Origin of the sequence: Aquimarina hainanensis (assembly GCF_042684685.1) — a bacterium.
GTDB classification, from domain to species: domain Bacteria; phylum Bacteroidota; class Bacteroidia; order Flavobacteriales; family Flavobacteriaceae; genus Aquimarina; species Aquimarina hainanensis.
Genome location: NZ_JBHULX010000003.1, coordinates 1 through 57,671 on the forward strand (window position 1 = coordinate 1; position 57,671 = coordinate 57,671).

The following is a 57,671-nucleotide window of genomic DNA, read 5'->3' on the forward strand; positions in this document are numbered from 1 at the left end:
CTACAGTCTGCGAAACGTCTGCAAGATTCATTGAGCGCTTACCTGAATATTGTAGGAGTTAGATATCATAGGCAAACTTCCCCCACGGCATGCCCGGGGAAATATGCGATTAAAAAATTAAAACCTTTGCTATGGCAGTAGTAGCATCAATATTAAAGGTTCCCCTGGTCAGACACTTTATATCTAGTGCTATTGTTTTGCTGGTAGGTTTTTTCATTGGATGGAAAATATTCGATAAGAAGCTTGATTCAGCAAAAGAAGAATCTAACCTGTTAAAAGGAAAATACGAGGAGTTACAGAGATCATATCAACATCAAAAAGTAGTCTTAGACACTTTGCAATCAAACATTCTTAGACTAGCAAATAAGGAGAGTATTAAAATAGATAATCATGTCGATGCAAAATTGAAGAAAGGAGGGAAGTTGAATTTCTCTCCGGAAACAATTATTTCCGATACGATACCTAAAAAGAAAAGGAGAGGACTTTTCAGACGAAAAAGGCGAAAAATACCGCCTTAGTTTATATATTAGCCCCGCCAAAGGGATTGACGACTGATTATCGTCAATCTATAAAGAGCATCACTATTATTGTGGTGCTTTTTTTGATGATGTCCGCAAACTAGCTTACCAATTATCTTTCAGCAAGGCTTCTCTTTTATATAAATATTTATAATAAGTAGTTGAGTCTATTTCTTTTTTAAGAAACATTTCAAGACTGTTTATACTGTTAATTCTATGTAAGACTTTTGTTCTCAAAGTAAGTTGATCATCATCAAATTTGACTACACGGCTGAAATATTTTGATTCAGAATTTTTCAGATCCGGGTGAATAAAAGATCTGTATATGGAATCTCCCTTAATGGTGTACTTATACTTTACTATATTATCAGTATTTAAGTCATAAAGATACATTGTTTCTCCGTCAAAATAATATTCCTGATAATTACCTTTACGTAAACTGGACCAATTCCCTACCAATAAAGAATTATCAAATGATGTCTCGTTGTTGCTACAAGATAGAACCAGAATTAATACTATTATGACTTTAAAAAACTTCATTGTTATTGTTTTTTATGAGGGATTATTTGAAGATTAAATCTATAACCTTTCTATGTTCCTTATCAATGACAGAATAAGGCAATTGACGTTGATATTTAAATGTTACTCCTTGTGGTTTATGTCCTTGTATTTGCATAGCAACGAGGGTATCGATTAATATTTCACCTGCAAAAGATCTAAACAAATAACGAGGTGTTTTTGTTTTGATTTTTTCTGAAAAGCCTAAAGTATCTGATACGCGTTCCAAAGATTGTTGAGCGTTCTGTCTTTTGAGTCTGTATGATTTCTCTAACGGATGTGGGATGTGTGAAAAAACACGCTCTGTTTCTTTGTTTCCATATTCCTCAATTATCTCTAAGGCTTCATCAAATAAATAACAGTCTATAACTGAGCCGCCGTCAGGTTTGTTTCTATTTTTAAATCTTTTGAACTTTATCCTTCTATTTTTGATTTGAGACCATTTTAAAGATGCTAAGTCTGCGTAATCTTGTCCTCCTAATAAGAATTGGAGTAAAAATAACTTAATATGCCTTTTGGTGGTAAACTTACTCTTTTTCGTAGTGTATGTCTTCGGTGTGTAATTGAGTAGTTTTTTAATTTCCTCTGGTACCAATGAAGTAACTTCTGCTGAACGTTTATTACTGATAAGTCCCATAAAAGGATTATCACGTTTTATATTAAGAGACTCACGCCTCTGTGCTTCCTTGTAAGTTGATCTCATTGTAGATAACAGAAATGGAACATTGCCTTTTCCTTTTCCGTGTTTGGTCTTGTATACTATGAACTTTTGGAGCCATTCGTAATCTATGTCATTTATTAGAACATCGTCAGTACCTAAATAATATTCGAGTTGTTTCTTGGTCCGTTCATAAGCTTCAGTTGATCTACCAAGGTCTTTTAATTCACGTATTCTTGTTGAGATAAACTCTATCATTCCTATTCCGGATTCCTTTTGAAGTTCGGCAATTCGTTTTTTTAATAAGAAAATCTCTAAGTCTTTATCTTTAACACCATTCTTAATAACATCTATTGATTGTTCTAAAGAAAGATTGTTATTGTTGCAAAAATTAACTTCGTCTTCAAGTTCAGAAATCCTACGAGCCAAACCTGGAGTTATTTTTAATCTTTTACTTTTTTGATATGTTTTTAATGAAATAAATTTATATTTGCGCCCAGAATATATTTGAATCTTTACAGGGTACCCGTCTTTCGACGCTCTTCTTGTATCGATAACAATATCAGCCTTGATCATAGAAATATAGATTAGAAAATTTTCAAACAATTTTCAAACAAATGTAATAAAATATGACAGAAAACGGTCTAAAATGAACAGTTTTACAAATGTCATGTGCGAGTTTTAGAACATTGAAAAATCTGTAAAATACTGATAATCAGAGCAAATAAATAAAAAACGGGATGTAGCTTAGTCCGGTTAAAGTGCTGGTCTGGGGGACCAGAGATCGGAGGTTCGAATCCTCTCATCCCGACTGCCGCAAGTCATTTTGATGTCTTGCGGTTTTTTGTTTTTTTAACTTTTGTAATGTTTTTAATTTGGTAACAATTTCAATACTTAAAACATTAATTATGTGTAAATTGAAATTTATCAAAAAAAACAAATAAGTGAGTACTATTAAATTTGGAATACGCAGTGTACGCTTAAAAAGCTATTCGCTAAGGGAATTAGGTCTTGAAAATGAGGTAAATGCTAAAATGAGAGTTGAATATAGACAAAACTATTTCCACCTTCATTTTTTACCTCTATTTCCTACTACGAAAGTATTGAGATTACGAAAAGAAGATCAACAGTTATACGAAATTCCTGAACATATTCGTACAGTAATAGCATCTCAGATTAAAGAAAAACCTAAAACACCCTGGTATACATTTTTAGGTCCTATAATTTTGTTAGTAGGACTAACTGTTTATTTTGGGAATTTAGGGATAAAAAATTATCAAACTAAGGCATATTATAAAGAAAAATTTTACCAGACAAGAGATCATAGCCTTCAGCTACTGGATAGTCTTGATACTCATGTGTATTTTAAAATTAGAGATACAAAAAGGTCATTCCGAACAGATGGGTTATATGCTAAAGTAGAGAATATTTATAAGGATAGTATACAATTAGTAAAATTGCATACGGATCTCAAATATGATGAAGATAGACTTTCTTATCAAGTTCAGAAGTACTATGAGACATATGCCGCTAATTTACCAGCAGAATGGGTGTCAATAGATACACTAAAAAAAGCAATATTACGAGAATACGGATCTTCGAGTAAAAATAAAGGGATTCATATTTTCGAAACTACAATGATTATAGAAGAGGCAGCCTCAATTTATAAAGAACCTTATCTAGTCACAGATGGTAAAGGAGTGGATTATATTAAAAAACAAATGTCTTTACGATTAAAAAACTATGGTTGTGAGGCAATTATTAGTAAAATACATTTAAAAAAAGGAATGCTGAAATGGGATCAGGAATTTCCAATAGATTTCAGCAAGTATAGTTCTAATACATATAGTAAGCTAACTATTTATGCTACTTATGAAAATAAAGAAGAAGAGTATGAGTTTATTATTGACCTGAGAGATGATGAAAATATGTTACATCAATATGAGGTCAAGGGAACTTTAGAAAATGGTTTTAAGTTAAAAAGAATTCGATCGGGAAGTAAAAGAAAGTAATGAGAGAAAGATAGTTTTTACATAAAAGTAAAGGTTATATATTGAAGGTGAGTTCATAAAAAAGTCCCTTTTGTCCCAAAAGAACTGTTGTAAATCAAGCAATTTTACATAAAATTATAGAAGAGAAAATTAATTATAAATGAATTTTTCTAGTACTAAATAGAAAGAAAAAATCTTTGTATCATCTAAAAAAGGCTCTCTGATCAATATTATAATTTACTAAAGGACTGCAAAGACGGAAATGGAGCTACTTTCCGTGAAAAAAAGTAGTTGATAATCTCATAATTTTACAGGATATATAAAAAGAACTACGAACCGATAACCTGATTAAATGCATAAGGTTTTTTAATGATGTTTTTTTAACGTGTTGTATACGAGTATTTTGTGAAAATGGCACAAAAAATGCCATAGATAAAATAACCAACATTGATTATCAAATACCTTAAAACTTAAAAACATGCTAAAGAAAAGAACAAAAAAAATTATAAGAGCAATTAAAAACACAGCAGCCTACAAAGCGAGAAGTATAGATTATACTGAGCATGATGATAGAGTAGTGGTGTATAACAATAATAAGAGTGATCACGAAGATTTTGTAGCAATCTATGCAATTTTACCTCTAACTGCTTTCAAACTTAGAATTAAAGCCTATAAATCTAAAGTATATCTGGAAGTAAAGTAACCATCGATATATTGAGATAAGAAAAAAGAACTCTTGAAATTTTCAAGAGTTTTTTTATTGCTGTATTTCAAAGGGTGCCTATTTACATTATAAAAGGTTTTTGTGATTTTTTATTAAAAAAATGTAAGAGTTTTATTAAAATATGTTAAAATAAAATACTGAATTATTGATGGTTAGCTAATTTGTGTACTTTCATAATATCATTTAACCAAACTTATATATAACTATGAAACAGATGATTAATTTAATGCTGTGTCTATGTATGACCAGCATTTTTTATGCGCAAAGTAGTGATCCGCTAAAAAATCAACTTTATGTACTGGATGATGTAAATGAATATAAACTTCTGGTGAAGTTTAAGTCAGCATTGATGCCAGTTGTAAACAAGGGGGAAGTAGCATTATTGAATTCCTCATTTAGCGAGAAGTCCTCCAAGAATTTGAGAGGGCTTTTTTTTAGACCTTTAATTGAATTCACGGAAGCCCAAAAGGCAGCATTAAGGAGTCCGACAATGCGAAGCCAATCGGATGAAAAAGGATTCAATATTTTAGATTTTGCAGGCTTGTGCGAAGTGCAATCTTCTATAAAAGATAAGCATGCATTATTAGCTTTGGGAAAAAAGCTAGAAGAATTAGAAGAAGTTGAATACTGTGTATTGGAGCCAGTTAAATCTCCTCCACCTCCTGGTTTTTTCTCATTTGCTCCAACCCCGGATTTAACTGCCCGGCAAGGATATAGAAAAGCAAATCCAGGAATAGATGTTGATTATGCCTGGTCAGTTGGTGCCATGGGGCAAGGAGTAAAAATTACAGATATTGAATACAGCTGGGGGAAATTAGATCATGAAGAGTTTGTAAATCAGGGGATGTCATATGTTACATCGCATTATACAGACAATTACAAAGATCATGGAATTGCAGTGATGGGTATTCTGGTAGGAGATGAAGATAACGGAGTGGGAATTAAAGGAACAGCTCCAAAAGCAACCGGAAGAGTAATTAGTGAAATACAAGGACGAGCTACTGCGATCTTAAAAGCAGCTCAAAACTCTCAGGCAGGAGATATTATTGTATTAGAAATGCAAACCGGGGGACCCGATGGAAAACTAGCTCCTGCAGATGTTAATCAATCTGTATGGGATGCCGTAAAATCAGCAACAGATGCTGGAATTTTAGTAGTAGCTGCTGCTGGAAATGGAAATGCAAACCTGGATAGCTCTTCTTATAGTTCCTATAGAAACAGAGGAGATAATGGAAGTATTATAGTAGGAGCAGGAAGCTCTAATACTACTCATTCCAAACTAAATTTTAGCACATATGGACAACGAGTAAATGTTCAGGGGTGGGGACACAATGTTTTTACCACAGGATATGGAGATGTAACCTATGATAATGATTATAGAAAAGAATATACTGCGAGGTTTAATGGAACCAGTTCAGCGACACCGGTTGTAACCAGTGCAGTAGCTTGTATTCAATCATATGCAAAAGAAAAATTAGGAAAGAATATTGCTCCCAGAGAGATGCGAGAATTATTAATTTCCACAGGAATTGCTCAGGGAAGTGGTGGTCATATCGGACCGATACCAAATCTAAAAGCAGCAATTAAAAAGATTTCTGATGGTAGCCCGGGAATCAATGCCCCATCAAACTTAACTGCCAGAAGTACTTCTAACAGCGAAATACGGTTGCAATGGAAAGACAATAGTACAGACGAAACTGGATTCAAAATAGAACGTAGTACGAATGGAACCAACTTTACAGAAATAAAAAGCGTAAGAGCTAATGCCAGTTCATATACAGATACAGGTTTACAAGCAGGAACGACTTACTATTATAGGGTAAAAGCGTTTAACAACACGAACCAGTCGACGTATTCCAATACAGCAAAAGCAACAACCAGTGGAGGAGGGGGAATGACTACAGTTAATTTTGAACTAAAATTGGATAATTATCCGAGAGAAACTTCCTGGGAGGTTAAAGATGCACAAGGAACTGTATTGTATAAAGGAGGTAACTATGGAAGAAGGGGACAACTGATTAAAAAAACATTTGAGTTAAAAGATGCTTGTTACAATTTTGAAATCAAAGATACGTATGGGGATGGGATTTGCTGTAGCTACGGTAATGGTTATTACAAATTATCAAATAAAGGAACTGTACTGATAGAAGGAGGAAACTTTGCAAGTGTAGATACAAAGAGGTTTTGTATTCCAGCTACTACTTTAGCTAAATCAGGTATCGTTACTGAATCTATAGAACCATTATCCGGGCAGGATATCCGCGTGATTCCTCCAAAATATAGTGAACTAGCTAGTATAGAATTTGTAAAAGTAAAGAGTAAATATGTAGACTTAGCCGTTTATAATGTTGGTGGAATTTGCGTTTTTAAGAGAGACAATCACCCTACAAACGAGACAGTATCTTTTAATACAAGTGCATTACCATCTGGAATTTACTTATTAGAAGTATATGAAAGCGGAAAAAAGAAAGTATACAAATGGGTTAAAGAGTAAAATAAACCTCAATTAATTAGATAATATTGCTCTAATAGAAAAGCTCCTGATAGAATCAGGAGCTTTTTGCATTAATAAAGATATGGTTTAGGTAGTATTTAGAAAGTAAACACCTCTTCTGTAATTTGATATGATGAGAAAACTCCTTTTCCTCCATTGACATTAGAAGGAATAGTAATTGGTTCTACAAAGATTTCATCTTCGAAAAATTCTTGTTTTTTTATCGCCTGGTGGTACTCAAAATAATTTTTATCTACCGTGAGAATTTTTACCGTTACCTTTTTTACTTCTCGGGTATTTCCGGTTATTCCTTTTGCTTTTAAGAAAGCACCATCCCGTCCTGCATCGCTGATATACTCCCTCGTGTCATCTTCTATCCCAAAATCATCTTCTTCGTAAAAGAGGTGGTGATTAAAATCGAATTGAGTCAGGTTTATTTCGAAAGAATTGTCAATATCTTCAACATCTTCATTTGCTATAGCGATCACATGATAAAAATTTTCTTCAGAAGCAATATCTTTCCAGCTAATTTCAGCACTGAGATAGGTGCTACTACCGAATCTGGCTTCTTCTTTTTTGATGATAGGTTTTTCAAGCTCTGTACTTGCATTACCAGGTATTGTTGTACTGGCCGTGGCTGTTTTAGCCAAAGCAGTTACTTCTATCGTATAAGTTTCTCCTGCCAGAATAGGGAAGTCTTTGGATGCGACTACATATTTTTTGCTTGTAGGATTGTATGGAACCGTTATGTCTTCATTTTTTGAATTTTTTAAGGTTACAGATGCATCTTTAATCAAAAAATCTTCTTCTGGGATTTTAGGATTGTTTAAGACTACAGATAAGGGAAATGTTTTAGAAATCTCCACCTCTATCAAATCATTTTGAGGGGCGATAAAGCTAGTAATCACAATTTCATTATCAGTAGATAAAAAAGATCCGATATCAACCGGAGTAACAAAAGTATCTTCTCCGCAGCTGCTCATCAATAATGATAGCAATAAAGTTCCTATCAGGCTGTGAATATATGTTTTCATAATTCGTTTGTTTTATAAGGATAGTGTTGTTGATTAAAACTCATACTTGTAAGTGATTGATGGAATAATTGGGAGAATCGAAATTCGATTGAGCTCTCTGACACCATTTTTTCTTTTAAATATATAAGTGAATGGGTTTTTTCTGAAATAAGCATTGTAGATGCTAAAATCCCATGTTCTGGTTCCTCTTTTTTTCTTTTTATGAAATTGAATCGAAAGATCAAGTCGATGGGTGCTTTCTCCTCTAAAGTTATTGCGCTCTTCGTAGTTTTTAGAAATTCCTCTATTGTTAAAAATGTTGCTTTGACTGAGATCGTGTCTATCATTGATAGGCGTTTTAATCTCACCGTTTGGTAAGGTATAATTACTACCTGAAGCATAAATCCATGAACCGGATAATGTAATTTTTTTACTGGGTTTATAAATTCCAACCAAAGAAACATCATGCCTACGATCGTATCGGGCAAAAAAGCGTTTTCCCTGGTTGAGTTCATCAAATTGCCGATCTGACCAGGCGAGAGTATAGCCAATCCATCCTGTAAATTTACCAAACTTTCTCTGTAATAGGAACTCTAACCCATAGGCTTCTGCCTCTCCTGATACGACATTATCCTCCCAAGTTTTTTCGCTATCCTCTCGTGCATCAAATATAAAATCAGTTCCTTCTTTATACCCTATAACATTGTTGGATTTTTTGTAATACCCCTCCAGTGATAAGGTAAAGTTTTCATCGATAAAGTCTCTGGAGTATCCCAGTGCAACCTGATGAGAGCTTTGTGGTTTTACCCGATCGGTCGAAGACACCCAAAGATCAGTTGGTAGACCAATTCCTGAATTGCTCAATAAATGAATGTATTGATTCATAGAAGAATAAGAAGCTTTTACAGCAGATACATCATTTAATTTATAAGCGAGGGATACTCTAGATTCCGGGTTGATATAGTTTAGAGATTTGTAATTAAAACTACTCACACGTATTCCGAGATTCGTTTTAAAACGTTCAGAGATTTTCCATTCATCTTCTACATAAACAGCGGATTCTATAGAACGAAATTCAGTTTTGGATCGGTTATCAGGGAATCCCTTTTCCTTAATAACGCTGGTATGTGGTGTAAAGTTATGATGCAATGCTTGTGCACCAAATCGCAAATGATGGTTTAATGAAGGGAAATAATCAAAATCTAGTTTTACACCAAGGTCTGTAATTCCGGAGTGGAATTTGGCATCATACTGCTGATTGGAATATTCCTCTTCAACATCCAGGAAGAATTTGAAATTACTGTAAATTAATGATGTATTCGAAAACAATTTATCATTAAATTGATGGTTCCATCGAATCGTTGCTGTTTGATTTCCCCACCCTAGCCGGGTTTTGTATTTTTCATTGTCATAATTTTCTTTTAATTTGAAAATATCACGTCCCATATAACTACTTATATAGAGTTTGTTTTTACTGTCGAATTCATGATTTATTTTTGCATTTAAGTCATAGAAATAAGGAGAAACCTTGCTCTTAGAAGTACTCGCTAATCTGGTAAACAGATCTAAATAGGTTCTTCTTCCTGAAAAAAGAAATGAAGTTTTTCCTTTTTTGATTGGTCCTTGAAGTGTAATATTGGACGAAAGTAATCCAATACCAAATTTACCGTGAAGTTCATTTTTATTTCCATCCAGCATTCGTATATCTAGTACAGATGATAATCGACCTCCGTATCTGGCAGGAAATCCTCCTTTATACATTTCTACGGATTTAATAGCATCTCCGTTAAATACAGATAAAAAACCAAATAAGTGATTCGCATTGTATACAGTTGCATCATCCAGAATAAATAAATTTTGATCAGGACCACCCCCTCGTACATAAAGCCCCGAACTTCCTTCTGATCCGGCACTGACTCCTGGCATTAACTGAAATACTTTCAACACATCTTTTTCTCCCAGTAAGGCAGGGATATCCTGAATTTGTTCAACTGGTAGCGATAAAGTACTCATTTGTACTTTGGATGAAATCCGTTCATTTTTTCTCGAGTCAATAATGACTTCATCTAATAGGTTACTTTCTATAGTTAAGTCAATGTCTTTTTGGATATTTTGGGTTAATGAGATGGTTGTTGTAACTGTTTTGAAACCAATATATGAGTAGTTAACATCATACGTTCCCGAAGGAAGCGTTAATGAATAGAAGCCAAAATCATTGGTGACAACTCCTTTTTTTAGAGCAGTGATGTATATAGATACTCCTGGTAACAGTTCGCCGCTTCCACTTTCTTTTACATATCCGCTGATGGTATATTTTTCATTATTTTCCTGAAATGAATACCCTTTTTGGATAATACCAGCTACCAGAAATAAAAAGATAGGTAGTATCAACCGGGTTTTGCAGTAGCCGCATAGTTGTTTTTTATACGAGATCATGTTTTCCTCCTTTAATCATTAGGTATTGAATTGTTTTTATTATTGATACTTTTTCGTCTTCTTGTTTTGAAATTCAAAAAAGTATGCAATTTTTAAAGGCCTTTGTAAACAAGTCGCAGGAAATAGAGAGCACCCCTATAAGAGAGAAAATAAAAAGGTATTTCCGTATATAAAAAACGGTTTTTTATTGTATGTTTCTGATAATTAGTTGTGTAAAAAAAAGCGCCTGATGAATAAAATCAGGCGCTTTACAAAAATAAATCAGTATTTTTTTGTGTAGGAAAGTATACTCCCTTTAAAAAAACTTTAACAGGTAGTTTATTTCATGCTTTCTTTGATAGTATTGTAAAAGTGATCAAATTTAGGGTTGATGGCAATCCGTGTAGAGGTTTCTATACTTTCAGAACCATATTCACTTTTAGCGATGAGGTCAATTCGTTTAGGATCTACTTTGTATTTATTCTGAAGTGTTCTGATAACCTCGGCAGCTTGTAAGCTACTCAAATCCCAGTTGTCTTTGATAGTCTTATTTTTAAACTCTATCGCATTGCTGTTTCCTTCTACATAAATAGAAAGGTCAGGAGTACTATTAATCGTATTAGCAATACTCTCTAACGTAACTTTGGCTTTATCGGTTACTGTGGTATTATCATCATTACCAAATAAAAAACTATTGGCTAAGGTGATATAAATTGTTCCTTTTTTTACACCAATGGAAGCTTCATTGGCAGCAGCTCCTTTCAGGTTGTTTTTAAACAGTGTTAATACAGCAAGTCTGGTAGAATCACTACTACTGATAGCTTTATTAACGGTATTTAATTGCAAATCTTTTTCTTTAATCGTTTCCAAAGATTTTTCTAAGTTTTGAGCTTTCTTTTTAGAGAGCTCCGTGAAATTTCCCATGTTAGCCAGTAAAGAAGCATTGGTTTCTCTTAGGTCATTCACCTGATTTTCTAAGGATTGTACCTTAGATAAACCTACTTTTTCTTTTTTTCGGGACTCGTGTAATTCACTTTTTACAGTGTTTATTTCTTGTCTTAATTTATCTATTTCGGCAAGTAAATCTTTCTTTTTCTGAGCAGTTATGGAGGAAAGCCCTAAGATAGAAATGGAGAAGAATACAATAATTTTTTTCATCGGTTACATTATCGGTTTTTAATACATACCCTTTTTTATAAAAGTTATATTTCTACGACTTTTAACGGTTAAATGGGTTTCTATATGCTAAAGTAAAATATTTTGATTAATAAAAATAACGAGATCATGGTATGATCTTATATAAAAAGCATGATTAACTGTTTGTATAATCATGCTTTTTAATTTTTTTTTCAGAAAAATGATATGCTATTTTCCGAGTAGTTTTTTGGCATTTTCTATACTGCTATTAATTTCATCACGAAGCTCGCCGACAGCAACTTTTTCTTTTTTTAATAGTGCTAGTTTAGCTACGTAATCAAATTTTTCTTCTTCATGTGTTGCTTCATCATGCCCATCTCCGTGATCATGCCCATGACCAGAGGAGAATTTTCTACCAAAATCACTCATCCATCTCATCATATGATCATATGATTTTTTTAACTCTAATTGAGATTTTTCATATACTTTGCCTTGAGCGGTAGTATCAATTTTTGGTTTTAATTCCTTAATTAAGGAACTGATTTCTCCCATTCTGGGCATTACTTCATCATGGATGTCTATAACTTGCTTCATTAAAGCATCAAACTCTTTTTCTTCTTTGCTTTGCGTTTCTTTATTACAAGAGATGAAAAACAAAGTCGTAAGACATATACAGATGATTCCTGATATTTTTTTCATGGTGCAATAGTTAATAAGGTGAATTTAAATTAATGTTTTTGGTATTTTTTTCTTGAGTATTCTCTCGTTTGTATTGTTTGGCAATTTTATTCATTTTTCGTTCTTGCCATGCAATACCTATTATACAGAGTATAATAGCAATTAAAAAAAAGGATAGTAGCATATGTTCTTGCTTTGTGGGGTTATTTTTTTTTATTTAATGTTTTAGAAGTTAATATATATAATAGAAAACCGCTCATAATAGTGAACAGCCCAAAAATAGAAAATATCCTCAAAACCCAGTTATTCATATTGTTTCTTTCTTGATAATCCATGGTGTGTAGCATCCATAGAAAATCAAATATTCTCCATTGATTATTCCTAAAAGTTTCGACTTGAAAACGCGGTTCGGATACATAAATTGTGGTATTTGCCGGTTTATCAAAACGAATAGCGTAAGCAGGAAGCGGGCGTCCCCTGTATTCGTGATGCTTGTTGGTTGTAGTAATGCGTTCTATATTAGTGATTTCTGAAGCGATTGATAACTTTTCTTTGGCGATTAATGCTGCTTTGTTTTCAGACATTTTTTTTGCTTTCTTTCCTGTTATCGCATTGAATAAAAGATACTGCTTCTGATGACCTTGTGTATATGTTACTTCATAGTATAGAGTATCCAATACTTTTTTTAGCCGGACATCTAGTACAGGGGTATGATTTGGTATGTGGTTATATAGCTGCGAATATGGAGCTATAATACCTTTGGGGATTGTAATAGGAGTTTTTTCTTTTTTTAGATTATCTCCTCTTATTTCGTCAATATTTGTCCAACTAAAATACAGCCCTCCTATGGTCCATAAAAAGAATTGAACCCCGAGCAATAGTCCCAGGTAACGATGCCACTTACGCGTATTTCTTACGAGTTTTCTTTTTTTCATTTTTTTGATAATAAATGGATAATCCAAGAATAGAAACAATAGCTACCATTAGGGTAATAACGATCATAATACCGTTTCTGGTATCTTTTCCCAGAAAGTCTAGATAATGATATTTATGCAGAAAAGCAAAGCTAAACCCTTCTCTTCTAGCTGGAGCATCCACTTTTGAAGCAAGTCTATCTGTGGTTGTTTCTACATAATAGGTGTCTTTTTGAACTGTTTTATACGCAATTTTCCATACAGGAAGCCGCTTGTTTATAAAACCGTATTCTCCAGAGAAACGTGCTATTTTTTGAGGAGTGTTCTTTTTTGCGTCTTTCAGTCCAGAGAAATAATCAGCTAAAAAAAATGCGTGTTTTGCATTCCCATCTTTTTCAATAGATCTGGTGTTTAGGTGTAGGTATGCCACTTTTTTCTTAGCAGAAAAAACCTGAATAAAATTTTGCTGGTCAAAAGAAGTCAAGCGAAAGTTTACAGGAGTATGTGAATTTTTTTCGACAATATCTGTAAGAGAGAATTGCAGTGTTTTTGAGTCATATACTTTAGAGTATCGTTTGGCAGGACCGGAAACCATATCAAATTTTACAAATGCATGATATAATCCACTAAAAGCAAAAAGCATCATAAAAATCGAAATGGTCATTCCCGTAATTCTATGATATTTCCTGAATTTACTCTGCCTGGAAGTAGCAATAGTACGTTTGTATTTTTTCCAGAAGGCAGTATAAAAAATAACCCCGGAAAGAGCAGTAAGTAAACTGAGTAGTGCCAAAACAATAATAAGTGTCAGCTTAACAGCTTTGCTAAACCAGATAAAATCCCAGTTGTGCATCATATTAAATGCATAGAGCATTATTATTCTGGTACGATCATTAATGGTTCCTAATCTGCTGGATGGTGTGTGAACATATACATCTTTGCCATTTTCAAAGCGTACTTTGTAGACCGGTAATAATCGGTTAATTTCCCGATAGGTATTAGTGAAATTATGAAGTAGTGTAATTTCTGAAATCGGTAGTTCTTGTTCTCCAGAAAAATGACGTGCTAATACTTTTGCATATTGTTGATCTCCATGTGTCAGAGGAATATGCGTTTGTGTTTCTATATATGCCAATGTATTATCTGGTTTTTCAACTTGATAATACTGTTTATTCAGCATTGAGACCATCCGTATATTTTTGATTTCCGGCAGTTGGTTTTTTGTAAGAATGGTACTGATCAGGCTACTATCTGTTTCTTTTGTGATAGGAATGGTATGAACTCGTCTATTCGCAATATCAGGCTTAATCCACCCCATTATTGGGTGCAATACTCCACTGATGGTCCATAGAATCATAGGAATTAGAACCCAAAGCCCTAATTTTTTATGCCATTTGTACAGTTTAGCGATCATAGGTGTTGTTTTTATAGAAATTATCCCGACCCTTTCTATAGAAAGGGTCGGGATAAAGTGTTATAGGTTATATCGTAGCCCGAGGTGAAAAGCTCTTGGGTTTCCAATAGAATAGCTATTAGAACCTCTAAACCTGTTATAGGAAGCTCTAACGGCATATAATTCGTCAAATACATTCAGAAAGTGCCCCCATACTTCTATATTTTTATATTGTATGCTGGCTCTGAGATTAAAAATAGAATGCCCGTCATAGGTAGCTGTCGTTCTTTTTTCGTCTCCTTCTGGTGTAAGAATCGGGTTTCCGTCTGCATCCTCAACAATTACCTGGTTCTCAAAACTAGTATTATAAGACCCTACGAGCTCATGCTCGGCAGCGATGTTGAAAGCAAGCTCTTTTGATATTTTTGTTTGATAAGAAACAATGGAAGTCCCCGTGATAGAAGGAGCTGTATTTCTATCAGTGTCGGAATAATCGACTCCTCTGTCATAAAAAGTAACGTACCTATGCTTAGCATAGCTTCCATTATGTGTTAGGGATATTCCCTTTACAGGCATATATGTAAGTCCGTATTCAATTCCATAGGATCTGGTTTTTCCAGCATTACTATTAAAAAACTCATCATTTTCATTTCGTAATGTGATTAGGGTATTTTTCCCCTCTAAAAGATAGATAGCAGCATCAAATTTTAATTTAGATGGAAGTACAAAGTATCCTCCAATCTCATAATTGTCATACCTACTTGGTTTTAGGTCAAAAACTTCTCCATCTACTCCAACAAAGCTGTTTCTATAGAGAGTAGAGGTTTGTGGAGGAGTAAACCCATTGGAATAATTGGCATATATTCCTGATTTTTTATTAAAATTATAATTGATTCCTAGCTTTGGTGCAATATTATCATAATTGTTTTCAGAATCTTTTGCTCCCGAAATACCGTCGTTTTGATTGTCATAATCATATTTGAAATAATCATATCGCAAAGCAGCAGTAATTTTTAATGCTTCTATTGGAGTTATTTCGTATTGCATATAAGCTGCGTGATTAAAAATATCAGCATGATAATTAAGAATATAATCCTGATGTTTCTTTTCATACCCTGTATTGATTCCTGTTGTAGGATCTACAAAAACACTGATTCTTTCTGCCTCATATTTTTGAGGAGAGTAATCAGTAGATGCGCCAATGATTAAGGAAGAAGCAGCAAAATCAAAATTTATTTTATGTTGAATAAGTCCAACATAACTTGTGAATTTATTAGAATTGACTTCTCCAGATCCGCTACCGGTTAGTTTTCCCTGATTTCTGAATTGACGAATTCTATAGGATGGGATCTGATCCATTCTGTTACTTCTGAAGATGAGGTTCACAGCTGTTTTGTGATTGTCATTCCATTGTTGATCTAGAGTAGAGCGAAACCTAAAACTAACTGCATCTCTTTCTGTGAAGGTTTGATCACTTTCATAATTACCATTTGAGTAATCAGATTCACTAAGGGAACCTGCCATATCAGAGCGATAATCAACAGCATCTATTACTGATGTCCATCGGGTATTGGGAGAAAAGTCATATACGGTTTTTAAGGTAAAGGCTAATTTTTCATAATCACTATGTGCAATAGGACCATCTTCTCTTTTGGCATAATGTCCACCAACATAAAAACCTAATTTTTCATTTGCCTGATTAGAAACTTCTACTTCATATCTACTGAATCCCAGGTCATTTTGTTGATAGTCAAAACCTCCACTCAGTTTTTCGGTAGGATTCTTAGTAATAAAGTTAAAACTTCCTCCGATAGCTTCACTACCATAGATACTGGATGCAGGTCCTTTTAGTACTTCTATACGACCAAAAGAAGTATTGTTCATTTCTAATAAGGCATTATGATTGAATACAGAGGTAGGACGAATCGGAAGCCCATCTTCTAAATATAAGAATAATGATTTGGTAGAAATAGGAGAACGTACTGCCATAAAATGTTGTTCATTACTCCCGGCTCTGGAAGTAGACATTAATACTCCGGGAATTTGATTTACCAATTGGTCAATTCCGAAGGCTTTACTGGTTTTTATACTCTTGGCATTAAGAGTAGCAATAGAGCCAGGAACTTCAGATCTTTTTTGAGTTTCCCTACTGGCAGAAGTAACTAGTACTTCTTCTAATATTTGGTTTTCTTCTTCTAAAACTATTTGGGTATAAGAGGCTGTTAAGACTATTTTTTTTGAAGTATATCCAATATAGTTAATCAGAATTTCGGTGTTTTTTGTAACCTCAAGACTAAATTCTCCATTTTGATCACTGGTAGTGCCAACAGAAGGGCCTGAAGATACAGTGATGGTTGCACCGGATAAAGGGTGGTTGGAGGCAGTAGTTACTTTTCCTTTAAATAATTGTTGAGCTTGAGTTATAATGCTTGTTAATAGCAATATAATGAATGTTGCTTTTTTCATGGGATAATGTGTGTGAAAGTACTATAGGGGATACTACCATAGTTAGTTATAGTTTTATGAAACAACGTACTTTGTGTTGTTATATTTTATTGTAAATCAGCTTTATTCGTTTTTGGTTGTAGCAGGATGTATAATAAAAATAACAATCTGTAAGAATTCTGTTCCCTATAGCTAATGGATAAAAATCCACCTAGAAAATACTTTCTCAGTAATTTTTCTTTAATAAATGATTATATAGTCTTTATGCAGGAATTAGATTGTGCACTGCTATCAATACAGAGAGCATTTTTTAATATTTATAGTGAAATAGCATAGTTCAATGTCACATTCACAATACAGCTTGCTATCTGTTTTTTTTAGAAAGAAGTATATTGATGCTGATAGCCAATTCCTGGTTTTGTCGAATTTATTTCGCAACTACATTTCTAAACATAGAAAACACTATTACCAAATACTCGTTTTATATAGTAGTAGATAATTAAGGTGTAAAATGTCGGACCTATCCCGAATTACAATTTACTTCCTGTGAATGTGTTGTATATTAGTACTGAGGTAACTCATATATTTATATAGAGACTTTACCTGCTGATGTTTGTAGTAGAAACCTATAAATTCGTTCAAGCTTTATTAGGAGGGTGGTCGATACTGCGAATAATATCGAATGGGTGTAATTCTTTTAAAGACCAGTTGTTTTTTTGCAGAGAAGTAAGAGAGGCATAGTGTAATGCATAACTCTTGTTTTTTTCAAAATAGAGTGGTAAAAATGTTTCTGCATTTATAACGATTCCATCATTTTGATCGGAGCTACTTTGTTTTTGTATATTGAGTTGTTTGTTCAAAAAACATTTCCCGTTACAGTTCAGCATTGGTCGTTTTTTGTTGACACAGTATTTCTCTACGATATAATCAATGTTAAGCTGGTAATAGAGAATAGAACTAATCTCCATCGTTGGACGAATGGCAAAGGAAATAAAAAGAAGTATGGAAAAAACAATTCTCACTAGTACCTGCAAAATTAGGCAGCAAAGGTACTAATGAAATTTGTTTTCCCCTACAAAATCTCAAAAAGTTAAGCAATCACTTTTTGAGTATATCAAGTCGTGCACTATAGATTCTACTCAAGCCATTTTCATATTGAAAAATTATATCAGTTAACTGTTTGATATTTTGAGGCTTATTAAGGTGAGGGTTGATCGTGTTCTTTTTACTAGTGAAGTAAATAGTTTTGGTTTTTGTATCATAGAACGGGCAATAATCCATCGTGCTGCTGTTAATTTGAGTCATGTTTTCAGAAGGTGTCCATTGTCCTTCTTTATTTTTATACGATATGTATAGATCTCCACTTCCGGTTCCTCCTTTGCGCTTGTATGCTGTATATAATATGAAAGACTCATCAGGAGCTACAAAAGCATTAAATTCCATTCCTTTGGTATTGATAGCTTCGCTTAACGATATAGGAGTGGTATAGCTATTGTTTTTCCACTCACTCATAAAAATATCATCTTGTCCTTTTGTAGGAGTAGCAGTGCTGGTGTAGTATAAATTACCATTAGTGGCAATCGAGGGATAAAATTCATCTTTTTCGGTATTTACAGGAGCTCCTAGATTGATTGGATCGGACCATGGGGCATTTTTACTCTCCCTTCTGATAAACCAAATATCATAGTCTGTAGCTTTTGGGTTTATTTTTCCGGTATTCCTGTTAGAAACAAAATATAATTGTAACCCATCAGGAGAGAACATAGGCTCCATATCATGAAATTGTCCGGAGAAAGGAGCGATAGAAGGAGCTGACCAGGTAGTTCCTTTTTTAGTGATTTTTACAATTGCTGAAATTTCTCCAAAAAAACTTTGCATTGTGAAATATGCTTCATCTTGTGTCGGTGCCATTGTAAAATCACGTAATTGCCCTAATTCAGAAGTGATTTCTGGTAAAACAGGAGTTACTTCTATGGCATTTTTTTCCTGTGAGAAAGAATAGGATAATGATAAGAGATACATAAAAATTAAGTAATACGACTTCATAGGTAGTACGATTTCTTTTTGATTGGTTTATTAAAAAATAGTGAAGGAAAAGGAAATAAAGCCAATACCTTTTGATAGTACTTAATAAATTAAATAGTAGGCACTAAATGAGGTTTGATCTTTTGGGATAAGCTAGGAAAACTGCATATTTATCGAGTTGCTTATGTTGATACCTTCTCTTCACATGGTCGAAAACTAACTATTATTCTCAGGAGTTCTTGTTAAAGAGTTATTAAATATTTTCGGGGGGACCATCTCCGATTTATACAATAGGAATATAAATTTCAGTAAGAAGATCTTCTTCTTTTGTATCATTACTGTCATTTAAATAAAATTCTAAGGTAGGTGCATCATGTAATTCAAATTCCTCTTCTAATATGAACTGAGCATAGATTCGATCGTATGTTTCTAGAGATGATTCATGGCTTCCCTTATGAATAAACTTGGCATATTTTTGTTCTTTAATTGTTTTGGTTGTAAATAAACCATCCTTTGTATATTGAGAGGGATCTTTTATACAGATAGCGGCGTGATATCTCCAATGGATAGTTTCTGTAATTGCTTCATCGTCCAGAATTTCTGCCATATAGATAGTATCCTCAGTAAGCATATTCTTTCTAGTTGCATATCGGATCAATTGATCCCATGTTTTTTCAATTCCTTTAAGGTCATCATGTCGCCCCTTATATTCCAAAAAGAGAATTTTCATATCAGGGAGTATTTCTATTTCATAGGGAAGTTCTTTTTTTGGAGTAGTGCTTTCGGGATAAAGGCTTTTATGAACGATGTTTTGTTGTAGCTTAATGGATTCTCTGAAAGATGATGGAGCACATCCGAATTTGTTTTTAAAGGCTTTACTAAAAGCAGCAAGATCACTATATCCTATTTCGAAAGCGATGTCACTGACAGGAGCATTAGAAAATTTTAAATACTCGGCTGCTTTTTCTAATCGCAATCGTTTTATATGCTGTCCAACCGTTTCATGATGTAATGCCATAAAGATACGGTTGATATTTCTGTAAGAATAAAAACAAATGTTTTCTATATCTGTAACTGTGATCTCTTCTTTGTAGTTTGTCTGTATATAATCAATCAGTGCTTTATACCGATCTAATTGTGTTTGGTGGTTCATAGCGTATATGTTAATTCTATACAATACTACGCCAAATTAGGACATGGGATATTGTCCATCTAGGACAATAGTTAACTAGTAAGGTAGTATGTTTATGATTCTTTATTATTTTTTACAGTAAATAAGGGAAGTGAAACCTTGTAGGTAACTACGAGTAATCGAATAGAAATAATAAGTAATACCGTAGCGATATAAATAATATTAGCTTTTACATGAAATGCATTCAGTACTAAAAAGCAAATACCTCCTAAGATAGAAACCATTGCATAGATTTCTTTTCTAAAAATGACTGGGATTTCATTACAAAGAATATCCCGGATAACACCACCGAAACAACCAGTTATTGCGCCAAGTGAAATACAAAAAATAGGATCCAATCCGGTTCTTATTCCTGCTTCGACCCCAATGATAGTAAAAACGCCTAGTCCGATAGAATCAAACAAAAACAAAGATTTTTTTAGATAATACAACTTATTTCTAAAAATAATAGATAAAGTGGTTACACAACCAATAAGATAGATGGTTAATGTGCTTTGCATCCAGGATACAGGTGTCTGTCCTATAAGTACATCTCTAACAGTTCCTCCTCCAATAGCGGTAACAAATGCAATAATAAAAATCCCAAAAAGATCAAACTTTCTATTCATTGCACTCAATGCACCCGAGATTGCACAGGCTGTTACTCCCAATAAATCTAATGCATCAAAAAGAGTCATTTCTTTTTAGGCAAAAATAGGGGATCTGCTATTAATAATAAAAAAAAGAGAAATAGATTTTAGGTTTTCTCCAGAGGTGCTAAACCACATGTAAAACCTCAGTATATGGGCAAAGAGAAGAAATTAATTTAGCCAGATTCATTGTCCCGATTTATATCAGCATAATTATTCTTAATGATTTTACTGTAAGTTTTCTGATCAAATTGCTACTTTTACCTTACGTAAATTAGAATAACATGTCAGATACTATTGAAAGAATAAAATGTTTGATTATAGGTTCTGGTCCGGCAGGATATACTGCTGCGATTTATGCATCCAGAGCAGATATGAAACCTGTAGTATATACAGGATTAGAGCCGGGAGGTCAATTAACAACGACTACAGAGGTTGACAATTTTCCAGGGTATCCGGAAGGCGTAGATGGTCCTACGATGATGGTGCAGTTACAGCAACAGGCAGAACGCTTTGGTACTGAGGTACGTATAGGAATGGTTACCAATGTAGAATTTAGTAAAGAAGTTGGAGGAATTCATAAAGTGACTGTAGACAACTCTAAAGAGATTGAAGCAGAAACAATTATTATCTCTACAGGAGCTACTGCAAAATACTTAGGATTGCCAAGTGAGCAACGCCTGAGAGGAGGAGGAGTATCTGCATGTGCGGTATGTGATGGATTTTTCTATAAAGGACAAGATGTAGCTATTGTTGGAGCAGGAGATACAGCTGCAGAAGAGGCAACCTATTTGGCAAATATCTGTAATTCGGTAACCATGTTGATCCGTAAGGATTATATGAGAGCTTCCAAAGCAATGCAGCATAGAGTAACTAGTACAGAAAATATTAAGGTATTGTATAACACTGAGGTAGATGAAGTATTAGGAGAGCAGGTCGTAGAGGGATTGCGAATGGTTAATAATCAAACAGGAAAAAAAGAAGATATTAAAATCACCGGATTGTTTATCGCTATCGGGCATAAACCAAATACAGATATCTTTAAAGGACAGGTAGATATGGACGATACTGGATATATCATAACAAAAGGAAAATCTACCAAAACTAATATACCGGGAGTTTTTGCTTCAGGAGATGTACAGGATAAAGAGTACAGACAAGCAGTTACTGCTGCAGGAACAGGATGTATGGCAGCTTTAGATGCAGAACGTTATTTAGCATCTATAGAAACTGGAGAAAAGGTTTCTGCATAGGGACAGACTATAAAAATAAGCACTTCGATGTGCACATTATCCGCTCCATTCTGTAAAAGAATGGAGTTTTTTTTAGTAAATGATAGATTTATTCTACAGAGGAATTTTGAAACAATTCGATAGTATATTGTAATAACTCCTGATTTCCTGTAGCACCATGTCCTGGAATCACGATTTCAACTTCATTATATTTAGAAGTGATGCGTTTAACCGTTTCTGACCATTCCTGTACATTTGCATCGTTCAGATTTCCTTTTTTAGCACCTAAGGACTTTATGAGACAACCGCCAAAAAGGATTTTTTCTGAAGGGAAATAGCTAATAATATTATCAGCAGTATGTCCTTCTCCTATGAAACTATTGATTACTTTTTTAGTCCCCACTTTGATCTCCATAGAAGTATCAAAACCATTTTTAGGTAATTCTTTCTTTGCTGATTTAGCCAGGTCAATTGTTTTAGTATTGGCATATGATGGTATTTTCCGATCGTGAAATGCCTGTAATCCTCCAAGACAATCTATATGAAAATGAGTAGTGACAACTCCTGTAATAGTTGAAGAGAGGCTGTCCTCTATCCAATTAATTAGTTCTGTAGCAACCTTATTATCTGCTGGTGTGTCAAAAACGATTGCCTCATTAGTATCAGTAACAATCATCCCATTACAGGGGACATTGCCATATTCTTTGGTTTTGAGGTAGGTAATATGCTGATAGGCATGAGGGCTTAGCTGGATGATTTTCATAGAAGAACTCTCATATACATAAGAAGGTGCTTCTTTTTGATTTTTACATGATAGAAAAAATATCAGAATACCGATATAGCTACTAAACAGTTTATTCATACCTGTAGAGAGTTATTTTATTTATAAAATCAGATGGGATTAAAGCGCTAATGTATAAAAACTAGCTCAAAATTAGTGAGAAGAGAAACTTAATTTTCTTTTAAGAACTATTTATTATTCGTCTGTTAGATAATCTGTTATTTCTGCGTATTGAATTACGTTACTGTTTCGATAAAAATCATTCAGAATTGCACTATGTCCTGCTCCTATAATAACCAGAATCCGATCTTTTTTCTCGGTAATTCGATCAATATTGTGCTTGATATGAATATTTCGTTTGTACCAATTAGTGACATAGGTAATTGAAGGAGCATTTTCTAGTTCGGAACTGGTTAGAATATGATCGAGGTATAAATTTCTATTAAAGTCTTCTCCTTCTTTGGTATTAATAGTAATGAGTGTTTTTCCTATGGAATGTTCTTTCAGGTAAGCAGTGTGTTTTTTACCATATGTACTGGCATTTTTAATAGTAGTAGAGAAAGAGTCCATTAATCCATGTTTGTTGAGATGAGCGACTAAATCTTCATCTCCTAAATTCATGTGTTTATCAATACCATAGAGTTTTTTATGACCAAGTTTTTTGGCAAGTCTGAACCCGATTTGGTAAAGTTCATTAATAGGCAATTCGAATTCGTTGTTCAGGTATTTAGAAAATTGCAGATTCAGTGTATCTGTATAAGATGGTTCTCGTTCTACCAATATTTTTGTAGGTCTGTACATAGCTAATTGTGCTACGATTTCCTTCATTTCTTTTTGCCGTTTAGGAGAGAACCCATCTTCTAGAACAATAGCAGAGTAATCACTAGTGTTTGCAAAATGAAAGGTTCCCAGAATAGCAATCACAGGTTGTTTATCAGATATCTCCGATATTGGAGACACTGTTTTTTCTTCTGTAATAGTTTGTTTTTCGTTTTTACAGCTAAAAATCAATGTAACCACCCCTATAAGAATACATATTTTCTTCATTGGTTTCTTTTTAGATTGAACAGTTGGATGCAATTTGCCTGTCATTTCGGTTCTTTTATGCGTACTATTTCTTTATACTAAGATATGTTCTTTGTAAGAAGAATGTTACTATGCCAAGTATTGGATTTTTCATTTTTGTTATAAATGCCTAAAAGCCTCTATAAAAATGAGGCTTGTAGAAAGAGATATCTCTTTGACAGAAAAACGTTATTTATTTGCTTCGACTACTTTTTTTAGTAATTCCATCCCTCGTGTATTCATTTTTATCATGTCTTTCTTTACTCCGAATATCCACATAAAGAAGGCATCGACAAATCCAGATTTTAGGGTGAAATTCTGGGTTACTTTGGTAGTGGTTCCTTCCTGTGAAAATGAGTACTCAAAAAGAGGGCTGGATACAAATGGTTTCTGAATTTCACATCCCATTTTAATGTAGTGAAGTGGTTGGATATCTTTGATTTCCTGATATCCTACATCTTTTCCATTATTTCCTATCCAGTGATATTGTGCTCCTACGTTTCCGTCTTCTCCTGTTATCTGTATTTTTTGAGAAGGATCAGCTTCTAAAAAGGGAGACCATTTTTTGAAATTTTTCAAATATACAACCTGATCAAAAACGGTCTGCATATCACCGTGAATCTGTACGGTTCTAGTTATTCGAATATGTTGCAGGCTACGGGCTTGGTATAAAGCGTACCCTATCACTAAAACTATTAATAGTATAAATATTGGTATCATTTTTTTCATTTTTATCTATGTATTGAATTGTATGAGGTTATTTATCCGGAAAGGCTAACTGATTAGGAAATCATAGGAAGGATGGTACGAATTTCTACGGTACCTCCGATTTTCAGGATAGGACAGCTCTTAGCCATTTCAGTAACTTCTTCTATAGAATTAGCCTTAACAGTCATGGTTCCGCTGAGCGTCTGTTTTTGATGTATCAGGATTTCATTGCTCAATTGTTGATCGGGCATTAGTTGCCTTCCTTCAAAACCCAATTGATACGTATGAACCAGTTTTTCTTTGATCGCAATAGTGCCTATGAATGTGCCCCATTGCTCTTTTATATCAGCTTGTTCCTGTAGAGTAGGTTGATACTCAAAGTCAGGAATATACCTGAATAGCATCATAAAATAATGTTCTTTTTTCATCTGAATTAATATTAATGATTATTGATACATCAAAATTAAAAAGCAGAAAAAAGAAAAATCTTTGCTTATGACAAGAAATGACAATTATTGAAATTTTTTATGATACATTTTTAGATAAATGGAGAGGTGGATAAAAATAATTGTAGCAGGAGCAAAAGAAGGAATAAAACAATAGGGAAATTGTGTTAAAATATCAACTCCAAGATTTCCTGTATCAATGCTGATTTTGGTTAGTATAACAGCAGTGGCAGAGGTGATGAGAATATCTATCAGACCAAAACTATTCCAAAGAAAGGTTATTTTCTTGGCATATTTTTTTTGAGAGCGAATGGCTTTTGCTACATAAATACTACTGATAGCAGTAAGAATATCTCCTGTTCCTGCAATAATAGCAAATACTGGAGGGAGTTGTTGTTGCCATAATAAAATAAGAAAGAATACACCAATCAACCTGAAAATATGTACTGCTACTAATTGAGATAACGTACTCTCTTTTAATATCGTTTTATAAAATGTAGTGTTGTATACAATGAAGAGATAAAATAGGAGCAAAGGAACGGTTGTGACTAGTATGATACGGGGAGGTAATGCTTGTACATTAAATACGCCCATGAAACAGGCTATTGTAACACATGATAAATAGCTAAGATAAAAAAGAATGACAAAAGAAGATCTTTTCTTATAGGATGTTGTTTTTACCAATTTGGCAATTAACAGAATTGGAACAAGAATAGCCAGTAGAAATAAAACGGAAATAAAAATAGGAACTTGTGATGCAAACATAAAAAATGAATTTACAGAGTGATTTCTTTTCGTATTCGGCTTAAGGACGTGTCAGTGATTCCTAAATAGGTAGCAATATGTTTTAGAGGCACATTTTGAACCAGAGCCGGTTTTTCTTTTAGCAAATTCAAATACCGTTCTTTGGCATGATCTCCGATTATAGAAACAGAATGGTTTTTTAGTTCGAAATAATTATTAACCAGCCGTGTTCTTCCTACTTCTCTAAAAGCTTCTATGTGAAATAGTTTCATGAAGTCAGAAAAATTAATTTTCCAACATTTTCCTTTGGTTAGTGCTTGTATGGATTCTTTGCATGCTGTTTTTAGAAAATAAGAATGCCAGTCGATGACAATATCATTGCAGATAAAAAATTTAGTGGTAATATCATTGCCCTGCAAATCGAGGGTGTATGATCTCAAAAATCCGCTTTCTAAGAAGTAATAATAATTGGCTGTCTTTCCTTTTTCTATCAGGTATTCATTTTTAGAAAAAACAACTTCCTGAAATTGATCTATAACCAATTGAAGTTCTTCTTTACTAAAGTTTTCTGGCTTGAAAATAGTATATAGAAAGTGGGAGCTAGTCATAGATTATTAGGAATAAAAAGAGCTTAAAAACAGCTGTACAGGTTTACGATCATATGATATGTCTATAACAAATATACGAGAACTTTTAATGGGGTGATAAGGGGAACAGCCGCCTTTTTTATCATTAATAAGAAAGACGGCGTATGATAATAATCTAATTTTTTAAAATCATAGTGATCACTATCACTGTTGTTTGATTGTTATCTCCTGAGTTCCTTTATAGGAAGAAGAATATTTTTTTCCATTGATAATCAATTTTCGAATGGTTTTATTTTTTATATCAGAAAAACGAATTGCTATTTTTTTAGTTCTGGAAGTTGTTATCAATAATGTTTCTTCTTCTATTGTTGCCCATACTCTTGCAGTAGTTTTTTTGTGATTGAAGACAGAATACGTATGTCCTTGATTAAAAGCTCCTTCTATTTTTATTTTGTTATCTCCTCTTTTGATAGTAAGGGAGGTTTGATCTCCGGCAAGCTTATTTGCAATATAAAAATAAGGAGCGTATGGAGAGGTCATGGTATCTTTTTCCATCATTAGAATAATATCACCCTTTTTTACACCTATTTTTTTAGCGGTGCAAGTATCGCTTTTGAAATCACTTACTTTTAGACCGGGACCACGAAAACTATAGTCGTACTTAATCCCAAAAACAGCTTTGTCATTAAATATTTCCAATGAATATGGGGTGTGATTTGGATGTGCGTCTTTTGTTTTGGTATCCATTTCTAGAATGGATATCCACTCATAAGAATTATTTGATAGATCTGAGGTTTCCCAGGATATTTTATACTTGTTTCTACGAGTAGTTGTGGTAATAAAATCGATGAGTTTTTTTTGCTCTTTCTGTAGATAACTCATATCGTGATTTCCATCGACTTCACTAAAGGTAATGGCTGTATTAAATTTTTGCAAATATGAAATAGTAGGTTTAATTTGTTTTATAGGATATAACATATCTTTTTTCGTATTGATGATATAAGTAGGTTTATGATTTGAATTGGCGGGGTATAATGCATAAGTACCTAATTTATCAGCTACTTTTAGATGACCATTCATCGCTATAAAACCTGCAAAGGGTTCTGGATGAACCATTGATATATATAATGCTCCGGAGCCTCCGTCAGAAAATCCGCTTAGAAATATTTTGTCCTTATGTATAGCATATTTAGAAGCTACAATTTCAATTTCTTTTAGAATCATATCCATTCCGACAGGATCGAACCAGGTAGCTCCCTTCTGACCATAACAATACATTAAATAGAAACCTCCTTTTTCAGCCAGTTTAATGAGCTTAGACTTTTTCATATAGGCCAAAGGGTCTTTCTTAAGACTTTTGTTGGAGATGGCTCCGTGTAGATAGACTAGTAAAGGTCTTTTTTGTGTTTTGTTTATAGTTGTTGGCGTGTATAGTATAAAAGGACGCTCTATAGTATCAAGACACTGATACGTATGTTCATTAAATTTTCCAGTTTGTCCTGATACGATTATTGGTATTATTAGAAGTATGTATATAATTTTTTTCATTTGGGATAGTATCTTTATTTGATAAGATTTGGTCTTCTAGGTAAGAGACCGGGATTTTTCGAAATTCGAAGATATAAAACTATACCTAGCAATACTATCTATTAAAAATAGATTAACATATGTGATAAAAAATAAGGAGAAGGAAAAGTATATTCGTTTCTATTCCTTTAGAGGTTCAGAAGAAAGAAGGACAAGTTTTTAATCAAAAAAAGAAAGTGTAACTAATTACTTCGGTACACTTTAGAATTATATTAAGAAATGAATTATACTCTTGATTATCGATTGCATATATGTAATGTTAGAATTTTAGAATCAATCAGAAGATGGTCGATTGCGAATGGTGTTATTTTGAAACTGTTTTTCCAGCTCATAAGTATAGTACTCTCTTTTGGGGCTATTTTCAAAAATAGCTCCTCCCGTATCGATTATTTTTATTTCAAAATTTCGTTTGAAAATATAAACATCATTAAAAGCTTTAGATACATACATAAAAGCTAATAAAAATATGCCAAATCCAATCCAGAATAATTGAGATGCTAAGCGAGGAATACGAATAGGGCGTAATCTATTAATACAGTAACATATAGTTCCCCAAAACACAAAATAAATACCTAAGTCGATGCTCATTTCTAATATAAAATATTGAGTAGCCATTGATGTATGAAAGGCACGACATTTATAAATAAAAGGAAATCCGTAGAAAAAAGTATCCGTACCGTCGATAACAATTCCATACCACCATTGGGTCAGTACTCCAAATGAAATTATTGTGATAGGGAGGATACAACGTATAATAAGTCTAAACATTCTTGTTTTTTTTGTATTCATTCACGGCTGCAATTTTATCTTTCAGAAATAGTTAAGAAACAAACGAGATAATGCTTTGTGTAGGAATCTCAATAACGTTTCCTGAGTAGATTTACTCAATAACCGATGTCCATATTTGAGGGAGTTTACTCACTAAGTAAGATGTAAATACTCCGATACTTGTATCGGAATATTTTATAGTAGTTCCTTTGGTAGCTTTATGGGCTTACTTCGAGGGAATTTACTATTGTTAAAGAAATTAAGGTATCAGAGGAGGGAGTGATATCGTCATATGATCCATACAAAAGTAAGGGCTTTTTAATCAGGTAAAAAGCCCAGGTTTCTTAAAACTTTGTAAAAAAAAGATGTATTATGGTTTTTGTAATGCTTTTATAGCTTGTGAAATACGGGTTTTATCATTTTTCAGGTCATTAGCAATACTCCTAAAAAATGCTTGTCTTTCTTCTGGATACTTTAGCTCATAGTGAACAGGAATACCTTTATTCTCATAGCAGTTTCCGGCATTGTCCATATATATTTCATTGGATATAGAAAAATGCCATCCATTAGGAAGTGTTTTAGGTAATTCTGTAGACATTGCTCCAGAGGTGGGGCTTCCTATTCGTTTTACGTTCTTCATAGCCATGGAGGCAATAGAGAATGCTTCTGCTGCGCTACCTGTTTGTTGTGAAGTAAGAATATATACAGGTCTTGTATAAGCATTGTCAGTTGCTGGAATGTATAATGGAATTGTAGGAGAAAATTGTACTCCATACTTAAGTTTTTGTGTTGCGACCTGAAGCTTCTGAGGAATAAACCGGCTTAATATTTCAAAACTGACAGCATCCTGACCACCACCATTAAATCTAACGTCTATGATTAATGATTCCATATCAGACAGGTCATTCATTACCTGATCCATACTATTGGCTACACCGATTACTTCTTTTTCTATGTATGCTCCTTCATACATCTTATTAAAGGTTTCTACATAGGCATCTACATATCCTTTTTGTTTAATTAATGATTTAGGGATATCCAAGGCAGCGTATAACCACATTGCTTTTATTTGAATATACCCGGTTGTATCATTGAATTTTCCCCATTGAATTAGCCAGGAGTCTTTGGTCATTTCTTCTTCTAAGTGATGTTTAGCTACTATTTCTGCTATTTGAAAATCTCCATATTTGGGTAAATCCTCTTGCTCACTTTCCTCTTCAGTATTAAGTTGATCAATTAATGCAGAGGTGGTATCATCAGCCTCTAGATATGCATGATTGTCATTGAGCTTTTCTAATGTTTCTTCAATGACTTGATATAACTCTACATTAGTAGCATTTGAACCTAATTTTTCTTTTTGTGTCGTATATAAATCTTTCCAATTAATAGAATTAAGCTCCATAAAAGCATAATGCTCTTTTACGGTTTCAGCAAACACTTCAAAGTTGTATATAGGATCAGCTTTCTTTTCTGCTGTAACCGTAGTTGAGCACAGATCAGGGAGAGTGTCGGTTTTTAGAAATTTATAGGTAATTACCCCGTTTTGGAGGTAAAGTGTATCGTTCAGTATGCGCAAGGATTTTTCGATTTCTTGAAATGCTCCTTGCCGATTTAGGATACAAGATATAGGGGTTGTATCATAAAAAGAATAATGAGTACTATCTTTTATAGTAAGTATCCAACCAGAGGCGATTGATTCCCAATTTCCATTAAGAGACTGAAGAGGTGGTTGTTTTTTTTGACAAGCTGTAATTGCCCAAAAAATAAGGAGTATAAAAGTAATATTTGTTCGCATAAACTTAGATTTACTTAATGAGCTATTAATTTTCTGATGTTGTATCAACCAAAAAAATGTTTCTGAAAAGGATTGAGAAGCACCAGCAATAGTTTGTTCTTATAGATAACGGATATTGCTTGTTGTTACAGTTGTTCGAGAAAAAAACAGGAAATTATCTTATCCATAGAACTGTATAGAGGTAAGAAGATTATTATGACCGGAGCAATTAACATATGCTTTTTGCTTCGTAATTAAAAAGTAGTGATTAAGAAGTTAACAAGTTATCTGAACAGAAACCTGAGAGTATTTCTTATTGCCCAATATGTTGGGCAATAAGAAAATAGTTGATAATGTAATATGTTCTTTTTTTGGAGAGTCAGTTATTTAGTAGTCCATTCGTAATAATTAGCTCCTTCGTTTAATTCAAAACCTGTTTTAGGATACAATGAATTCCCTATGTGATTGGATTTCTCTGTCTCCAGAAACATTCCACATGCTTTAGAATCCTGTACCAGTTTTTTGGCCCTTTCGATAAGTTGTACTGATATCCCTAATCCTCTGGATTCCGGAGATACAAAAAGATCATTTAAGAGCCATAATTTTTGCATTCTGGTAGATGAGAAGAGAGGATATAATTGTACAAAGCCAAGAAGTTGATTTGTTTCATTTTCACAAACAAAAATTACGGAATCTTTATGCTGGATACGCTCGGTTAAAAAACGTTTGGCAGCATCAATATTTGATGGTTTTCTATAAAATACGCGATAACCGTCAAACAAAACGGCTAATTGCTCTAAATCATTACTATAAACTTCTCGTATGTTCATTTTTCCTGAGGGATGTAAATTGTTTAATAAAAAGCAAACAAAGATAATTGTTATTTTTTTATTGTTTTGACCGGGAGAATAAGTCTACTGGGGTATTTTTTATTGTGATATAACTTTATATGTGCTTTCTGTGCATGCTTTCCAGATTGTACAGAAGGATCGGTCCAGGAGTTATAATTCTTTTGTATTTCTGGAGAGTCAATAGTAGAAAAAATAAGTCTGATACGGCTTCCTTTTTTCAGTACCCTGCTAAAAAGGTTTTCTCCATCAAATGTATATTTTACAATCTCATTTTTAGGAACCTTTTGTGCTTTTTCAAGGTTATTTCGGTACCTGGCACGGAGGTAATCTTTTTGTAAAAATATAGAAGTATTGTCTGTAGTTATTTCATAAGCAGTAAACATAAAATCAGTATCAGGGACATCTATCGAAATATAGGCTTCGAAGCTAATTTTTCCGTTAACAGTAATGTTTTTTGATAGTGGCGCAGAATGATATACTAATTGATTAGCATCATTCGTATAGCTTTGACTAGTATAGTAATTGGAACTGGTATCCTGATAACTGGGGTTATCTATTCCTTTTTTAGTTAAAGGGTCATATATAATAGAATCGGGAAGTATATCTTTTGCAGGAGGAGATGTTGTTAATGTTCCTGAGGAAAATAAATCTCGCGCATTAGTGGTGGTTGATTCCAGGTAGAGAGATAATTGTTCGTTGGATAACAATGTTAAATCTGTTGTGTATTCCCATTGATTAGTTCCCATTTCATAATACATGACACGATTTTTGAGTATGGCAGGTTTTTCTTTTCCTTTTAGTGTCCAATTGAACCAATCCAGATACAATTGGTTCATATCAATGACTGCATTTTCACCAAATGTCAATCCTCCGAATTTACTTTTGGGGCTTCTGGTTCCCCCATGACTCCATGGTCCTATGAGCAAAAAATGATTTTTTACTGCTCTGGGATTTCCGTGCTTCATATGATCGTTATAATACAACATTGCTCCCGGCTGGTCAGCATCAAAATGACCTGTAATGGACAGAATGGGGATTTGAATTTTGTTGTTTTCTTCTGGAGTGAGGTAGAAGCTTTGCCAAAAGGTATCATGTGCAGGGTGGCTAAGCCATTTTTGAAATACCTTGTTTCGAGTTCCTACGATACTGTCATAAGCATAAAAAGGAATTTCTTTCTTGTATAATGCTTCTTGTTTGATTTGCCAAAACGCATTTCCAAATAATTTTCCATTTCTTGTTTTTCCACTGGTGAATGTTAACCAACGCAACATATAAGGGAAAAAAATATTATTGTATTTTGGGAAATCCCTTCCAGGACCTACTGAGGCAATAGGAATAATTGTTTTTAGGTTTTTGGGAAATTGCTTTAGGGTTAACCATTGATTCATTCCCCGATAAGATCCACCAAACATTCCGATATTCCCATCATTCCATGATTGTTGAGCAATCCAATTGATGATTTCGTATCCGTCTTTTCCATCGTGTTCGAAGGGGATGAATGTTCCTTCAGAGTTTCCTCTTCCTCTGCAATCAACTGTTACAAAAACGTATTCATTTCGCGCAAAGAAAAGCCCTCTAACGTGGTTTTCATCCGATACATAGGGAGTTATAATCAAGACAGTGGGATATTTTTTACTCAGATCATTGGGCATATAGATATTCGCTGAGAGTTGCGTTGCGTCAGTCATCTTTATTTTTTGATATAGCTTTAAGTGTATATCTAGTGAATCTGTCGATTGCGCGAATAAAGTAAGGTTGCTACTAATAAAAATAAATACAAAACTTAGAAAAATATTTTTCATGATGTGTGAGTGATATGTTAGTCCTTAGTGAATAAGTGTCGCAATAGTAAAAAACGTTACTAATTCAGGAATTGTATTTTTTATTGGCATCATCAAAGGATATAATACCTTAGGGTTTTCCCTGAAATTGAAAATTTGTTTCTAATGAATACTTCGTAAGCCTACCCTGAGGTAGTTTACTCTGATAATAGGAAGGGCATTATGGAAAGGTCAGAAAGAGAGGCTTCTTCTTAATAAATGAACTCTTTACCAAATAACCCCATAACTAAGAATCCTGTGATGCTCTAAGCATATATGATACAGTGATTCTATTTTGATAGGTAGTTCATTTAATCGTTTTTATGTCAGAACAATAGAAGAAGCCCCCTTTTTACTAGATAAGTGAGATTACAATTTATTTCTATAATGTTTTGTATACATGAAGGGATTGTTGCTTTCCATGCATCAGAATCGTTTTCTGATTTGATTAAAGATTCCCTTTAGAATCATTAGTATAATTTGCAAAACAAAGACAAAAATAAAGGCAACTACGATTCCTACGAGTATCATTAAACCGCTCACGACGATCCATCCATTAGCTAAGAAACCTAGAAAAATCCCTAATACCGTTAGAATAGCTATAGTAATGGAAATTGAGTACATCCATTTATCTTCGAGGTTCGAAGTATTTGTTTTTTTTAATAAAAAACCTTGTTTTCCCAAGAAATTATCAACTTCCATAAAAATATCGTGCTTGTCGTCACTTTTATGAGTAATGTAAAACTTATCTCCTTTTCTAAAACGAATCTCTTCTACGTCTATCAGTGCTGCCGGATATTCAAGATCGATATAACTCATTTTATTTTCTTCCGCTTTTTCGATGCACTCTAATTTGATGGTTCCGATCTGTTCTTTATCTGGATTAAGATATCCCTGAGGAAAGAAAAGGCGATCCATAGGAAGTTGTTCTTCTGTATTATCAGTTCTATAGGAGTAGCTAAATCCTTTGACACTTTCATCATCAAGAGAAACTTGTTCACACTTATAAAAAGCACCGGGTAGCTTCTTGATATACCCTATTTTATCATTTTCCAAATAGATTTCCATCCAGTTGATACCATTTCTCCTTTTTTCGCGATTAAAAGGAATCAGTTCTTGAGGGGTTAATGTCAAGATTTTTTTGGCATTGTTTTCATGATCAGCATATACAGGTAATGCCTGAAGTATTTTTAAGTAGCGTTTTTTCATATATAGTACTTTGATTCATATGGGTCGTATATATGTATGTCAAAAGCAGCTAAAATGTTACCGAATTTTCTGACATTTTTCAGCAAACATAGTGAAGGCATTTTTTGTATAGGTTGTATTATCCCTTAATTTGATTACTTATTCATGAGGAAGCAATCTCTTTTGTACATTTTGTTCCAAAAGATTCTTTATCAAAGAATACAAAGGTTTCGATATCCTGAAAAAAGGTTTTGATACTTGTTTTTTCATCGATTAGCCAATTACCATATCTATCTCTGATGCACTTATGGTTTTCATAAGAACCCGCCCAAATAGCCCAGTTACTTGCTATTGGGTAGTGTTTTGATAATGTTTTGACTAGCTTTTTTACACTGTAGTTTTCCGGAATATCCAAAAACTTATTATGTCGTGTCATGTCATCTCCTGCACATACACTATCCCTGTCAGTTTCGACGGTAATGGTCTTTTGCCGAAACATATTCTTTATATTTAAAATGTATTTTTTACAAGTTTGGATCATAACAAACAAAGATTTTCCTGATATATGCTAGTTACCAAAAATAAAAAGATAGGGAGATAGTTACATAGTAGAATAAACTGTTTTTTGATATCTATATCCTATGCTGAAGGGATGGGAAGGTTATGCATCTTTAAAAAAGATAGCTTATCCCAATATCCACGTTGAAATTTGATTTTGCCGTCCATTACCTGAAAAAAACCACAGCCTCTTAGCCCTAAAGGATCTTTCTATTCCAAAATAGCCCAGTCTCCATCTTCAAAAATATTTATGGGAATGCAAGTCATATCAGCAGTGCTTAACTCAGTAGCAAACATTGCTCCGATAGCTTTTTTCCCTTTGACAGGGGGGATTAGCCACTTGATGATTAATAGCATCTGTATGGTATAATTCCATTATTTTATCGGCATTTCCTTCGTTAAAAATTTCAATCCATTTTTCTATTAGTTCTCTTGGTGTCATGAATTTTATAGGTATTACTGAATACGGGATTTCTTTTTTATAAAAGTAAGGAATATATCATATGTCATTATTTAAAGTAGATATGATTAATAAGGACTTAACAACAGATTAACAAGCGTTTTTTATTCTTATCTGATAGAAAGAATTTTTGTTTGAAAAGAGTGAGTCATATAAATACTATTTAGTTGATAATATATTGTCTCGAAATATTGGAGTAACTCTTTAGTTTATTTTCTGAAACCAGGTTTTAAGACTATATAGAAATACATTTAGTTGAAGTATAGATTTTTATCGCATATATATGAAATATAAGAAGTGCTAAAGTGAGGATGAAGTATAGACAAATTGATAAAGGCGTTTGATGATCTTGAAATGCAACAACTATTGTAAATGACAATAAAATAAGGAGTAAACAGATTAATACTATATGGTAAATTTTCTTAGTTACTCTCTTTTTTTGATAGGCCGTAAAAAATAAAGGAATGAAGAATATTAAGTTAGCAAGTAAGGGAGTGATTTCCATATATCGAATACTCATTACCATTGTATTGATCATAGAAAAAACAGCAATAAAAACAGCTATTTTATATAGGTGACTTTGATTCTGCTTATAAAATTCAAGAGGGGTGTAGTTATTTGCCTTTTTAGAAAAAATAGTAAAGAATAGTAAAGAAATACAAATACTATTAGAAAAAAAGATGAAAATGGCAATTCCATTATTAGAAATGATGCTATTACTTATAATTTGAAAATTCATAATCATCAGTCCTACGATGGCAATGATACCCGGACGATGAGCGTATTTGATCTCTTCGGGGGTTAAGGAAGCTCTTAGTTTAGGCAATGATACGGCAATAATAGAGAAGAATGAGGGGATGAGCCCTAATAGTAAAATAGTACGGGCTATAAATCGATGTGTCTCATAACCGATGTATAGGTATATAAATGCATTGAGTAATGTCAGAATAATGGTTAGATAATTAGCCTCTTTTTGGTTGTAATTGAGTAGCATATCGTTGGTTTTGGGTTATTGATGTACATTTGGTTATAGGTAAGTGTCGTTATAAAACAAAATGTTACTTTTTTATTTGGTTATCATGATGTTGTGATAAAAAAAATAATTTTTCAGAAGCAAAACCGGAGATTGATACATACAAAAAATAACCTCGAAAAGAGGTTATTTTTTTAGTCTATATAGGGTTCGTAAATTAGAAAAGAAATTGTGTAATCAAACTGTATAATTCCAATAAGATATATACGCCTCCAAGAATAAAAACTAGAAGTTGTTTAGTCTTGTCTTTTACAATAAAACCAAGTGCTAAAGGAATACAGGACCATACCAGCCCCATAAGTGTACTTAATGGTTTGAACCAGCCCAAACTATAAAAATTATCTATAATTTTCGGAAGAAAGGTATAAAATGTCCTAGAAAAAAGCATCCATGAAACAACCAAGATCAAAATAAGATCCCCATTGGATGATTGTTCTTCTATTGGGGCGATATCTTCAAATTGTTTAGGGTTAGGACCGTATTCATTTTCTCCGGGGTCACTATCCGTGGTAAAAAGAATGAGTAACCAGATAGCACCAATAAAAGGAATGAAAGCGATTAGAATCATCCAGCCACTTTTCCCAATATCATGTAAACGTCTTACAGCAACAGCTAATCCGGGAATAATGGTTGCCAAGGCATAAATCCCATAAAGAGGACCGTATCCGATTTCACGGATGGCGATTCCCAGCACATTGTCCAAAATAATTGCTACAATGGCGAATAAGAGATTGAAAAGTGCAAAGAACCAATATTCTTTTCTCCGTGCACGTCCATTAAATTCAGCGTATTTATTTAAAGCAGTAATATACCAATTCATAAAAGAGGGTTATTTAGTGTTTATTAATAATTTCTAATTACTAGCAATTTATCTTTTTCACATAAAAGATCAGTAGTCTTATAGATAATAAGTTATTCAAACTTCCAGGGGTGTCCCTTAAAAGTTAATTTTTAGTATGTTTCATATTCAAAAGATACTTTTATATCATCAAATGTCCTGGATGGATAATAATTGGGATACGCTTCTTCTTCATCAGATTTTGCACGACCACTATGCTCGATGACACTCAATAAGCCAGTTTTTTCATCTATCACATGTTTGTAATTAATTTCTTCATATCCAGGTGCAAACAAAGAATAATTATAAGAAATGCGTGTTGAGGTCAGATTATTTTTACTCTGAACCCCCAATTTATCATGTGTTAATATATAATGTAGTGAACTTATATTAAATATTGGGCTTTCAAATTTGGCATCAGATAGTGTTATTTTGGGCTTGGTATCATACTCATATCTTGCCGTGATAATGCGGTCATTAAAGGTTGTAATAGTTTCTTTAATATTTCCATTTTCATAAGAAAGATCAACAGTCTTGGTATTCGTATCATTAGTAAAGGTTTCTACTTTTATCAATCTGTTTTCAGTATAGGAATATTTTATAGAATCAGATTGGCTTACTGTTTGCCCGTTATTGAATTTTGTAATGGTCAATTGAGTAATATAGTCTACTGTATTATCTTTTAAATGTATCTCGTGCAATGCGGTCAGGTCCGCATTAGAAACATTATCCTCAATTTGTTTTAGTTGGATAAGAGATTCATTAGGATAGGTTACTTCAAAAAGACGCCCCCATTGGCGTATGTTTATAATTTTACCACTGTCGTCATAGATATACTCAAAATCATCAATGTAGTAAGGTTGATCAGCGCTGTGATTGAGATCTATTTTTGATAAACGATAATTAAGCTCCTGCACTTCTTCTTCATTTTTATCACCTGGATCAGATGGAGTTGCGTCGTCAGAAGAACATTGAATGCATAAAATAGCTGTTAAAAAAAATCCGATAAAATAAGGTACTTTCATAATTGATAAAGGGGTTAATATGCTATTGATTTTATTCGATCATTATGATGTAAATGTTTCAGGATTCCTCTTGAAATTAAAAGACATCTATTACACAATACCTCATACATTTGTTTAGAGGTAGTTTGTTATCGTTGATGCTTGCAAAATAGTGATAAAATAATACGTATAATTTTATTTGTTTGTAAATAAGTGTCATAAGTTATGTAAGTGTTACCTTTTTTGTGTTTGTACATTCAGGAAATCATTTTGTAAACAGATATATGACTTATTTTGAATTGTGTTATTTAACCTTTATAAAGAAACAATTGGAAAGTAGGTATAAAATAATAGAAAGTATCGATAATATAGCTGATTTGATAATCAATTAGCTATTAGTACACAGATAAATATTCTGTTTTGGTTCTGAGGAATAGAGAAATAATCAGGATTATCGGAGCAGTTATCTTTCCAAATATTAGATAAAGGTTCGCTAAAGGTCAGCTTTGAACTTTAAATAGGGGCTAATTGTTATGATAGAAAAAAGAAAACCTGGGATAACAGATAAAATAGGATTTGATTTTTATGGTTTGGTTATAGAAAAAATAACTATCACCAACAAAGTAAATGGTGCTGATAGTTAGTAAAGAAAAGTAATAAATTGTAAAGACTTGAATATTAAATTACTTATAACACTGATTAAAAGTGTTTTTTTCAGTTTTTATCTTTTATGGAGTAATAAAGGTTTAATATTATTTCTCTAATTTCTCCAATCGTGATTGTAATACTGCCATTTGCTGGGTTAACAATTGTAGTTGTTCGTTTTGCATTTCAAGTTTTTCTATCCTTGATTGTTGTTTTTTTATTTTATTTTGTTGAGCAATAGTATAGAGGGTTAATTCTTCAATTTTTTGAAGTAGTTTGGCATCCATATTTCCAAGAAAGAAACCATTTTTGGCTACTTCTTTTGCACTAGGAATATCTTGTAGGTGTCCTTTTTCTTTGATATAATTTTCAACTTCTTGTAAACTAGGAAGTATATAATCTTTTTCAAATACAAAATCAGGCCAAGTATTGTAGAGGGCTACTTTTACTTCTTCGGCAGCGATTTTTCCTTTTACACCTAGTTTAAATCCTTTTGTATTTGTTGTTCCTATTCCAACGTTTCCTGTTTCTGTAATTCTAAATCGTTCTACATTATTTGTCCCTATTGAGAACCACTTATTAGCAATTGTTCCTACAATCATATGTCCATTAGTATATAAGGTATTACCATCTAAATAAAGACTAGATCCATTATCCTGAACTCTTAGACCTGCATTAACAAGATTAGGAGATGAAATATTCCCGATAGTAGCATTTTTAAATATATGGACAAGACCATTCGAAGGAGAAGAGGTGCCAAAGCCAATATTCCCTCCTATATCATTAATGATTAGGTTTCCGGTATCATTTGCATTAGTACTAACACTTCTTATATAAAGATTTCCATCTGTCGCAATATGTTCAAAAACAAAGTGGTTATTGGTGTTAGAGGAAGTTCTGATTTTAAACTTATTTTCAAATTGAATACCATTAGCAGTTCCCAATCCATCTAAGTGTAATTTAGTCTCAGGAGTATTTGTTCCAATCCCAATATCTCCATTAGATCGTATTCTCATATATTCCGTTTCGTTTGCGAATAAAGCTAAACCAGAAAGATTAGCCCATGGACCTTCTTGTATTGAAGCAATTCCTCCCCACTTATAATCTTCATGATTCCAGGCATGTTTTAGCTGTAAACCAACCCCATATCCAGATATTGTTGCACTGTTTCTGGTGTTATTAATTACAGCAGGCCATGATATGGTATTTTCATCATCAACCAAAACATGGAATTTTGAGTAAGGAGTAGCAGTTCCTATCGAGACACTATCATTAGTGAAAACTTTTGTAGGAGTGTTGCTATCCCATTGAGCAAGTACTGTATAATGAATGGCTATACTGATAATAATAAATAGAAGTTTTTTCATTTTATGATTCGTTTGTTAAAAATATTTTTTGTTTTCCTTTTTATAAAAAATGTATTTTTTCCGATTTTATTAAGAATGTTTAGATTCTTACGGCAAACCTACAAAATGAAATGTAATAATTACTGCAACTACAGAAATTGGTTGAATTAAGAAAAAAGATACATTTTTATGTAGCTTTCTTCACAATATTTTATGACTACATTTTTTTAGGGAAAGGTAAAAACACCTAGCTTTGTTACGACAACAAGTATAGAGGGTAAAGGGAAAACTCGCTTGTTATTGATATTCGCATATACTTTGGATTTTTGATCAGTCCAAAAGATATGCAATGTGCCTTACTTCATTTTTATCAAAAACTATTAAAAAAAAATTGATGGGGTTAATTATAGAATCAATAAAAGGCTTTCTTACTAATATAATACGGAAAGAGAAATACTATTCTTTAAAAAAAGCGCTGCGAAACCCCGAGAGGGTTCGTGTTTTGAAGCTAACCAATGGGGATCTAAAAACGATTCCGACGACGATAGGACAATTGCGAAATCTGGAAATTTTAGAACTGTCTCATAATCAGTTGAGAAGTTTGCCGGAAGAAATGGGTGATCTTCATAAACTTAGAGAACTTTGGTTAGATTATAATCAATTAGAATACTTACCTTCATCTATGGTGAAATTACATAACCTGGAAGTATTGTGGGTGGATCATAATCCACTGACGGGTATTCCAGAGGGGGTGGAGGAGTTGCCTAATATACAGGAAATATCTCCAGGAAATCATTTTGTGAGGGAGGCTAAAAAGGGTAAAAGATCATTCGGTACGAGTAAATCAGGAGAGAAATTGCTGAAAGAAGCCATTCGGAATCCTAAGAATGTAGAGAGGTTATGTCTTTCTAATTATAATTTAGAAGAAATACCATCATCAATAGAAGCATTGACGAATCTCAAAGTGTTATTATTAAGTAATAATCAATTGACAAGTCTTCCTAAAGAAATAGGAGCGTTACAAAAACTGGAGGTGTTGATACTAAATAATAATCAATTGACGAGTATCCCTAAAGAGATAGTACAGCTACCTTTATTAAAAAAGATATCTGTTCGCGGGAATTGGTTAATGTCTATTCCTAAAGAAATAACTCAACTTCCGAGCATAGAAGAAATATGGGTAGATAAAGAACAGTATGCAATCATTCCCAAAGAGATTGAGCGATTACCAAGTTTAAAAAAAGTTTCCTGATGAAAGTAGTGATCTAGGGATAAGCGAGAAGTATCGCATACCCCATTATATACTACATATCTGTTCATCATAAAAACGAAAAAAGTGGCAGAGTTTTTCTGCCACTTTTAATTATTATGTCCTGTCCTGAAACAGGTCAATATCGTATTGCCCTATTTTAGAACGACTCAATTAAAACAAACCAGGACTATAGTTAAGATCTTTTTTATAGATAATTGCCTGATCGGCAAAGGTATTCATGATTACTTTTGGGCTCCCTAAAAGGTATATTTCCGCCTTATTATTAGCGTCTATTGTTATTTCTTCTGTTGAGAGAATATAGCAATCACTGGAACCTTCTGCGGATAAGGATGTTTTTTGAGAACTGAGCTTTTCCCCATAAAAATCAGTATCATTTTCTGCTCTGACAGCTAAGGTGTTAATTTCTCCTTCCAGTTTGGCACTAGCTTTTTTATATAATTCAATTTTACATTCTTCGGCATTAGTGATTCCTTTCAGTTCACTGCCATCATTCATTTGATAGGTAACTTTCGTAGCATTAGCATGAATTTCAGGGTGGGATTTACCTCCGGCAATAAGAAATAACTCTTCACATTTTACTGATAAAAATGCTTCTACATCACCATTCGTTTCTATATGTAATTTGGGGGTTTCTAATAAAGCAGCTGATTTGATTTCTACTTTATCCTGTAAGATCATTTTTTGGATTGGTTGTACATAAGATATGGTAATGTTTAGTGTTTTACTTTTCTTGATTTTTTTGTTGGATCGTATTTTTAATACGCTATCAGTTACTTTGACATCAATAACATCTTGGATATTACTGTCCGTTTCAACTCTTACCAGGTTTTCCGTACTATTTTGTAATGTTACCTTAAAGTTTTCAGAAAGTTCTATAGTGTGAAACCCTCCTACAGTTCTTCGTTCTACAGTAACGATTTTATTTCCTTTTATTTTTTCGTTTTGAGCAGATATATTTCCTATTGAGCATGCGGTTAAGAGTACAAATAGTATTTTTTTCATTAGGATATAATTTTATTCGTTATACTCAAAGATACAGTGTCTGTGAATGAAGAGCAGGATGTATCAGCTGAAAAAAAAGAAAATATCGGTGAAATGGAAAAAGCTCCTGATTAAAGGAGCTTTTTCTATTGATTGATTAGGTTTTGTTAGTAAAGTATCTCTTTTGTCTATTGTGTGTTTTGTGTAATACGTTGAAGAGAGGGGTAGATAAGCAAAATGTTTTGGACTTTTTTCTGATATGTTAATGTTGAGATCATGTTTTACAAATTACTTAGATATGCTTTGATCTCAGTCTGTTTATACTTATCAGCATAGTCTATAGCAGTAGCTCCACGAGGAGTCTGTGCGTCGATATTAGCTCCTTTAGAAATTAAGTATTTTACAATAGCTATATTTCCAGATTTTACAGCGTACATTAAGGGAGTTTTAGTTGTACAAATTCTTTCAATATTGGCTCCTTTTTCGATAAAATATTTTATAGCTGTAAGAGAGTTTGTTTTTATGCTTATAGCCAAGTAATTATATTGGCTGTTTTTTAAAGAAAAACAAGTATCTAACTCATCGGCTGTGACATGAGTATTAAGTGTTTCTGTATCTCCGTTTCTGATGGCTAACAATAACTCTTTGGAAATGTCTTGTGCAATAGAAAATTGAGAAAACAGACATAATAAACTAGTGAATAAGGTAATTTTATAATTCATTTGTACTTATCAGTATGAAAATAGCATAAACAAGTTACCTGATAAACTATATCAAATATCAGGAACTCATTTATGCATTAATTGATTGGTTTTCTTTTTTTGGTATTCTTAGGAGGTCTTTTTATCGTTTGATGACATCTCCACCAGAACTATCGTTTTTTGATACTTTCTTAGGATTACCATAATAAGCTACATTGGCACCGCTTGAAGCACTTCCGTTGAAAGCTTCTTTTACATATATTTTTATTCCAGATCCGCTACTTGCAGAAGCACTAGCTTTTTTGCTGATCAACTCTTTAGCATTTATATGGGCTCCGCTACTGGCACTGGCATCATGCGAGTTTACCTTTCCACTTAGGGTCATAGCAGCACCACTGGAGACAGAGGAATTCAAGTGATCTGAGTTAACTTTTAGATCAATACCTGCCCCACTACTAGCTTTGATGGTAAGATCTTTTTCTACAATTGTATTATCGGCTGTAATACCTGCTCCACTTGTAGCAGTAATCTTATTTAGTGCCTGATAGGATACATAAACACTTTTTTGATCAGCTTGGTAGATGTTGTTTTCTGAGGTCACATAAAGGGTGTTTCCCTCTACATATACCTTAATATACTGATGTAAGTTTTCATTTGCTTCGATAACAACTTTACGGTCATCACTATCAATTAATACGACATCCAATCCTCTTTTTGCTTTTACAGCAGTAAAGGTCTCATTAATTGTTTTTTCTTTTCGTATAATTTCTCCTTCACCTTTTACGCCATCCATAACAATGTTACAGGAAGTCATAAATAAAGATAAAAGGGCTGCGGCTAATATTTTGGCTAGTGTTGTCATAGTTCAAACATTTTTTTGTTACTGTTCGTTTTTTGATTGATGTATTAAATTATTCTTGGTCTTTTTTTAATTCGATGCCGTTTTCATCGATTTTTAGCTTTACCGGCTGATTATTGATTTCCACACCGTTTTCGTCAATTTTTAGTTTAAAATTCTCGTCATCTGTATTGAGGTTGATACGTACGGCACCTTCTTCTTTATCTTCATCTTCTTCCCATGATTGTTTTTCCTCATTCTGTTCCTCAGAACAATTGGTACAATCGAATTTTCCATTGGTTACTTTTAGGTATTTTTCTTCCTGATCATTAAGAGAAATATAGTCATCATACTCCCATGAGTTTGTATATCTGGCTGTATTATCATCGGCAAACACTGTCACTCCTTCTGGGAGGGATAAAAAGATATTAACTTGCTGATCCCTGTGTTTATTTACATAATCTGTTAATGCATACCCATTAAGTAATAAGGTGTTTCCGTCTAATTCATAATTGTATTTTATTTCCTGAGCTCTTTTTCGGGCTTCCTCATAAGAACTTCCTTCTGCTGATTTTTCTATTGATAGTCCGATAAGAGAATCATTTTCTGATGTTTTAAGAAAGATTTCAACGTCTTTAAGAACAATTACTTTATTTCCATCAGGGTCTCTTTTTACTCGGTAATCATAAGACCCTCTGAGGTATTTTAAATAGCGATTGTTTTTCACCATTTTTAGGGTTAACGTATCATTTTTAGAGACAGGAAGCAACTTTTCTTCTGATATAATTTCTGCTTCAAAAGCTTCTTGTGTAGCGTGTCTGGCTGCAATAACTCCTAGTCCTACCATTGCCAGCAACCATAATCCTAGTAATCCTAACTTGATTGGAGTTCCTATTGATTTTAAGTTGGTGATTACAATTTTGAGTCCCAGGATGAATAGGAAAAAGAAAGGGATTCCTATGACCAAAAAGGCGAGTATCGAAAGGAACCACAAGGGTACATTAGGCTGATTGCCTACTTCAAGATATTCCATCCATGGAGAATCATAAATTCCAAAAATACCTACAGCAAATAAGCTGATAAATAAGCTGATAAGTGTTATTCCAGATACCATAGCAATGAGTACTCCAAAAAACTTAAGAGCTCCTTTGAGAATTGCTAATAGAATACTCGCCAGGGTTTCAAAAAAAGTAGTCGAGCTGTTTTTGACTTTATTGCCATACTTTTCGTAATCTACGTTTTTTACTGAATCAGCGACTCCACTAAATCCTTCTTTAATTTTTTTTTCAATGTTACTGATATTGACAGCTTCTCCTTTCATCGCCAGGTGATCTGCTGTCGATTTGGCTTCGGGAACAAATATCCATAGGGCTATATAAATAAGGATAAAAGCACCACTGGAAAAAATTGTTAATAAGATCCAAGCCAATCGTAACCAAATAGGATCTACTCTAAAATAATGTCCAAGTCCTGAACTAACTCCACCTACATAAGAATTCATAGTATCTCTATATAATTGACGTGGAGAGGTTCTCTTGGTATAGGACTGCCTGGGTTCGTCATCAAATATCTCTTCATCTACTTGATAATCTTCAGGTTGCCCCATTATACTAATGATATCATCTACCTCTTTGATACTGATAACATTTCTTTCGTCTTTGATTTTTTCACTAAACAACTCCGCCATACGAGCTTCAATGTCAGCGATAATCTCGTCTCTTCCCTGTGAATTGGTAAATGAACGTTTTATAGCCTGTAGATAACGTTGTAGCTTTAAGTACGCATCCTCGTCTATGTGAAAAAATATACCTGCTAAATTTATATTAACTGTCTTGTTCATTTTTCTTGTTTTTTTGTTTGGTTACCAGTGCTACTGCATTTTGTAGTTCATCCCATGTTGTATTTAATTCTTTTAGGAATAGTTTTCCTGTTTCTGTTAATCCGTAATACTTTCTCGGAGGACCGGATGTAGATTCCTCCCATCGGTAACTTAACAGACCTGCATTTTTCAATCTGGTAAGAAGAGGGTATATAGTTCCTTCAACGACAAGCATTTTGGCATCTTTTAGCGTTTCAAGAATTTCTGCAACGTACGCATCATTATCCTTTAGGATCGAAAGTATACAGTATTCTAATACACCTTTGCGCATTTGCGCTTTTGTGTTTTCGATCTTCATAAAGCTATGGTTTTAAAAAAAGTTAAACTGTTCATTTTTTGATTGATTATTCAAACACATAATGTACCTGATGTCAATATCCTTTGGTTAAGGCAAGCTATAAAAATAAGTGATTAAGTTATTATTTATAGTATTTCTTCAGAAGTATTTGGTTTGATATTAATAGTTCATTTACTGTTACATATTATTTGATAAAATTAATAGTTAACGGATATGTATATGTTTCTCCTTTATTCGCTTTTAAGGAGGCTGTGATAATAAAAATGATTTCTAAAAAGAAGCCTATTAAAGCAAGTAGACCAATAAAAGAAACTCCTGTCAACGCCCAAAATCCTCCAGAATCTGATAAGTTAATTGATAGATCATGAAAACTAGATAAATGATCAAAAGAGATATTGTCAAAAACATTAAAGACAAAAAAAGGAAAAGAAAAAGTTCCTAATATAATAGTATACAGTAATATACTCAACTGGAAATTGATTGCCTGCTTTCCATGTCTGTCAATGAATGATGACTTTTCTTTATTCACGGTCCATAAGATGAGTGGCATGATATAATTTCCCAATGGAAAAAAATATTTCGAAAAAATACTCAAATGAATAAAAGTAGCTATGTTTTTATGATTATTTGTTGACATCGGTTTAAAGTATATAATAGTTTCTTATGCAAATATATATCTAAAAGAAGGTATTATGCAAAACATAGTACCATAAATTAACATAAAATTAACATTTGTGTTTTGGAAAAAAAAGGACAAAAAAGCCCTAGCAAGCGAGTATCTATTCTATTTTTAGAGTCTATTTTGTTTGTTTTTAAACAACTGTATTACAATATTTTAATTTGTTTTTGCAAGGTTTGGAATTTTTTAAATACTGTTTTTACGTATTTTTTAGGGCTTATGTCCGTAGGTGCAAAGGGGATGAAAATAGTACATTTATCACAGTATTAATTCTTAATTTTCAGATCATGTTAAAATGTATTTTGGGGCTTACAGGAGTACAGGTAATTGACAAAGAGGAGCAAAGAGAGATACTGGGAGCAGGTTTTTTTGGATGCAAAAGTTCGAATAAAAAATGTTGTGTAAATACACCTTCGGGAGTTCAGTTATGCGACAACGGACGATGTATCGATGGAAAGTACTGCTTATGGATTTAATTGGATTGATTGCAGTAGTTACTTTATAAAAGTATAGGGCACTTAAAACAATGAAAAGAATTTAGAAGAAACCTGGATATAGAGGTATAAAAATGACCTTGTATCTAGGTTTTTTTGTAAAAAAAAGGTTTCTTGTAAGAATTATGCATCTGGTTATTAGAACAATTAGTAATATAATTAATGCCTAAAACAATAAAGTAATAGTTAGTAAGAGAATAATATGAATAAAATGACACCAGGAAAGATCAATTTGTTTACAATGTTAAAGCTACCATCAGCATGGTTATGTGGTGTACGGGTAAAAGAAATATCGGTGGCAAGCTGCCAGGTAAGTGTACGTCACAGATGGATTAATCAGAATCCCTTTCGGTCTATGTTTTGGGCAGTTCAGGGAATGGCAGCAGAGCTAACAACAGGAGCATTGGTTATGGGGTGTATACAAAGGCAAAAACAAAAAATATCCATGTTAGTTGCCTCTAATAATGCAACTTTCTCTAAGAAGGCTACAGGAAAAATTCTTTTTAGTTGTAATGATGGACATTTGGTAGAAGAGGCAGTTCAAAAAGCGATTGAAACAGGAGAGGGACAAACAATAACAATGAAATCAATAGGAAGAGATGCTGCGGGAGATGAAGTTTCAGCCTTTGCCTTTGAATGGACAATCAAAGTAAAACAATAAAAACGACCATACTCGCTGTATTTATAAAAAGGTGTGTAACAGATCATCATATTTTAGTACTTATTAATTGAATTCATTAATCAATTAAACAATATATAATATGATAGCACATGAAATAGATTATACGATCTATGGCGAAGAAATGCAGTATGTAGAGATAGAGTTAGATCCACAGGAAGGGGTTATAGCAGAAGCAGGTAGTTTTATGATGATGGACGATGGTATAAAGATGGAGACTATTTTTGGAGATGGTTCTGAGAAAGATAAAGGGATTATGGGTAAGATCTTTGGGGCAGGAAAACGCTTGCTTACCGGAGAAAGTTTGTTCATGACAGCTTTTTATAATCAGGTTGGAGGAAAGAAAAAAGTAAGTTTTGCATCCCCTTATCCCGGAAAAATTATTCCATTAGATTTGTCGAAATATGGAGGGAAATTTATTTGTCAGAAAGATGCATTTTTATGTGCAGCGAAAGGAGTATCCGTAGGAATAGAATTTTCTCGAAAACTGGGAAGAGGTCTTTTTGGAGGAGAAGGTTTTATTATGCAAAAATTAGAAGGAGATGGAATGGCATTTGTCCATGCAGGAGGAACAACAGCAATGAAACAACTGGAACCAGGAGAGAAATTAAAGATAGATACCGGATGTATTATAGGTTTTTCTAAAGGAGTAACTTATGATATCGAATTAGTTGGAGGTATAAAGAATACTATTTTTGGTGGTGAAGGATTGTTTTTTGCTACACTAACAGGTCCAGGAGTGGTTTTTATCCAGTCATTACCCTTTAGTAGATTAGCAAATAGAGTACTGGCATTAGCCCCAAGTGCAGGAGGAAAAAGTAGAGGAGAGGGTAGTATTTTAGGGGGATTAGGAGATATTCTGGATGGGGATAATAATTTTTAATTTTGTTAAATAAGCGCTAAGATACCAGATTATTGGATTAATTTGTGTATATTAGACTAGCAATCAATAAAGATTGTAAGAAAGTTCTTACATATTTTTATCTAACTTTATAATTTAATCCCCTATTAATTTATGGCTAGAGCAATGTTTGATTACACAAAAGCTGTCCTTAAAAAAGTCAGTTTTGATGTGAATCTTTTTACAAAAGAAGTAATTAAAGCAGTAAATAGATTACTTCCTCATGAGATTGAAGAATTAAAAATATGGATTCATTCTCTCACCGCGGAGCGGCCAGAATTACAACCATGTTTAATACATTTAAAATCATAGAAAAAAAGCGACTTTTCAGTCGCTTTTTGCTTTTGAAAGAGGGCTTATAATTTGAACATTTTGAAATGTAATAGCTCCTTTAACAACTCCAGCTATAGTAGAATGTAATGCATCTATAATATGCATCTTTAATTCACTTTTATTAAAGATAAGGCTCACTTCTCTAGCAGGAGAAGGTTCATTAAAATAGTGAAGATATTCTTTTTCATTAGGATTGATGTCCAAGGTATGTAAGTAAGGTAATAATGTCATTCCTAATCCTTCATTAGATAATTTTACCAAAGTTTCAAAACTACCACTCTCTAATTGAAAATGATCTTCGTCAAAACCCTTTTGCGTCTTACATAAATTCAGAATTCCATCTCTGAAGCAATGCCCGTCTTCTAATAACAACATATCATCCACATTGAGATCGCTAATATCGATGTTTTTCTTTTGGTTGAGTCGATGATTTGAAGGGATATAGCCTACAAAAGGTTCGTAATACAGAACACGCTCTTTTATACTTTCATTTTCCAAAGGAGTAGCAGCAATGGCAGCATCGAGATGCCCATCTAATAGACGTTCTACTATGGCTTCTGTTGTCAGTTCTTCTATTTTTAGTTTTACTTTGGGATACTTTTTTATAAAATTGTTTAAGAACATAGGAAGTAAGGTGGGCATAATAGTAGGAATTACACCAATTTTAAACTCTCCTCCTATAAACCCTTTTTGTTGATCCACAATATCCTGAATACGTTCACTCTCATTAACGATATTTCGGGCTTGTTGTACTAGTTTTTTTCCTACATCTGTCAGTTCGATTGGTTTTTTACTACGATCGAAGATAAGTATATCCAGTTCTTCTTCCAGTTTCTGAATTTGCATACTTAAGGTAGGTTGGGTAACAAAAGTTTTCTCTGCAGCTTTGGTAAAATTTTGATGTTCTGCTACAGCAAGAACGTATCGTAGTTGTGTAATTGTCATAGAGTCCTAGGTTTTAAACAAAAATACAAAAAGCGATTGATTAATCTTATCGTATTTGATTAAAAAAATTGTTTTTATCTATTTTATTATTTGTTAAACAATTAGCTTATATTTTTAGTATAAATAAAAAATCAGCTATAAAACACATTTTATAGCTGATGAGGGTTCGTTTTTTGATAATGCTGATTTTTTCTCTATAACAATGATGGATTGATTACATCCGTATCTCCATAACGATATTTTCTGTGGCAACTTCAAATTTGGCATCTGCCCATACTGGAGGACCGTAACTCATGTTATTATTGGATATCCCATAATTTTCTTTTGGCATTCCATTAGCTTCGAAGTCCATTCTATTATTTCCATTGGTATCATGAAAACATGAAATGGCATAGTTTCCTTCTGGGACATTTGTAAAAGTAATCGTAGCGACTCCATTTTTTATATTACTTTTTGCTGCCTGAATGGGAGCAGCTTTCATAAAAGTGTTTTGATCGTATAAACCGTATATTACTTCTCCCTGATCCCCTGTCACATTAGGTGTGGTAACAGTAATGGTAATTCCAGAAACTTCCTGTGCTGTACTAAATAAACTCATTAAAAGAAATGTTAGGTATAATATTACTGTTTTCATCGTATATGGTTTTATTGTTTTTGATGTTCCAAATGTCAGCAAATAGAGAGGTATAAATGAAAAAAATGTGACCAATTGTCAAAAAGGAGTGATGAAATGTAATTTTATCCGAAATAACTTAGGTACAGGTACAAATGTTCTATAGAAAATGGGTGTTAATTTCGGGATAACATTTAAAATAGTTGCATCTGATTATTGAGCAGGGATTTTCAAAACAATAAAAAATAGTGTTATAAAATCCCTCTGGCTTTAATCTCCAAATACTTATTAATCGTATTAACGGTTAAGTTTTCCGGAGCAGTTAATACGGATTGAATACCGTGTTTTTGAAGTTCTTTGACCATTGTTTTTTTGTCATAAGCAAATTGCTGAGCAATAGTTTTGTCATAAATACCTTGAAGGTCGGAGGTGTTTTTATGAATTACTTGTTGTAGTTCTGTGTTTTCGAAAAAGATAACCACTAACAGGTGTTTTTTAGCAATAGATTTTAGATAAGGAAGTTGTCTTTTTAATGAAGAGATGTGCTCATAGTTTGTATAGAGTAGCAGGAGACTTCGCTGAGAGATTTGCCGTTTAATCTGCGCGTATAGCATTCCAAAATCAGCGTCAAGAAATTCCGTATCTATATTGTATAAACTATCAGAAATCGTATTCAGATATGTTTTTTTTCTTTGTGCAGGTAAAAAATTATTGATTTTATTAGAAAAACTTAGCAATCCTACCTTGTCGTGCTTTTTTAGAGCAATATTAGAAAAAGCGAATGCACTATTAATAGCATAATCTAAAAGACTTAGCCCGTTAAATGGCATTTTCATTACCCGGCTGGCATTGATAATGGAGTAAATGGGTTGTGATTTTTCGTCCTGATATTGGTTGATCATCAAGTGTCCATGTTTTGCAGTAGTTTTCCAGTTGATTGTTCGAACATCATCACCTACTACATATTCTTTTATTTGCTCAAACTCCATCGTATGTCCGATTTTCCGAATCTTTTTAAGCCCTAGTGTACTAACTCTGTTATTGATTGCCAGAAAATCATGTTTTTTCATTTGAATAAAAGAAGGGTAAACTTTTACAGCTGCTTCTTTATCAAATCGAAACCTTCTTTTGATTAAACCAATATTCGTATACGCATAGATATGTAAGTGGCCAAAGGTATATACTCCTCTTTGTACAGGTCGTATTGTATATTCAAAATTTACTACCTCCCTCGAGGCAATAGAGATCTGTTTTAAAAAATCTCTTTTTTGAAATTGGATAGGGATTTCATCTATAATTTCAGTATGAATCCGAATGGGGTAGTTATTTGTAATTTGGACAGGAATGGCGTTATAATCTCCATTTGAAAATTTATCAGGAAGTAAGCGATGTGCCTTTATTCCGTTTTTGTATTTGTATAAGGTGATACCATCAAATAAGCATGTCAGAAGTACAGCCCATACGATCATCCATATGATAGGATATATTCCTGGTAACCAATTAGAGAATAAAAAGAGGATGATGATAGCAGCCAGTAGGTAAAATACTCTCTTGGTCAGGTATAGCGATTTGATGAATTCTAAAAACACTAGCGGGGGATTTCTACAGATTGTAATATCATTTCCAGTACGTTTTCTGTCGTCATTCCTTCCATTTCCCGTTCTGGAGCAAGGATAACTCTATGTCTTAGTACAGGGAATAGTGATTTTTTTATATCTTCAGGAGTAACAAAATCTCTTCCGTTAATGGCTGCAAATGCTTTGGAAGCATTCATAATGGCAATAGAAGCTCTGGGAGAACCACCTAAATATAAGTGAGGGTGTGTACGGGTTTTGGTAACAATCTCAGCGATATACCCTATTATTTTATCTTCTATAATTACTTCCTGAGTTTTGTTTTTAAATTCCATTAATTTTTCCGGAGTAATAACAGGAGTAATCATTTCTATGGCTTTTATTGCTTTTCGTTCATGATGTGATTTCAGAATTTCGATTTCTTCTTCTATAGAAGGGTAGGCTACATTTATCTTAAAAAGAAAACGATCCAATTGTGCTTCAGGAAGGGCATAGGTTCCTTCTTGTTCTACTGGATTCTGGGTTGCTAATACCATAAAAGGAGGTTCCATCGGATATCGAATACCATCAATTGTTACCTGTTTCTCTTCCATCACCTCGAATAAAGCAGCCTGTGTTTTGGCAGGAGCTCTGTTGATCTCATCGATAAGCACCATATTAGAAAAAACAGGTCCTTTTTTAAATTCAAAATCTCCTGATTTCATGTTTAGAACAGAGGTTCCTAATACATCACTAGGCATCAAATCCGGGGTAAACTGAATCCGGTTAAAAGCAGTTTTTAGCGTTTTGGCAAATAGTTTAGCTGTTACTGTTTTTGCAATACCGGGAACTCCTTCTATTAATACATGACCATCTGCCAATAAGGAGACGATGAGTAACTCAATAAAATCTTGTTGACCAATAATTACTTTGGCTAATTCGGATTTTAATTGTGCTACTGCTTCCTGTAACTCCCCAAGCTGTATTCGATTTTCGAAATCAAGTTTTTGATGCTGTTCTGGTATAGATTGTATAGGCTCGGAGGAGGGGTTATTTATTGACTCTTCATTTTCCATATGGTAGTTTTTAGTATTTACTTAGCTTTAAAATTCGTGATTAAGCGATTTAATTCGATCAGGTCATCCGGGGTAACTACTGTTTTCTCTTTAAACCCGTTAAAGTAAGTAAATAAATTTTTAGTGTCATCTAATTCGTTATTACTTCTGGCAGCGATATCTGACAGGGTCTGCTCTGTTATGGAATCCGTAGGAATTCTCAATTGATTTCTGATGTAATCCATAAATAACAGAATTTGTTTGTTTCCTATTTCCCGATGTTTTCTTTTTTCAAAATACATCCCGCTAATTGTTCTGGTAAAAGCAATAGTTTGATTTTTTAATGGAGGAATAATAGGAATACTTCGCTGCTTGCGTTTTCCTTCAAAAATAATAAATAAAACTCCTCCTATGAGTATAAAATAATAACTCCATTTCAGGTGTTTGTTATTGAGTAGTATATATAAGGGAGAAGTGTTGAATATTTTTCCAGCTTTGTAATAATGATCCCAAAGTATTGGCTTCTGAGCATCTATGTAACTAAAGAGGTTTTGCGTATAGTGATAGTTACCATCTTTGAGCATGAAATAATTCCCGAATGCTTCGGGAAAAGTATGAAGAAAAATATTCCCTTTATAAAAAGAATGTTTTATATAATTGAATTTGGGCTGATCTATAAGTAAGCTATCTCTATATATTTGCGTTACTCCCAGAACCGTAGCATGGGTGGTATCAATTGCTGAAAAATATCGGGTGTAATTATTTCTGTCATATAGAAAAGGGGATTCCTTTTTTAGCATAGGATTCACCAAAGCAACCAGCGGATGTATTGTGACCTGATCATAAGATGTTTCCTGGTCTGTTTTTATCAGTAAGGTATCCAGCAGTTTTTTTTCGATGGTATTAGCAGAGATAAATAAGGTATTCCCTTTAGCAACCCATGCTAACAGCTGGTTCATTTCACTTTTGTCAAAATCAATATGATTATTAATAAACACATAGCTCCCTTCTTGATTAGGATTATCAGTAAGGTATTCATAAGGAGGTTGGTTAATATCTTTGAGTATAGAATCATCTAATGATGCTTTGATCAGTCGATGAGATACATAACTCCCCAGAGGAATTTTATCAATTTTAGAATAACTGGGAGACCAGTTTACAGGAATAGGCTTACTCGTCTCTACATAGATTAATAAACCGAGTATCAGTATTAGTACAACCAGTAATATGTTTGTTTTTTTATTTCTCAAATTACGATTGTATTAAGGTGGCTATATGTTTAAACTCTTTTTCTGCCCGACGATATAGTTTTTCATTCACTTCAAAACTTCCATACCAAATAAAATCATAGATTCTGGTAATGGTTTTAAACTGTTTTTTTATAAGCTTATCTGTTACCTCATTGCTATAGTCTTCATTTGTTTTCTGTGCTTCCCATTCAATAATTTCTTTAGCAGAAAGTTTTTTGAGAACCAAAAGATAGTAGTAGCGAATAGCTAAGCGGTAATTTTTATCAGATATAGCTTGATCTATCAGTTGTTGGATATCTTTATTATGGATAATATCTTCTTCCTCTGACAGTAAAACATCTGGCGAAGGTGTTTTTTCTAAAAGGATCTCTTTGGGATTAACTTTCAGGAATAACCATGCTATTAGTAACAGAATAAGAAGAATTAAGATATACGGAAGACTTTGCAGTACGTATAACCAAAAACCGGTTACACTATCAATATCAAACAACCAGTTCATCAGTTTTCTCCACCATTGAGAGATCCAGTCTTTAAAACGGGACCACCAGTTATCCGATTCTTCCTGTTCTGTATAATCAAATTCTTTTTGATCGGAAAACTCTTGAATTTTATCAGCATCGAGTGTTCTGATGGTAGGCGCTGTATTCAGATCATACTGAATTTCCCTCTTTTGCTGAATGTCATTTTCTTGTAAGGTACGAGCATTGGTCTCTACAAAGAAAGAAATACAAAGAAGAAGAAAAAGGTATATTTTCTTCAAAAGGAAATGATATAAAAAACAGCGAATCATAAAACTATTATAGAGAATCGATTTCTTCAAACGCTCCTGTAGAAAACTTCTTTTCTTTGATGTTATAATAAATAAAAGCTACAGAAATAGCCATAATGCCATATAAGACATATTGTAATGAAGATAAGGTGTTTAGTGCGATAAATACCCAGTCTTGATTAACCGAAAAATCTGCAATAGACCCTTGTTCGGAAGCTGTAAAGGTTTGCATTAATGTATAAATAACCCCAGGAAGAGAAAATATAAAACCAATAAAAGAAATAATAATGCTAATGATAAATAGAGTAGCGAAGCTCATCCACCATTCTCCCTTTATTAAGGAAAAACTATCAGAGATAGATTCGGAACTTCCTTTTTCTTCAAACACCATAATGGAAAATACTAAGTTCAGAGGAACATAGAAATAGATTCCGGGGAGTATACACATAAAAAAACCAACAGAGATAATCAACATGCTGATTAAACCAACCCCAATAAGCTTAGGTAAGGCATCTTTTATTTGTATGGTAGTATTATCAATATCTACAGTGCCTTTATTTTTGATATATTCTTTGATAAAAAACATGATAGATCCAAATAGACAAGAATAAAACACACTTAGTGTAATAAAGAGGAATGCCGCAGATACAAATAAACTTCCTGTATCAATTAAATTTCCATGCTGTAAGGCTTCTAAGTTTAAGATATCGCCGGATAGATATGTGTAGTAACCAGCAGCAATCAATAATAATATAAATGGAATTGCAGAAGTCTTTAGTAACAGAGTTAATAATGGTTTACCGTTATTTCTGATAAAAGCAAAAGTATCTGTAAGAATTTCTCCTAATTCTCTTCGTTTTTTAAATTGAATGAAGTTCGTATTATTGTTCATTGGTTGATATTTGATGTAATTGAGTAGGATATATCACATAATAAAAAAGGATAACACCTAGTGAAATAAGGATTATTAGTATTGCTAGCCAGTCAGGCATTTCTGTATGTCGGGTCACAAAACCTTCTAAAAAACCAGCTATTATAAAGAAAGGGATGGTACTGATTACAATTTTGAGTCCAGCTTTTACTCCTCTTATAAAAGAAGTAAGACGCGTATATGTTTGGGGGAATAATATTGATTTTCCAACAACCAGACCGGCACAGCCTGCTATGATAATTGCAGCTATTTCGATAGTACCATGAATCCAGATCGTTCGGGCACTTTCCCATAAAAGACCTTTGTCATAAAAAAAGTACTGAAAAGAACCGAGCATGATAAAATTGCTCATCAACATATATAAGGTACCGATTCCAAACAAAATCCCAAGAATAAAACAATTCAGGGCAACTCGTATGTTGTTAATCGTAATTCCCAGAAACATATCTGTTTCTCCCATTTTTTTATATACAGCCATAGGATCATCATTGGCAATATTATTCAGGGTCATGTTTACATACCCATCTCCGAGGATAGAGCGAACAAATGCTCCATCTGTAGCAGCAGAATAAGCCCCGATAGCGGTAAATAGGACAGCAATAAGAAAAGCGAGTAAGAGTTCTTTTCGATAGGTATAAAATTCTAAGGGGAATTCATGAAACCAAAAAGACAACAGCCTGTTCTTTTTTTCTTTTCGAGTTTTGTATATTTTTTGATGTGCAGACGAAGCAAGTCCATTTAGGTACGCAAGTGTTTGACTATTAGGGTAAAATGTTTGGGCATAGCTGAGGTGGTCCGTAATTTCAATATATAGTCCGGATAGCTCATCAGGGGAGATTTGAGCATTATTATTCAGAACGCTTTCAAATTTTAACCATTTATCTTTATTTTGCTTAATGAAAGTAGCTTCACGCATGTGAATATTAATTAGGAGGATCAAAGAAACATAATTAATGGATAATTTTCAAATAGAAACTGCCCAAAATGTAAGTATTCAGCAAAACATCGCAGGGATAGGAGAACGTATTCTGGCATATTTAATAGATTTGATGATTTTAATCGTCTACGTTTTTATCATGGCTTTTGTAGTAGGGGTGCTGAGTGATGCCGTGACCAATCAATGGGTACTTTCCTTACTATTTGGATTGCCTTTTTTCTTATACTTTTTACTTTGGGAGACATTCTGGGATGGAAAAACCCCGGGAAAGGCAGCTATGAAAATAAAAGTAGCAAAGTTAGACGGTTCCAGACCAAAGTTTTCGGATTATTTAATTCGATGG

At 33.3% G+C, this 57,671-nt stretch carries 56 protein-coding genes and 1 tRNA gene (1 of these 57 running past the window's edge); 12 read left to right on the forward strand and 45 right to left on the reverse strand.

Translation table 11 applies throughout. The features are described 5' to 3' along the window. Positions 1–131: 131 nt before the first annotated feature. Entirely contained in the window at positions 132–518 is a 387-nt protein-coding gene (locus tag ACFSTE_RS04025) for a hypothetical protein (RefSeq protein ID WP_378255967.1), read from the forward strand. Positions 519–623: 105 nt separating this feature from the next. On the opposite strand, the gene ACFSTE_RS04030 is transcribed toward ACFSTE_RS04025, so the two are convergent. Together ACFSTE_RS04030 and ACFSTE_RS04035 are read right to left on the reverse strand one after the other, a co-directional pair. Beyond that, positions 624–1,058 carry a hypothetical protein gene (locus tag ACFSTE_RS04030; RefSeq protein ID WP_378297976.1) on the reverse strand — a complete coding sequence of 145 codons (435 nt, stop codon included), beginning with the start codon at positions 1,056–1,058 and terminating at the stop codon, positions 624–626. Between the two features lie 22 nt (positions 1,059–1,080). After that, positions 1,081–2,310, reverse strand: a complete 1,230-nt coding sequence (locus ACFSTE_RS04035) for a phage integrase SAM-like domain-containing protein (RefSeq protein WP_378255963.1) — start codon at positions 2,308–2,310, stop codon at positions 1,081–1,083. A 160-nt stretch (positions 2,311–2,470) separates the two neighbouring features. Here ACFSTE_RS04035 and ACFSTE_RS04040 point away from each other — a divergent pair. From ACFSTE_RS04040 to ACFSTE_RS04055, 4 genes are all read left to right on the forward strand, one after another. Then, a tRNA-Pro gene (locus ACFSTE_RS04040) sits at positions 2,471–2,545 on the forward strand. 133 nt (positions 2,546–2,678) lie between these two features. Further along, positions 2,679–3,746, forward strand: a complete 1,068-nt coding sequence (locus ACFSTE_RS04045) for a hypothetical protein (protein ID WP_378255961.1) — start codon at positions 2,679–2,681, stop codon at positions 3,744–3,746. Between the two features lie 457 nt (positions 3,747–4,203). Further along, a complete protein-coding gene (locus tag ACFSTE_RS04050) occupies positions 4,204–4,428 on the forward strand; it encodes a hypothetical protein (RefSeq protein WP_176029510.1) in 225 nt (74 codons plus the stop codon). Between the two features lie 262 nt (positions 4,429–4,690). Further along, complete coding sequence (locus ACFSTE_RS04055; RefSeq protein WP_176029511.1) at positions 4,691–6,943, forward strand: S8 family serine peptidase; 2,253 nt, start codon at positions 4,691–4,693, stop codon at positions 6,941–6,943. 98 nt (positions 6,944–7,041) lie between these two features. Here the strand turns inward: ACFSTE_RS04055 and ACFSTE_RS04060 are convergent, their stop codons facing one another. The 11 genes from ACFSTE_RS04060 to ACFSTE_RS04110 form a co-directional block, all read right to left on the reverse strand. Further along, on the reverse strand, positions 7,042–7,977 hold the full coding sequence (locus ACFSTE_RS04060; RefSeq protein ID WP_176029512.1) for a DUF4249 domain-containing protein: 936 nt from the start codon (positions 7,975–7,977) through the stop codon (positions 7,042–7,044). A gap of 33 nt (positions 7,978–8,010) precedes the next feature. Next, entirely contained in the window at positions 8,011–10,392 is a 2,382-nt protein-coding gene (locus ACFSTE_RS04065) for a TonB-dependent receptor (RefSeq protein WP_378255958.1), read from the reverse strand. A 318-nt stretch (positions 10,393–10,710) separates the two neighbouring features. After that, positions 10,711–11,529 carry an OmpA family protein gene (locus ACFSTE_RS04070; RefSeq protein WP_176029514.1) on the reverse strand — a complete coding sequence of 273 codons (819 nt, stop codon included), beginning with the start codon at positions 11,527–11,529 and terminating at the stop codon, positions 10,711–10,713. A 207-nt stretch (positions 11,530–11,736) separates the two neighbouring features. Continuing rightward, positions 11,737–12,207 carry a hypothetical protein gene (locus ACFSTE_RS04075; protein ID WP_176029515.1) on the reverse strand — a complete coding sequence of 157 codons (471 nt, stop codon included), beginning with the start codon at positions 12,205–12,207 and terminating at the stop codon, positions 11,737–11,739. Between the two features lie 182 nt (positions 12,208–12,389). After that, a complete protein-coding gene (locus tag ACFSTE_RS04080) occupies positions 12,390–13,121 on the reverse strand; it encodes a PepSY domain-containing protein (RefSeq protein ID WP_378255954.1) in 732 nt (243 codons plus the stop codon). Next, positions 13,087–14,514 (reverse strand): PepSY domain-containing protein, encoded by a 1,428-nt coding sequence (locus tag ACFSTE_RS04085; RefSeq protein WP_378255952.1) that lies wholly within the window; start codon positions 14,512–14,514, stop codon positions 13,087–13,089. Before ACFSTE_RS04085 ends, ACFSTE_RS04080 begins: the two co-directional genes overlap by 35 nt. A gap of 60 nt (positions 14,515–14,574) precedes the next feature. Beyond that, positions 14,575–16,959, reverse strand: a complete 2,385-nt coding sequence (locus ACFSTE_RS04090; RefSeq protein WP_378255950.1) for a TonB-dependent receptor — start codon at positions 16,957–16,959, stop codon at positions 14,575–14,577. A 617-nt stretch (positions 16,960–17,576) separates the two neighbouring features. Further along, positions 17,577–17,960, reverse strand: a complete 384-nt coding sequence (locus ACFSTE_RS04095) for a hypothetical protein (protein ID WP_176029519.1) — start codon at positions 17,958–17,960, stop codon at positions 17,577–17,579. A gap of 76 nt (positions 17,961–18,036) precedes the next feature. Further along, on the reverse strand, positions 18,037–18,984 hold the full coding sequence (locus ACFSTE_RS04100; RefSeq protein WP_378255946.1) for a TolB family protein: 948 nt from the start codon (positions 18,982–18,984) through the stop codon (positions 18,037–18,039). 262 nt (positions 18,985–19,246) lie between these two features. Then, a complete protein-coding gene (locus ACFSTE_RS04105) occupies positions 19,247–20,116 on the reverse strand; it encodes an AraC family transcriptional regulator (protein WP_378255944.1) in 870 nt (289 codons plus the stop codon). Between the two features lie 92 nt (positions 20,117–20,208). Beyond that, entirely contained in the window at positions 20,209–20,832 is a 624-nt protein-coding gene (locus ACFSTE_RS04110) for a trimeric intracellular cation channel family protein (RefSeq protein WP_176029522.1), read from the reverse strand. A gap of 236 nt (positions 20,833–21,068) precedes the next feature. Between ACFSTE_RS04110 and trxB the strand changes: the two genes are divergently transcribed. After that, a complete protein-coding gene (gene trxB, locus ACFSTE_RS04115) occupies positions 21,069–22,037 on the forward strand; it encodes a thioredoxin-disulfide reductase (RefSeq protein WP_176029523.1) in 969 nt (322 codons plus the stop codon). Between the two features lie 88 nt (positions 22,038–22,125). Here the strand turns inward: trxB and bla are convergent, their stop codons facing one another. The 18 genes from bla to ACFSTE_RS04205 all read right to left on the reverse strand — a co-directional run bounded on the left by bla (position 22,126) and on the right by ACFSTE_RS04205 (position 40,240). Then, the gene (gene bla, locus ACFSTE_RS04120) at positions 22,126–22,878 is read right to left on the reverse strand and encodes a subclass B1 metallo-beta-lactamase (RefSeq protein WP_378255941.1); all 753 of its coding nucleotides are present in this window, start codon (positions 22,876–22,878) and stop codon (positions 22,126–22,128) included. Between the two features lie 114 nt (positions 22,879–22,992). Continuing rightward, the gene (locus ACFSTE_RS04125; RefSeq protein ID WP_378255939.1) at positions 22,993–23,889 is read right to left on the reverse strand and encodes a DUF5694 domain-containing protein; all 897 of its coding nucleotides are present in this window, start codon (positions 23,887–23,889) and stop codon (positions 22,993–22,995) included. Between the two features lie 162 nt (positions 23,890–24,051). After that, positions 24,052–24,582: an SRPBCC family protein gene (locus ACFSTE_RS04130; RefSeq protein WP_378255937.1), complete on the reverse strand. Its 531-nt coding sequence runs from the start codon at positions 24,580–24,582 to the stop codon at positions 24,052–24,054. Between the two features lie 62 nt (positions 24,583–24,644). Further along, positions 24,645–24,998 carry a hypothetical protein gene (locus tag ACFSTE_RS04135; RefSeq protein ID WP_378255935.1) on the reverse strand — a complete coding sequence of 118 codons (354 nt, stop codon included), beginning with the start codon at positions 24,996–24,998 and terminating at the stop codon, positions 24,645–24,647. An 84-nt stretch (positions 24,999–25,082) separates the two neighbouring features. After that, positions 25,083–25,781, reverse strand: a complete 699-nt coding sequence (locus tag ACFSTE_RS04140; RefSeq protein WP_378255933.1) for a hypothetical protein — start codon at positions 25,779–25,781, stop codon at positions 25,083–25,085. Between the two features lie 11 nt (positions 25,782–25,792). Further along, positions 25,793–26,368, reverse strand: coding sequence for a Crp/Fnr family transcriptional regulator (locus ACFSTE_RS04145; RefSeq protein ID WP_176029529.1), 576 nt, complete (start codon positions 26,366–26,368; stop codon positions 25,793–25,795). Positions 26,369–26,551: 183 nt separating this feature from the next. Next, entirely contained in the window at positions 26,552–27,895 is a 1,344-nt protein-coding gene (locus tag ACFSTE_RS04150) for a phospholipase (protein WP_378255931.1), read from the reverse strand. 312 nt (positions 27,896–28,207) lie between these two features. Then, positions 28,208–28,702: a hypothetical protein gene (locus ACFSTE_RS04155; protein WP_378255929.1), complete on the reverse strand. Its 495-nt coding sequence runs from the start codon at positions 28,700–28,702 to the stop codon at positions 28,208–28,210. Between the two features lie 370 nt (positions 28,703–29,072). Next, positions 29,073–30,497, reverse strand: coding sequence for a S41 family peptidase (locus ACFSTE_RS04160; RefSeq protein WP_378255927.1), 1,425 nt, complete (start codon positions 30,495–30,497; stop codon positions 29,073–29,075). 362 nt (positions 30,498–30,859) lie between these two features. Next, positions 30,860–31,306, reverse strand: coding sequence for a GNAT family N-acetyltransferase (locus ACFSTE_RS04165; RefSeq protein ID WP_378255925.1), 447 nt, complete (start codon positions 31,304–31,306; stop codon positions 30,860–30,862). Between the two features lie 50 nt (positions 31,307–31,356). Next, positions 31,357–33,129: a CocE/NonD family hydrolase gene (locus tag ACFSTE_RS04170; protein ID WP_378255923.1), complete on the reverse strand. Its 1,773-nt coding sequence runs from the start codon at positions 33,127–33,129 to the stop codon at positions 31,357–31,359. Positions 33,130–33,573: 444 nt separating this feature from the next. After that, positions 33,574–34,356: a hypothetical protein gene (locus ACFSTE_RS04175; RefSeq protein ID WP_378255921.1), complete on the reverse strand. Its 783-nt coding sequence runs from the start codon at positions 34,354–34,356 to the stop codon at positions 33,574–33,576. Positions 34,357–34,498: 142 nt separating this feature from the next. Further along, complete coding sequence (locus ACFSTE_RS04180) at positions 34,499–34,834, reverse strand: hypothetical protein (protein WP_176029536.1); 336 nt, start codon at positions 34,832–34,834, stop codon at positions 34,499–34,501. A 269-nt stretch (positions 34,835–35,103) separates the two neighbouring features. Continuing rightward, positions 35,104–35,250 (reverse strand): hypothetical protein, encoded by a 147-nt coding sequence (locus tag ACFSTE_RS04185; RefSeq protein ID WP_378255919.1) that lies wholly within the window; start codon positions 35,248–35,250, stop codon positions 35,104–35,106. 338 nt (positions 35,251–35,588) lie between these two features. Beyond that, on the reverse strand, positions 35,589–36,347 hold the full coding sequence (locus ACFSTE_RS04190; RefSeq protein ID WP_378255917.1) for a hypothetical protein: 759 nt from the start codon (positions 36,345–36,347) through the stop codon (positions 35,589–35,591). A gap of 196 nt (positions 36,348–36,543) precedes the next feature. Next, positions 36,544–37,206 (reverse strand): DUF805 domain-containing protein, encoded by a 663-nt coding sequence (locus ACFSTE_RS04195; RefSeq protein WP_176029539.1) that lies wholly within the window; start codon positions 37,204–37,206, stop codon positions 36,544–36,546. A 131-nt stretch (positions 37,207–37,337) separates the two neighbouring features. Next, entirely contained in the window at positions 37,338–38,249 is a 912-nt protein-coding gene (locus tag ACFSTE_RS04200) for a hypothetical protein (protein WP_378255915.1), read from the reverse strand. 731 nt (positions 38,250–38,980) lie between these two features. Further along, positions 38,981–40,240, reverse strand: a complete 1,260-nt coding sequence (locus ACFSTE_RS04205; RefSeq protein ID WP_378255913.1) for a hypothetical protein — start codon at positions 40,238–40,240, stop codon at positions 38,981–38,983. A gap of 373 nt (positions 40,241–40,613) precedes the next feature. Here ACFSTE_RS04205 and ACFSTE_RS04210 point away from each other — a divergent pair, with 373 nt between their 5' ends. Further along, a complete protein-coding gene (locus tag ACFSTE_RS04210) occupies positions 40,614–41,471 on the forward strand; it encodes a leucine-rich repeat domain-containing protein (protein ID WP_378255911.1) in 858 nt (285 codons plus the stop codon). Between the two features lie 171 nt (positions 41,472–41,642). Here the strand turns inward: ACFSTE_RS04210 and ACFSTE_RS04215 are convergent, their stop codons facing one another. The 6 genes from ACFSTE_RS04215 to ACFSTE_RS04240 all read right to left on the reverse strand — a co-directional run bounded on the left by ACFSTE_RS04215 (position 41,643) and on the right by ACFSTE_RS04240 (position 46,826). Next, positions 41,643–42,494: a GIN domain-containing protein gene (locus ACFSTE_RS04215; protein WP_176029542.1), complete on the reverse strand. Its 852-nt coding sequence runs from the start codon at positions 42,492–42,494 to the stop codon at positions 41,643–41,645. A 260-nt stretch (positions 42,495–42,754) separates the two neighbouring features. Then, complete coding sequence (locus ACFSTE_RS04220) at positions 42,755–43,195, reverse strand: ankyrin repeat domain-containing protein (protein ID WP_378255909.1); 441 nt, start codon at positions 43,193–43,195, stop codon at positions 42,755–42,757. A gap of 121 nt (positions 43,196–43,316) precedes the next feature. Beyond that, positions 43,317–44,036, reverse strand: a complete 720-nt coding sequence (locus ACFSTE_RS04225; protein ID WP_378255907.1) for a head GIN domain-containing protein — start codon at positions 44,034–44,036, stop codon at positions 43,317–43,319. Positions 44,037–44,085: 49 nt separating this feature from the next. Beyond that, positions 44,086–45,852, reverse strand: a complete 1,767-nt coding sequence (locus ACFSTE_RS04230) for a PspC domain-containing protein (RefSeq protein ID WP_378255905.1) — start codon at positions 45,850–45,852, stop codon at positions 44,086–44,088. Continuing rightward, complete coding sequence (locus ACFSTE_RS04235) at positions 45,836–46,189, reverse strand: PadR family transcriptional regulator (protein WP_176029546.1); 354 nt, start codon at positions 46,187–46,189, stop codon at positions 45,836–45,838. The genes ACFSTE_RS04230 and ACFSTE_RS04235 overlap by 17 nt, the downstream gene beginning before the upstream one ends. Positions 46,190–46,373: 184 nt before the next feature. After that, entirely contained in the window at positions 46,374–46,826 is a 453-nt protein-coding gene (locus ACFSTE_RS04240) for a DUF4870 domain-containing protein (RefSeq protein WP_176029547.1), read from the reverse strand. 329 nt (positions 46,827–47,155) lie between these two features. On the opposite strand from ACFSTE_RS04240, the gene ACFSTE_RS04245 reads away from it, so the two are divergent. From ACFSTE_RS04245 to ACFSTE_RS04260, 4 genes are all read left to right on the forward strand, one after another. Beyond that, positions 47,156–47,344 carry a hypothetical protein gene (locus tag ACFSTE_RS04245; protein WP_176029548.1) on the forward strand — a complete coding sequence of 63 codons (189 nt, stop codon included), beginning with the start codon at positions 47,156–47,158 and terminating at the stop codon, positions 47,342–47,344. Positions 47,345–47,564: 220 nt separating this feature from the next. Continuing rightward, positions 47,565–48,023 (forward strand): DUF4442 domain-containing protein, encoded by a 459-nt coding sequence (locus ACFSTE_RS04250; RefSeq protein WP_378255902.1) that lies wholly within the window; start codon positions 47,565–47,567, stop codon positions 48,021–48,023. 100 nt (positions 48,024–48,123) lie between these two features. Next, positions 48,124–48,924, forward strand: coding sequence for a TIGR00266 family protein (locus ACFSTE_RS04255; RefSeq protein WP_176029550.1), 801 nt, complete (start codon positions 48,124–48,126; stop codon positions 48,922–48,924). Between the two features lie 132 nt (positions 48,925–49,056). Continuing rightward, positions 49,057–49,254, forward strand: a complete 198-nt coding sequence (locus ACFSTE_RS04260; RefSeq protein ID WP_176029551.1) for a hypothetical protein — start codon at positions 49,057–49,059, stop codon at positions 49,252–49,254. 15 nt (positions 49,255–49,269) lie between these two features. Here ACFSTE_RS04260 and ACFSTE_RS04265 read toward each other — a convergent pair whose 3' ends face one another. The 8 genes from ACFSTE_RS04265 to ACFSTE_RS04300 all read right to left on the reverse strand — a co-directional run bounded on the left by ACFSTE_RS04265 (position 49,270) and on the right by ACFSTE_RS04300 (position 57,307). Further along, entirely contained in the window at positions 49,270–50,220 is a 951-nt protein-coding gene (locus ACFSTE_RS04265; protein WP_176029552.1) for a LysR substrate-binding domain-containing protein, read from the reverse strand. Positions 50,221–50,434: 214 nt separating this feature from the next. Beyond that, the gene (locus ACFSTE_RS04270) at positions 50,435–50,854 is read right to left on the reverse strand and encodes a DUF2141 domain-containing protein (RefSeq protein ID WP_176029553.1); all 420 of its coding nucleotides are present in this window, start codon (positions 50,852–50,854) and stop codon (positions 50,435–50,437) included. Between the two features lie 230 nt (positions 50,855–51,084). Next, entirely contained in the window at positions 51,085–52,422 is a 1,338-nt protein-coding gene (locus ACFSTE_RS04275; protein WP_378255899.1) for a DUF58 domain-containing protein, read from the reverse strand. After that, a complete protein-coding gene (locus tag ACFSTE_RS04280) occupies positions 52,422–53,462 on the reverse strand; it encodes an AAA family ATPase (RefSeq protein WP_176029555.1) in 1,041 nt (346 codons plus the stop codon). The genes ACFSTE_RS04275 and ACFSTE_RS04280 overlap by 1 nt, the downstream gene beginning before the upstream one ends. Before the next feature lie 17 nt (positions 53,463–53,479). Then, positions 53,480–54,691 (reverse strand): DUF4350 domain-containing protein, encoded by a 1,212-nt coding sequence (locus ACFSTE_RS04285; protein WP_176029556.1) that lies wholly within the window; start codon positions 54,689–54,691, stop codon positions 53,480–53,482. 1 nt (position 54,692) lies between these two features. Further along, a complete protein-coding gene (locus ACFSTE_RS04290; RefSeq protein ID WP_378255897.1) occupies positions 54,693–55,451 on the reverse strand; it encodes a DUF4129 domain-containing protein in 759 nt (252 codons plus the stop codon). Between the two features lie 37 nt (positions 55,452–55,488). Continuing rightward, entirely contained in the window at positions 55,489–56,352 is an 864-nt protein-coding gene (locus tag ACFSTE_RS04295; protein WP_378255895.1) for a hypothetical protein, read from the reverse strand. Continuing rightward, positions 56,342–57,307 (reverse strand): stage II sporulation protein M, encoded by a 966-nt coding sequence (locus tag ACFSTE_RS04300; RefSeq protein ID WP_176029559.1) that lies wholly within the window; start codon positions 57,305–57,307, stop codon positions 56,342–56,344. The genes ACFSTE_RS04295 and ACFSTE_RS04300 overlap by 11 nt, the downstream gene beginning before the upstream one ends. A 37-nt stretch (positions 57,308–57,344) precedes the next feature. Between ACFSTE_RS04300 and ACFSTE_RS04305 the strand changes: the two genes are divergently transcribed. After that, a protein-coding gene (locus tag ACFSTE_RS04305) for an RDD family protein (protein WP_176029560.1) crosses the window boundary here: on the forward strand, positions 57,345–57,671 show its start. The gene runs 390 nt beyond the window's last position; 327 of the gene's 717 nt are visible here — the first part of the coding sequence; it begins with the start codon at positions 57,345–57,347; its stop codon lies off the right edge, out of view.

Bases quoted from the DNA above. Each gene is read 5' to 3' on its own strand.
- ACFSTE_RS04025 (WP_378255967.1), top strand. From the start codon at position 132: ATGGCAGTAGTAGCATCAATATTAAAGGTTCCCCTGGTCAGACACTTT.
- ACFSTE_RS04030 (WP_378297976.1), bottom strand. From the start codon at position 1,058: ATGAAGTTTTTTAAAGTCATAATAGTATTAATTCTGGTTCTATCTTGT.
- ACFSTE_RS04035 (WP_378255963.1), bottom strand. From the start codon at position 2,310: ATGATCAAGGCTGATATTGTTATCGATACAAGAAGAGCGTCGAAAGAC.
- ACFSTE_RS04050 (WP_176029510.1), top strand. From the start codon at position 4,204: ATGCTAAAGAAAAGAACAAAAAAAATTATAAGAGCAATTAAAAACACA.
- ACFSTE_RS04055 (WP_176029511.1), top strand. From the start codon at position 4,691: ATGACCAGCATTTTTTATGCGCAAAGTAGTGATCCGCTAAAAAATCAA.
- ACFSTE_RS04060 (WP_176029512.1), bottom strand. From the start codon at position 7,977: ATGAAAACATATATTCACAGCCTGATAGGAACTTTATTGCTATCATTA.
- ACFSTE_RS04065 (WP_378255958.1), bottom strand. From the start codon at position 10,392: ATGATCTCGTATAAAAAACAACTATGCGGCTACTGCAAAACCCGGTTG.
- ACFSTE_RS04070 (WP_176029514.1), bottom strand. From the start codon at position 11,529: ATGAAAAAAATTATTGTATTCTTCTCCATTTCTATCTTAGGGCTTTCC.
- ACFSTE_RS04075 (WP_176029515.1), bottom strand. From the start codon at position 12,207: ATGAAAAAAATATCAGGAATCATCTGTATATGTCTTACGACTTTGTTT.
- ACFSTE_RS04080 (WP_378255954.1), bottom strand. From the start codon at position 13,121: ATGAAAAAAAGAAAACTCGTAAGAAATACGCGTAAGTGGCATCGTTAC.
- ACFSTE_RS04085 (WP_378255952.1), bottom strand. From the start codon at position 14,514: ATGATCGCTAAACTGTACAAATGGCATAAAAAATTAGGGCTTTGGGTT.
- ACFSTE_RS04090 (WP_378255950.1), bottom strand. From the start codon at position 16,959: ATGAAAAAAGCAACATTCATTATATTGCTATTAACAAGCATTATAACT.
- ACFSTE_RS04100 (WP_378255946.1), bottom strand. From the start codon at position 18,984: ATGAAGTCGTATTACTTAATTTTTATGTATCTCTTATCATTATCCTAT.
- ACFSTE_RS04105 (WP_378255944.1), bottom strand. From the start codon at position 20,116: ATGAACCACCAAACACAATTAGATCGGTATAAAGCACTGATTGATTAT.
- ACFSTE_RS04110 (WP_176029522.1), bottom strand. From the start codon at position 20,832: ATGACTCTTTTTGATGCATTAGATTTATTGGGAGTAACAGCCTGTGCA.
- trxB (WP_176029523.1), top strand. From the start codon at position 21,069: ATGTCAGATACTATTGAAAGAATAAAATGTTTGATTATAGGTTCTGGT.
- bla (WP_378255941.1), bottom strand. From the start codon at position 22,878: ATGAATAAACTGTTTAGTAGCTATATCGGTATTCTGATATTTTTTCTA.
- ACFSTE_RS04125 (WP_378255939.1), bottom strand. From the start codon at position 23,889: ATGACAGGCAAATTGCATCCAACTGTTCAATCTAAAAAGAAACCAATG.
- ACFSTE_RS04130 (WP_378255937.1), bottom strand. From the start codon at position 24,582: ATGATACCAATATTTATACTATTAATAGTTTTAGTGATAGGGTACGCT.
- ACFSTE_RS04135 (WP_378255935.1), bottom strand. From the start codon at position 24,998: ATGAAAAAAGAACATTATTTTATGATGCTATTCAGGTATATTCCTGAC.
- ACFSTE_RS04140 (WP_378255933.1), bottom strand. From the start codon at position 25,781: ATGTTTGCATCACAAGTTCCTATTTTTATTTCCGTTTTATTTCTACTG.
- ACFSTE_RS04145 (WP_176029529.1), bottom strand. From the start codon at position 26,368: ATGACTAGCTCCCACTTTCTATATACTATTTTCAAGCCAGAAAACTTT.
- ACFSTE_RS04150 (WP_378255931.1), bottom strand. From the start codon at position 27,895: ATGAAAAAAATTATATACATACTTCTAATAATACCAATAATCGTATCA.
- ACFSTE_RS04155 (WP_378255929.1), bottom strand. From the start codon at position 28,702: ATGTTTAGACTTATTATACGTTGTATCCTCCCTATCACAATAATTTCA.
- ACFSTE_RS04160 (WP_378255927.1), bottom strand. From the start codon at position 30,497: ATGCGAACAAATATTACTTTTATACTCCTTATTTTTTGGGCAATTACA.
- ACFSTE_RS04165 (WP_378255925.1), bottom strand. From the start codon at position 31,306: ATGAACATACGAGAAGTTTATAGTAATGATTTAGAGCAATTAGCCGTT.
- ACFSTE_RS04170 (WP_378255923.1), bottom strand. From the start codon at position 33,129: ATGAAAAATATTTTTCTAAGTTTTGTATTTATTTTTATTAGTAGCAAC.
- ACFSTE_RS04175 (WP_378255921.1), bottom strand. From the start codon at position 34,356: ATGAAAAAACGCTACTTAAAAATACTTCAGGCATTACCTGTATATGCT.
- ACFSTE_RS04180 (WP_176029536.1), bottom strand. From the start codon at position 34,834: ATGTTTCGGCAAAAGACCATTACCGTCGAAACTGACAGGGATAGTGTA.
- ACFSTE_RS04185 (WP_378255919.1), bottom strand. From the start codon at position 35,250: ATGCTATTAATCATCAAGTGGCTAATCCCCCCTGTCAAAGGGAAAAAA.
- ACFSTE_RS04190 (WP_378255917.1), bottom strand. From the start codon at position 36,347: ATGCTACTCAATTACAACCAAAAAGAGGCTAATTATCTAACCATTATT.
- ACFSTE_RS04195 (WP_176029539.1), bottom strand. From the start codon at position 37,206: ATGAATTGGTATATTACTGCTTTAAATAAATACGCTGAATTTAATGGA.
- ACFSTE_RS04200 (WP_378255915.1), bottom strand. From the start codon at position 38,249: ATGAAAGTACCTTATTTTATCGGATTTTTTTTAACAGCTATTTTATGC.
- ACFSTE_RS04205 (WP_378255913.1), bottom strand. From the start codon at position 40,240: ATGAAAAAACTTCTATTTATTATTATCAGTATAGCCATTCATTATACA.
- ACFSTE_RS04210 (WP_378255911.1), top strand. From the start codon at position 40,614: ATGGGGTTAATTATAGAATCAATAAAAGGCTTTCTTACTAATATAATA.
- ACFSTE_RS04215 (WP_176029542.1), bottom strand. From the start codon at position 42,494: ATGAAAAAAATACTATTTGTACTCTTAACCGCATGCTCAATAGGAAAT.
- ACFSTE_RS04220 (WP_378255909.1), bottom strand. From the start codon at position 43,195: ATGAATTATAAAATTACCTTATTCACTAGTTTATTATGTCTGTTTTCT.
- ACFSTE_RS04225 (WP_378255907.1), bottom strand. From the start codon at position 44,036: ATGACAACACTAGCCAAAATATTAGCCGCAGCCCTTTTATCTTTATTT.
- ACFSTE_RS04230 (WP_378255905.1), bottom strand. From the start codon at position 45,852: ATGAACAAGACAGTTAATATAAATTTAGCAGGTATATTTTTTCACATA.
- ACFSTE_RS04235 (WP_176029546.1), bottom strand. From the start codon at position 46,189: ATGAAGATCGAAAACACAAAAGCGCAAATGCGCAAAGGTGTATTAGAA.
- ACFSTE_RS04240 (WP_176029547.1), bottom strand. From the start codon at position 46,826: ATGTCAACAAATAATCATAAAAACATAGCTACTTTTATTCATTTGAGT.
- ACFSTE_RS04245 (WP_176029548.1), top strand. From the start codon at position 47,156: ATGTTAAAATGTATTTTGGGGCTTACAGGAGTACAGGTAATTGACAAA.
- ACFSTE_RS04250 (WP_378255902.1), top strand. From the start codon at position 47,565: ATGAATAAAATGACACCAGGAAAGATCAATTTGTTTACAATGTTAAAG.
- ACFSTE_RS04255 (WP_176029550.1), top strand. From the start codon at position 48,124: ATGATAGCACATGAAATAGATTATACGATCTATGGCGAAGAAATGCAG.
- ACFSTE_RS04260 (WP_176029551.1), top strand. From the start codon at position 49,057: ATGGCTAGAGCAATGTTTGATTACACAAAAGCTGTCCTTAAAAAAGTC.
- ACFSTE_RS04265 (WP_176029552.1), bottom strand. From the start codon at position 50,220: ATGACAATTACACAACTACGATACGTTCTTGCTGTAGCAGAACATCAA.
- ACFSTE_RS04270 (WP_176029553.1), bottom strand. From the start codon at position 50,854: ATGAAAACAGTAATATTATACCTAACATTTCTTTTAATGAGTTTATTT.
- ACFSTE_RS04280 (WP_176029555.1), bottom strand. From the start codon at position 53,462: ATGGAAAATGAAGAGTCAATAAATAACCCCTCCTCCGAGCCTATACAA.
- ACFSTE_RS04295 (WP_378255895.1), bottom strand. From the start codon at position 56,352: ATGAACAATAATACGAACTTCATTCAATTTAAAAAACGAAGAGAATTA.
- ACFSTE_RS04300 (WP_176029559.1), bottom strand. From the start codon at position 57,307: ATGCGTGAAGCTACTTTCATTAAGCAAAATAAAGATAAATGGTTAAAA.